This window comes from Pseudomonas mandelii (assembly GCF_900106065.1).
Taxonomy (GTDB): Bacteria; Pseudomonadota; Gammaproteobacteria; order Pseudomonadales; family Pseudomonadaceae; genus Aquipseudomonas; species Aquipseudomonas mandelii.
This window is the reverse complement of sequence record NZ_LT629796.1, coordinates 2,775,210-2,831,179: the sequence shown is the minus strand read 5'-3', so window position 1 is coordinate 2,831,179 and position 55,970 is coordinate 2,775,210. Positions and strand designations below refer to the sequence as shown.

General features: G+C 57.3%; 55 protein-coding genes and 1 pseudogene (2 of these 56 cut by a window edge). 30 read left to right on the top strand and 26 right to left on the bottom strand.

Going from position 1 to position 55,970, the window contains the following annotated elements; translation table 11 throughout:
* The 6 genes from BLU63_RS12885 to yccS all read left to right on the top strand — a co-directional run.
* A protein-coding gene (locus BLU63_RS12885) for a TldD/PmbA family protein (RefSeq protein WP_083375596.1) crosses the window boundary here: on the top strand, positions 1 to 1,173 show its 3' portion. Its footprint begins 270 nt before the window's first position; only the last 1,173 of its 1,443 coding nucleotides appear in the window; its start codon lies off the left edge, out of view; it ends in the stop codon at positions 1,171 to 1,173.
* Positions 1,173 to 2,510, top strand: coding sequence for a TldD/PmbA family protein (locus BLU63_RS12880; RefSeq protein ID WP_083375595.1), 1,338 nt, complete (start codon positions 1,173 to 1,175; stop codon positions 2,508 to 2,510). The genes BLU63_RS12885 and BLU63_RS12880 overlap by 1 nt, the downstream gene beginning before the upstream one ends.
* Before the next feature lie 140 nt (positions 2,511 to 2,650).
* Positions 2,651 to 4,078, top strand: a complete 1,428-nt coding sequence (gene mdtD, locus BLU63_RS12875) for a multidrug transporter subunit MdtD (protein WP_010466979.1) — start codon at positions 2,651 to 2,653, stop codon at positions 4,076 to 4,078.
* A gap of 156 nt (positions 4,079 to 4,234) precedes the next feature.
* Complete coding sequence (gene dbpA / locus BLU63_RS12870) at positions 4,235 to 5,572, top strand: ATP-dependent RNA helicase DbpA (RefSeq protein WP_229801809.1); 1,338 nt, start codon at positions 4,235 to 4,237, stop codon at positions 5,570 to 5,572.
* A 159-nt stretch (positions 5,573 to 5,731) separates the two neighbouring features.
* The gene (locus tag BLU63_RS12865) at positions 5,732 to 6,910 is read left to right on the top strand and encodes a BaiN/RdsA family NAD(P)/FAD-dependent oxidoreductase (RefSeq protein ID WP_077747258.1); all 1,179 of its coding nucleotides are present in this window, start codon (positions 5,732 to 5,734) and stop codon (positions 6,908 to 6,910) included.
* A 169-nt stretch (positions 6,911 to 7,079) separates the two neighbouring features.
* The gene (gene yccS, locus BLU63_RS12860) at positions 7,080 to 9,263 is read left to right on the top strand and encodes a YccS family putative transporter (RefSeq protein WP_083375594.1); all 2,184 of its coding nucleotides are present in this window, start codon (positions 7,080 to 7,082) and stop codon (positions 9,261 to 9,263) included.
* A gap of 51 nt (positions 9,264 to 9,314) precedes the next feature.
* Here yccS and BLU63_RS12855 read toward each other — a convergent pair whose 3' ends face one another.
* Positions 9,315 to 10,052, bottom strand: coding sequence for a substrate-binding periplasmic protein (locus tag BLU63_RS12855; protein ID WP_010466971.1), 738 nt, complete (start codon positions 10,050 to 10,052; stop codon positions 9,315 to 9,317).
* 257 nt (positions 10,053 to 10,309) lie between these two features.
* Between BLU63_RS12855 and BLU63_RS12850 the strand changes: the two genes are divergently transcribed.
* On the top strand, positions 10,310 to 10,762 hold the full coding sequence (locus BLU63_RS12850) for a GNAT family N-acetyltransferase (protein WP_010466969.1): 453 nt from the start codon (positions 10,310 to 10,312) through the stop codon (positions 10,760 to 10,762).
* Between the two features lie 96 nt (positions 10,763 to 10,858).
* Here BLU63_RS12850 and BLU63_RS12845 read toward each other — a convergent pair whose 3' ends face one another.
* Genes BLU63_RS12845 through BLU63_RS12835 form a run of 3 tightly spaced genes read right to left on the bottom strand, consistent with a single transcriptional unit; the run spans position 10,859 to position 13,830 of the window.
* Positions 10,859 to 11,155: a winged helix-turn-helix domain-containing protein gene (locus tag BLU63_RS12845; protein WP_010466964.1), complete on the bottom strand. Its 297-nt coding sequence runs from the start codon at positions 11,153 to 11,155 to the stop codon at positions 10,859 to 10,861.
* 13 nt (positions 11,156 to 11,168) lie between these two features.
* Entirely contained in the window at positions 11,169 to 11,660 is a 492-nt protein-coding gene (locus BLU63_RS12840) for a M48 metallopeptidase family protein (RefSeq protein WP_010466956.1), read from the bottom strand.
* A gap of 46 nt (positions 11,661 to 11,706) precedes the next feature.
* Positions 11,707 to 13,830: a putative bifunctional diguanylate cyclase/phosphodiesterase gene (locus BLU63_RS12835; protein ID WP_077747257.1), complete on the bottom strand. Its 2,124-nt coding sequence runs from the start codon at positions 13,828 to 13,830 to the stop codon at positions 11,707 to 11,709.
* A gap of 325 nt (positions 13,831 to 14,155) precedes the next feature.
* On the opposite strand from BLU63_RS12835, the gene BLU63_RS12830 reads away from it, so the two are divergent.
* Together BLU63_RS12830 and BLU63_RS12825 are read left to right on the top strand one after the other, a co-directional pair.
* The gene (locus tag BLU63_RS12830; RefSeq protein WP_077747256.1) at positions 14,156 to 14,824 is read left to right on the top strand and encodes a polysaccharide lyase family 7 protein; all 669 of its coding nucleotides are present in this window, start codon (positions 14,156 to 14,158) and stop codon (positions 14,822 to 14,824) included.
* 426 nt (positions 14,825 to 15,250) lie between these two features.
* Positions 15,251 to 15,544 carry a fructose-bisphosphate aldolase gene (locus tag BLU63_RS12825; RefSeq protein WP_083375593.1) on the top strand — a complete coding sequence of 98 codons (294 nt, stop codon included), beginning with the start codon at positions 15,251 to 15,253 and terminating at the stop codon, positions 15,542 to 15,544.
* 106 nt (positions 15,545 to 15,650) lie between these two features.
* On the opposite strand, the gene BLU63_RS12820 is transcribed toward BLU63_RS12825, so the two are convergent.
* Positions 15,651 to 15,896 (bottom strand): hypothetical protein, encoded by a 246-nt coding sequence (locus tag BLU63_RS12820; protein WP_077747254.1) that lies wholly within the window; start codon positions 15,894 to 15,896, stop codon positions 15,651 to 15,653.
* A gap of 293 nt (positions 15,897 to 16,189) precedes the next feature.
* Here BLU63_RS12820 and BLU63_RS12815 point away from each other — a divergent pair, with 293 nt between their 5' ends.
* A complete protein-coding gene (locus BLU63_RS12815; protein ID WP_083375592.1) occupies positions 16,190 to 16,912 on the top strand; it encodes a transposase in 723 nt (240 codons plus the stop codon).
* Between the two features lie 95 nt (positions 16,913 to 17,007).
* Here the strand turns inward: BLU63_RS12815 and BLU63_RS12810 are convergent, their stop codons facing one another.
* The 7 genes from BLU63_RS12810 to tkt all read right to left on the bottom strand — a co-directional run bounded on the left by BLU63_RS12810 (position 17,008) and on the right by tkt (position 24,027).
* Entirely contained in the window at positions 17,008 to 17,334 is a 327-nt protein-coding gene (locus tag BLU63_RS12810) for a hypothetical protein (RefSeq protein WP_083375591.1), read from the bottom strand.
* Positions 17,335 to 17,674: 340 nt separating this feature from the next.
* The gene (gene fba, locus BLU63_RS12805; RefSeq protein ID WP_008081027.1) at positions 17,675 to 18,739 is read right to left on the bottom strand and encodes a class II fructose-bisphosphate aldolase; all 1,065 of its coding nucleotides are present in this window, start codon (positions 18,737 to 18,739) and stop codon (positions 17,675 to 17,677) included.
* A 252-nt stretch (positions 18,740 to 18,991) separates the two neighbouring features.
* Positions 18,992 to 19,324 (bottom strand): MliC family protein, encoded by a 333-nt coding sequence (locus BLU63_RS12800; RefSeq protein WP_077747251.1) that lies wholly within the window; start codon positions 19,322 to 19,324, stop codon positions 18,992 to 18,994.
* 56 nt (positions 19,325 to 19,380) lie between these two features.
* The gene (locus BLU63_RS12795; protein WP_010466937.1) at positions 19,381 to 19,602 is read right to left on the bottom strand and encodes a hypothetical protein; all 222 of its coding nucleotides are present in this window, start codon (positions 19,600 to 19,602) and stop codon (positions 19,381 to 19,383) included.
* 34 nt (positions 19,603 to 19,636) lie between these two features.
* Positions 19,637 to 20,800: a phosphoglycerate kinase gene (locus BLU63_RS12790; RefSeq protein ID WP_077747250.1), complete on the bottom strand. Its 1,164-nt coding sequence runs from the start codon at positions 20,798 to 20,800 to the stop codon at positions 19,637 to 19,639.
* Between the two features lie 17 nt (positions 20,801 to 20,817).
* A complete protein-coding gene (gene epd / locus BLU63_RS12785; protein ID WP_010466935.1) occupies positions 20,818 to 21,870 on the bottom strand; it encodes an erythrose-4-phosphate dehydrogenase in 1,053 nt (350 codons plus the stop codon).
* Between the two features lie 159 nt (positions 21,871 to 22,029).
* Positions 22,030 to 24,027 carry a transketolase gene (gene tkt / locus BLU63_RS12780; protein WP_010466934.1) on the bottom strand — a complete coding sequence of 666 codons (1,998 nt, stop codon included), beginning with the start codon at positions 24,025 to 24,027 and terminating at the stop codon, positions 22,030 to 22,032.
* A gap of 273 nt (positions 24,028 to 24,300) precedes the next feature.
* Between tkt and BLU63_RS12775 the strand changes: the two genes are divergently transcribed.
* The 4 genes from BLU63_RS12775 to BLU63_RS12760 all read left to right on the top strand — a co-directional run bounded on the left by BLU63_RS12775 (position 24,301) and on the right by BLU63_RS12760 (position 28,909).
* Positions 24,301 to 25,296 (top strand): ArsR/SmtB family transcription factor, encoded by a 996-nt coding sequence (locus BLU63_RS12775; RefSeq protein ID WP_010466932.1) that lies wholly within the window; start codon positions 24,301 to 24,303, stop codon positions 25,294 to 25,296.
* An 18-nt stretch (positions 25,297 to 25,314) separates the two neighbouring features.
* Positions 25,315 to 26,505 carry a methionine adenosyltransferase gene (metK, locus tag BLU63_RS12770; protein WP_010466931.1) on the top strand — a complete coding sequence of 397 codons (1,191 nt, stop codon included), beginning with the start codon at positions 25,315 to 25,317 and terminating at the stop codon, positions 26,503 to 26,505.
* Positions 26,506 to 26,743: 238 nt separating this feature from the next.
* Positions 26,744 to 28,417, top strand: a complete 1,674-nt coding sequence (gene ligB / locus BLU63_RS12765; protein ID WP_083375590.1) for an NAD-dependent DNA ligase LigB — start codon at positions 26,744 to 26,746, stop codon at positions 28,415 to 28,417.
* Positions 28,418 to 28,513: 96 nt separating this feature from the next.
* A complete protein-coding gene (locus BLU63_RS12760; RefSeq protein ID WP_010466929.1) occupies positions 28,514 to 28,909 on the top strand; it encodes a DUF1090 domain-containing protein in 396 nt (131 codons plus the stop codon).
* A 78-nt stretch (positions 28,910 to 28,987) separates the two neighbouring features.
* On the opposite strand, the gene BLU63_RS12755 is transcribed toward BLU63_RS12760, so the two are convergent.
* Positions 28,988 to 29,437 (bottom strand): c-type cytochrome, encoded by a 450-nt coding sequence (locus tag BLU63_RS12755; protein WP_042932506.1) that lies wholly within the window; start codon positions 29,435 to 29,437, stop codon positions 28,988 to 28,990.
* Between the two features lie 128 nt (positions 29,438 to 29,565).
* On the opposite strand from BLU63_RS12755, the gene mltA reads away from it, so the two are divergent.
* Positions 29,566 to 30,750 carry a murein transglycosylase A gene (mltA, locus tag BLU63_RS12750; RefSeq protein WP_083375589.1) on the top strand — a complete coding sequence of 395 codons (1,185 nt, stop codon included), beginning with the start codon at positions 29,566 to 29,568 and terminating at the stop codon, positions 30,748 to 30,750.
* Positions 30,751 to 30,895: 145 nt separating this feature from the next.
* On the opposite strand, the gene BLU63_RS12745 is transcribed toward mltA, so the two are convergent.
* Positions 30,896 to 31,279, bottom strand: a complete 384-nt coding sequence (locus BLU63_RS12745) for an MAPEG family protein (RefSeq protein ID WP_010466926.1) — start codon at positions 31,277 to 31,279, stop codon at positions 30,896 to 30,898.
* Between the two features lie 40 nt (positions 31,280 to 31,319).
* Positions 31,320 to 32,153 (bottom strand): EamA family transporter, encoded by an 834-nt coding sequence (locus tag BLU63_RS12740; RefSeq protein ID WP_010466925.1) that lies wholly within the window; start codon positions 32,151 to 32,153, stop codon positions 31,320 to 31,322.
* A gap of 284 nt (positions 32,154 to 32,437) precedes the next feature.
* Between BLU63_RS12740 and BLU63_RS12735 the strand changes: the two genes are divergently transcribed.
* Both BLU63_RS12735 and BLU63_RS12730 read left to right on the top strand, forming a co-directional pair.
* Positions 32,438 to 33,607, top strand: coding sequence for an MFS transporter (locus BLU63_RS12735; RefSeq protein ID WP_083375588.1), 1,170 nt, complete (start codon positions 32,438 to 32,440; stop codon positions 33,605 to 33,607).
* Positions 33,608 to 33,776: 169 nt separating this feature from the next.
* Positions 33,777 to 34,637, top strand: a pseudogene (locus BLU63_RS12730) (cation:proton antiporter); the annotation flags it as partial.
* 477 nt (positions 34,638 to 35,114) lie between these two features.
* Here the strand turns inward: BLU63_RS12730 and BLU63_RS12725 are convergent.
* From BLU63_RS12725 to BLU63_RS12710, 3 genes are all read right to left on the bottom strand, one after another.
* Positions 35,115 to 36,242: a nucleotidyltransferase family protein gene (locus BLU63_RS12725; protein ID WP_083375586.1), complete on the bottom strand. Its 1,128-nt coding sequence runs from the start codon at positions 36,240 to 36,242 to the stop codon at positions 35,115 to 35,117.
* A complete protein-coding gene (locus BLU63_RS12720; protein ID WP_020309472.1) occupies positions 36,226 to 36,870 on the bottom strand; it encodes a Cap15 family cyclic dinucleotide receptor domain-containing protein in 645 nt (214 codons plus the stop codon). Before BLU63_RS12720 ends, BLU63_RS12725 begins: the two co-directional genes overlap by 17 nt.
* A 304-nt stretch (positions 36,871 to 37,174) precedes the next feature.
* Positions 37,175 to 37,429 carry a hypothetical protein gene (locus BLU63_RS12710; protein WP_025857575.1) on the bottom strand — a complete coding sequence of 85 codons (255 nt, stop codon included), beginning with the start codon at positions 37,427 to 37,429 and terminating at the stop codon, positions 37,175 to 37,177.
* 705 nt (positions 37,430 to 38,134) lie between these two features.
* Between BLU63_RS12710 and BLU63_RS12705 the strand changes: the two genes are divergently transcribed.
* The gene (locus BLU63_RS12705) at positions 38,135 to 38,956 is read left to right on the top strand and encodes a hypothetical protein (RefSeq protein WP_083375585.1); all 822 of its coding nucleotides are present in this window, start codon (positions 38,135 to 38,137) and stop codon (positions 38,954 to 38,956) included.
* 81 nt (positions 38,957 to 39,037) lie between these two features.
* Here the strand turns inward: BLU63_RS12705 and BLU63_RS12700 are convergent, their stop codons facing one another.
* A complete protein-coding gene (locus BLU63_RS12700) occupies positions 39,038 to 40,108 on the bottom strand; it encodes a UvrD-helicase domain-containing protein (protein WP_083375584.1) in 1,071 nt (356 codons plus the stop codon).
* On the bottom strand, positions 40,101 to 41,708 hold the full coding sequence (locus BLU63_RS12695) for an ATP-dependent nuclease (RefSeq protein ID WP_083375583.1): 1,608 nt from the start codon (positions 41,706 to 41,708) through the stop codon (positions 40,101 to 40,103). Before BLU63_RS12695 ends, BLU63_RS12700 begins: the two co-directional genes overlap by 8 nt.
* A 203-nt stretch (positions 41,709 to 41,911) precedes the next feature.
* Between BLU63_RS12695 and BLU63_RS12690 the strand changes: the two genes are divergently transcribed.
* Complete coding sequence (locus tag BLU63_RS12690) at positions 41,912 to 42,844, top strand: hypothetical protein (protein WP_083375582.1); 933 nt, start codon at positions 41,912 to 41,914, stop codon at positions 42,842 to 42,844.
* Positions 42,845 to 43,358: 514 nt separating this feature from the next.
* Here BLU63_RS12690 and BLU63_RS12685 read toward each other — a convergent pair.
* The gene (locus BLU63_RS12685; RefSeq protein ID WP_083375581.1) at positions 43,359 to 43,727 is read right to left on the bottom strand and encodes a hypothetical protein; all 369 of its coding nucleotides are present in this window, start codon (positions 43,725 to 43,727) and stop codon (positions 43,359 to 43,361) included.
* Between the two features lie 72 nt (positions 43,728 to 43,799).
* Positions 43,800 to 44,252 (bottom strand): arsenic resistance N-acetyltransferase ArsN2, encoded by a 453-nt coding sequence (gene arsN2 / locus BLU63_RS12680; protein ID WP_231990958.1) that lies wholly within the window; start codon positions 44,250 to 44,252, stop codon positions 43,800 to 43,802.
* 141 nt (positions 44,253 to 44,393) lie between these two features.
* Between arsN2 and BLU63_RS12675 the strand changes: the two genes are divergently transcribed.
* The 8 genes from BLU63_RS12675 to BLU63_RS12640 are packed head-to-tail and all read left to right on the top strand — an operon-like array spanning position 44,394 to position 50,466.
* Complete coding sequence (locus tag BLU63_RS12675) at positions 44,394 to 44,816, top strand: arsenate reductase ArsC (protein ID WP_083375579.1); 423 nt, start codon at positions 44,394 to 44,396, stop codon at positions 44,814 to 44,816.
* A complete protein-coding gene (locus BLU63_RS12670) occupies positions 44,813 to 45,169 on the top strand; it encodes a metalloregulator ArsR/SmtB family transcription factor (RefSeq protein WP_032894886.1) in 357 nt (118 codons plus the stop codon). The genes BLU63_RS12675 and BLU63_RS12670 overlap by 4 nt, the downstream gene beginning before the upstream one ends.
* A 24-nt stretch (positions 45,170 to 45,193) precedes the next feature.
* The gene (locus BLU63_RS12665; RefSeq protein ID WP_083375578.1) at positions 45,194 to 46,477 is read left to right on the top strand and encodes an arsenic transporter; all 1,284 of its coding nucleotides are present in this window, start codon (positions 45,194 to 45,196) and stop codon (positions 46,475 to 46,477) included.
* Between the two features lie 16 nt (positions 46,478 to 46,493).
* Complete coding sequence (locus BLU63_RS12660) at positions 46,494 to 46,964, top strand: arsenate reductase ArsC (protein WP_003395039.1); 471 nt, start codon at positions 46,494 to 46,496, stop codon at positions 46,962 to 46,964.
* A 47-nt stretch (positions 46,965 to 47,011) separates the two neighbouring features.
* Entirely contained in the window at positions 47,012 to 47,725 is a 714-nt protein-coding gene (gene arsH, locus BLU63_RS12655) for an arsenical resistance protein ArsH (protein WP_083375577.1), read from the top strand.
* Between the two features lie 20 nt (positions 47,726 to 47,745).
* Positions 47,746 to 48,168 (top strand): arsenate reductase (glutaredoxin), encoded by a 423-nt coding sequence (arsC, locus tag BLU63_RS12650; protein WP_083375576.1) that lies wholly within the window; start codon positions 47,746 to 47,748, stop codon positions 48,166 to 48,168.
* Between the two features lie 37 nt (positions 48,169 to 48,205).
* Positions 48,206 to 49,279 carry an ArsO family NAD(P)H-dependent flavin-containing monooxygenase gene (locus BLU63_RS12645; RefSeq protein ID WP_083375575.1) on the top strand — a complete coding sequence of 358 codons (1,074 nt, stop codon included), beginning with the start codon at positions 48,206 to 48,208 and terminating at the stop codon, positions 49,277 to 49,279.
* Entirely contained in the window at positions 49,279 to 50,466 is a 1,188-nt protein-coding gene (locus BLU63_RS12640; protein WP_231990957.1) for an MFS transporter, read from the top strand. Before BLU63_RS12645 ends, BLU63_RS12640 begins: the two co-directional genes overlap by 1 nt.
* Here BLU63_RS12640 and BLU63_RS12635 read toward each other — a convergent pair.
* The 3 genes from BLU63_RS12635 to BLU63_RS33540 all read right to left on the bottom strand — a co-directional run bounded on the left by BLU63_RS12635 (position 50,447) and on the right by BLU63_RS33540 (position 51,848).
* Complete coding sequence (locus BLU63_RS12635) at positions 50,447 to 51,004, bottom strand: arsinothricin resistance N-acetyltransferase ArsN1 family B (RefSeq protein WP_083375574.1); 558 nt, start codon at positions 51,002 to 51,004, stop codon at positions 50,447 to 50,449. The genes BLU63_RS12640 and BLU63_RS12635 overlap by 20 nt on opposite strands.
* A 20-nt stretch (positions 51,005 to 51,024) precedes the next feature.
* Positions 51,025 to 51,351: a DMT family transporter gene (locus tag BLU63_RS12630; protein ID WP_174604241.1), complete on the bottom strand. Its 327-nt coding sequence runs from the start codon at positions 51,349 to 51,351 to the stop codon at positions 51,025 to 51,027.
* Between the two features lie 62 nt (positions 51,352 to 51,413).
* Positions 51,414 to 51,848: a MerR family transcriptional regulator gene (locus BLU63_RS33540; RefSeq protein WP_083375572.1), complete on the bottom strand. Its 435-nt coding sequence runs from the start codon at positions 51,846 to 51,848 to the stop codon at positions 51,414 to 51,416.
* A gap of 91 nt (positions 51,849 to 51,939) precedes the next feature.
* Here BLU63_RS33540 and BLU63_RS12620 point away from each other — a divergent pair, with 91 nt between their 5' ends.
* The 3 genes from BLU63_RS12620 to istB all read left to right on the top strand — a co-directional run bounded on the left by BLU63_RS12620 (position 51,940) and on the right by istB (position 55,521).
* Positions 51,940 to 52,902, top strand: coding sequence for an arsenic resistance protein (locus BLU63_RS12620; RefSeq protein WP_054090280.1), 963 nt, complete (start codon positions 51,940 to 51,942; stop codon positions 52,900 to 52,902).
* Positions 52,903 to 53,230: 328 nt separating this feature from the next.
* Positions 53,231 to 54,745 (top strand): IS21-like element ISPre4 family transposase, encoded by a 1,515-nt coding sequence (gene istA / locus BLU63_RS12615; RefSeq protein WP_041771204.1) that lies wholly within the window; start codon positions 53,231 to 53,233, stop codon positions 54,743 to 54,745.
* Positions 54,746 to 54,765: 20 nt separating this feature from the next.
* Positions 54,766 to 55,521, top strand: a complete 756-nt coding sequence (gene istB / locus BLU63_RS12610) for an IS21-like element ISPre4 family helper ATPase IstB (protein ID WP_011077977.1) — start codon at positions 54,766 to 54,768, stop codon at positions 55,519 to 55,521.
* A 217-nt stretch (positions 55,522 to 55,738) separates the two neighbouring features.
* Here the strand turns inward: istB and BLU63_RS12600 are convergent, their stop codons facing one another.
* Positions 55,739 to 55,970: the 3' portion of a hypothetical protein gene (locus BLU63_RS12600; RefSeq protein WP_083375571.1), read on the bottom strand. 104 nt of this gene lie beyond the right edge of the window; 232 of the gene's 336 nt are visible here — the last part of the coding sequence; the start codon falls outside the window, past its right edge; it ends in the stop codon at positions 55,739 to 55,741.

Sequence of the window (55,970 nt, the reverse complement as noted above, 5' to 3'; positions counted from 1 at the left end):
CCCCACGCCCTGCTCGACCTGAGCGCACAGGTGGTCTCCAGCGACCGCGCCGACTACTTTTCGCCGAACCTCGACCAGCCCTTCCCTTCCCTGAGCGATTGCTACCAACTGCTCGGCGCCGAATCCGCATCCGTGCCCAAGGACGAGCGACTGGTGAACTGGGAAGTGAGCATCGGCATCACCCATGTCGAACAGATCTACCTCAGCAACGCCGGTGCCGAACTGCGCCAGGCCCAGCGGTTCGTCTACCCGAGCCTGGAAGTCACGGCCTACGACGGCAACGACAGCCAGACCCGAACCCTGGGCCGCGAGAACTTCGGTCAACAGGGCGGTTTTGATGTGATCAGCCGCTGCGGCCTGGTCGGCGCCGGTCCGAAAATCGCCGATCAGGCGCTGCAATTGCTGCTGGCGCCGAACACCCCGAAAGGCCCGCGTGACCTGCTGCTGATGCCGGACCAGATGATGCTGCAAATCCACGAATCGATTGGCCACCCATTGGAACTGGACCGCATCCTCGGTGACGAGCGCAATTACGCCGGCACCAGTTTCGTCAAGGCAGAAGACTTCGGCAGCCTGCAGTACGGCTCGAAACTGCTGAACGTGACCTTCGACCCGGAGATTCCCGAACAGCTGGCCAGCTATGGCCATGACGACGACGGCACTGCTGCCAGCAAACAATTCCTGATTAAAGAAGGCTTGCTGCTGCGCCCATTGGGCGGCGCGCTGTCGCAGTTTCGCGCGGGCATGGATGGCGTGGCCAACAGCCGCGCCTGCAGCTGGAACCGTCCGCCGATCGATCGCATGGCCAACCTGAACATCGAGGCCGGCGATCAACCGCTGGAGCAAATGATCGGCAACATCGAGCACGGCATCTTGATGAGCACCAACCGGTCCTGGTCCATCGACGATGCCCGCAACAAATTCCAGTTCGGCTGTGAATGGGGCCAACTGATCGAAAACGGCGAACTCAAAGGCGTGGTCAAGAACCCGAACTACCGGGCGATTTCCGCGCAGTTCTGGAAAAACCTCAGCGCCGTTGGCGATGCCAACTCCGTCAAGGTCCTGGGCACGCCGAACTGCGGCAAGGGCGAACCGAACCAGGTGATCCGCGTCGGCCATGCCTCGCCGGCCTGTGTGTTCAGCAACGTTGATGTGTTTGGGGGGGATGCCTGATGAGTACTTCAAAAAGTCAGGCCGATGCGTTCAAGGCCTTGGTCAATTGGCTGCGTGATGCGATTCGCGAGCCGGAACAGTTCACTCTAAGTTACGCCGCCGAATCCTCGGCCTTCGTGCGCTTCAACCACGCCAAGGTGCGTCAGGCCGGCCAGGTGCAGCAGGCGAGCGTCGGTTTCAAGCTGATCAACGAGGGTCGGCATGCTGACCTCAACATCACGCTGGCCGGCGATCAGGAAGTCGACCTTCAGCGCCTGGCCGAAGGTCTGCAACAGTTGCGCGAAACCTTGCCGCTGCTGCCGCAGGATCCCTACCTGCTGCTCAACCACAACAGTTGGCAGAGCAAGAACGTGCAGGAGCATCCGCTGCCGGACACCGAGCAGGTCGTGGCCGAAATCACCCAGGCCGCCGAGGGGCTGGATCTGGTCGGCTTCTACGCCGCCGGCCCGATCAGTCGTGGTTTCGCCAGTTCTTCGGGGGCGCTTGGCTGGCATCAGGCCAACAGCTTCAACTTTGATTTCAGTCTGGTCCATGAAAACGGCCAAGCGGTGAAAGCCAGTTACGCCGGGCACGACTGGAACAGCGAGGGTTTTGCCAAGCGCTTTGCGCAGGCGCGTGAGCAGTTGGCATTCCTCGGCAGACCGCAACGCACCCTGGCGCCCGGTCAGTACCGCGCCTATCTGGCACCGGCAGCCCTGGGAGAAATAATGGACATGCTGGGCTGGGGCGGTTTCTCGGCACAGTCGATTGCCACCAAAAGCAGCCCGTTGCAGAAGCTGTATGCGGGCGACAGTGCGTTCAGCCCGTTGGTGTCGGTTGATGAAAAGGTCAGCGGTTCGTTGAGCCCGGCGTTCTCGGGCGAAGGTTATCCGCGCAGCGATCTTGGCTTGATCGTCGAAGGCAAGGCGGGCGCGCAGATGGTCAGTTCACGCAGTGCCGCCGAATACGGCCTGACCGCCAATGGCGCCAGCGGCGGTGAAATGCCGAGTGCTGTGAACATGGCCGCCGGTACGCTGCCCGATGCAGAGATTCTCAAGCAACTGGGAACCGGTCTGTACATCAGCAACCTCTGGTACCTGAACTACTCGGACCAACCGGCGGCACGCCTGACCGGCATGACGCGATTCGCGACGTTCTGGGTCGAGAACGGCGAGATTCAGGCGCCGGTGAGCACCATGCGCTTTGATGACAGTGCGTACAGTCTGCTTGGTTCCCAACTGGAAGCGTTGACCGAGGAGCGTGAGCTTATGTTGTCGGCCAGCACCTACAGCCAGCGGGCCACAGCCTCGGCGTTGTTGCCGGGGGCGCTGATCAGCAAGCTGACCTTGACCCTCTGACACCGATCGTGCCCACGCTCTGCGTGGGAATGCCTCAATGGACGCTACGCGTCCGCTTCGGCAGGGACGCGGACCGTCCCGGACTGCATTCCCACGCGGAGCGTGGGAACGATCATTAACTCCGACTCACACGAGGTCCCATGCCCAACCGCCCGCCTCTCGACGCTGTCACCGCCCGCTGGGTGCCGTGGGTCGTCGCCATCGCCTTCTTCATGCAGTCCCTCGACGGGACCATCCTCAACACCGCCCTGCCCGCCATGGCCCGGGATCTGGCCGAAGATCCGCTGCGCATGCAGGGCGTGATCATTGCCTACATGCTCACCGTCGCGCTGCTGATCCCCGCCTCGGGCTGGATCGCCGACCGCTTCGGCACCAAGAAAATCTTCTTCGGCGCAATCCTGCTGTTCAGCCTCGGCTCATTGCTCTGCGCCTTGTCGAGCACCCTGAGCATGCTGATCGGTGCACGAGTGATACAAGGCCTGGGCGGTGCGTTGATGCTGCCGGTCGGGCGGCTGGTGGTGCTGCGCGCCTATCCGCGCTCGGAGCTGGTGCGGATCATGGGCTTCATCACCATTCCCGGCCTGCTCGGCCCGTTGATCGGCCCGACCATGGGCGGCTGGATGGTCGAATACCTGACCTGGCACTGGATCTTCCTGATCAACCTGCCGGTGGGCGCCATCGGCTGCTACGCCGTGTGGAAGTTCATTCCCGACCTGCGCGGCACTGAACGCACGCGCTTCGACAGCTTGGGCTTTTTGCTGTTCGGCGCGGCGATGATTCTGATCACCATCGCCATGGAAGGCCTCGGTGAACTGCACCTGCCGCACTTGCGGGTGATGTTGCTGCTGTTCGGCGGCATGGCGTGTCTGGCGGCGTATTGGCTGCGCGCCGGGCACATCGATAATCCGCTGTTCGCGCCGTCGCTGTTCAAGACCCGGACGTTTGCCGTGGGCATCCTCGGCAACCTGTTCGCCCGCCTGGGCAGCGGCGCCCTGCCGTTCCTCGTGCCGTTGTTGCTGCAAGTGGCGCTGGGTTATTCGCCGTCACAAGCCGGGATGAGCATGTTGCCGCTGGCCGCTGCGGCGATGGTCGCCAAATCGGTGGCGCGTCCGCTGATTGAGCGCCTGGGCTATCGCATCGTGCTCACCGGCAACACCCTGGCGCTGGGGCTGATGCTGGCGAGCATGGGCCTGGTCAGCGAGCAGACGCCGTACTGGCTGCTGCTGGGGATGCTGGCGATTCTCGGCGCGATCAACTCCTTGCAGTTCACCGCCATGAACACCGTGACCCTGATCGACCTCGACGACGCCAGCGCCAGCAGCGGCAACAGCCTGCTGTCGGTGGTCGCGCAATTGTCCCTGAGCCTTGGCGTTGCCTGTGCCGGCGCGTTGCTCGGCGGCTTTACCGCAGAGATCGGTAACGATGGCGTGGACACGGTGCTGGGTGCGTTCCAGCTGACGTTTGTGACGGTCGGAATCATGGCGATGCTGGCCGCGACGATCTTCTCCCAGCTCTCAAAGGAAGACGGACGGCGCGTCAGAAGCCCGGAAGAACACATAGAGCCTTAGTTTCCAGACGATAAGTGCCTGCGCTCGGCGACTTCTCGTCTGGAAACTACGGGCGAATGGCCATGGGACTGATACACTGCGCGACATTTTGTTTTGCAGGCCAGTCCCGTGACCACCATTGCCACCGCTTTTAATACTTTGCCGCTATCCGCCGCCATGCTGGCTAACCTCGACTCTTTGGGTTATGCCGAGATGACGCCGATCCAGGCGCAAAGCTTGCCGGTGATCCTCAAGGGGATGGACCTGATCGCCCAGGCCAAGACCGGTAGCGGCAAGACCGCCGCCTTCGGTGTCGGCCTGCTGAACCCGATCAATCCGCGCTTCTTCGGTTGCCAGGCGCTGGTCATCTGCCCGACTCGCGAGTTGGCCGACCAGGTCGCCAAGGAAATCCGTCGCCTGGCCCGCGCCGAAGACAACATCAAGGTCCTGACCCTGTGCGGCGGCGTGGCTTTCGGCCCACAGATCGGCTCGCTGGAGCACGGTGCGCACATCATCGTCGGCACCCCTGGTCGGATTCAGCAGCACCTGCGCAAGGGTTCGCTGATTCTCCATGGCCTGAACACGCTGATCCTCGATGAAGCCGACCGCATGCTCGACATGGGTTTCTACGATTCCATCGAAGAAATCATCGCCCAGAGCCCCGAACGTCGCCAGACCCTGCTGTTCTCCGCCACCTATCCGACGGGCATCAAGCAATTGGCGGCGAAATTCATGCGCAACCCGCAGATCGTGAAGGCCGAAGCGTTCCACGACGACACGCAGATTGAGCAGCGCTTCTACGAAATCTCCCCGGAAGAGCGCATGGACGCGGTGGTCAAAGTCCTCGCGCATCACCGTCCGGCGTCCTGCGTCGCCTTCTGCTTCACCAAGCAGCAGGTTCAGGAAACCGTCGATCACCTGACCTCCAAAGGCATTTCCGCCGTCGGCCTGCACGGCGATCTGGAACAGCGTGACCGTGACCAGGTGCTGGCCATGTTCGCCAACCGCAGTACTTCGGTACTGGTCGCCACCGACGTTGCCGCTCGTGGCCTGGACATCGATGCGCTGGACATGGTGATCAACGTCGAGCTGGCCCGTGACTCGGAAATCCACATTCACCGTGTCGGCCGTACCGGTCGTGCTGGCGAGAAAGGCATTGCGATCAGCCTGGTCGCGCCGTCCGAAGCGCACCGCGCCCAGGCCATCGAGCTCCTGCAGAAGTCGCCGTTGAGCTGGGATCAGCTGGACAACCTCAAATCCCAGGGCGGCGCACCGCTGCTGCCAGTGATGAGCACGCTGGTCATCGGCGCAGGCCGTAAAGACAAAGTGCGTCCGGGCGACATTCTGGGTGCACTGACGGGCGATGCCGGTATTCCGGGCGCTCAGGTCGGCAAGATCGCGATTTTCGACTTCCAGGCATATGTGGCTGTTGAACGCGGGATCGCCAAGCAAGCCTTGCAGCGTCTGAACGACGGCAAGATCAAAGGCCGTTCGTTGCGCGTTCGTATCCTCTAAGAACGCCGCAACTCCCCCCTGCCTGATCGTTCCCACGCTCCGCGTGGGAATGCATCCCGTGACGCTCCGCGTCACAGAGCGGACGCAGAGCGTCCATGGCGGCATTCCCCCGCAGAGCGTGGGAACGATCAATATAAGCTCCTGTGTGAGGACACCGTTTTGCGCTCTACCGAAGTCGTGATCATTGGCGCTGGCGCCGCAGGGTTGATGTGTGCGCTGACCGCCGCCGGACGTGGGCGCAAGGTCATGTTGCTCGACCATGCGAACAAGGCCGGCAAGAAAATCCTGATGTCGGGCGGTGGCCGCTGCAATTTCACCAACATGTACACAGAACCGGGCAATTTCCTCTCGCAAAATGAACACTTCTGCAAATCCGCACTGGCGCGCTATACCCAGTGGGATTTCATCGGCATGGTCGCCAAACACGGCGTGCCGTATCACGAGAAGAAACTCGGCCAACTGTTCTGCGATAACAAATCCAGCGACATCCTTGAGATGCTCCTCACCGAATGCGATCAGGTCGGCGTCAGCCTGCACCTGGACACCTCGATCCAGACCATCGAAAAGCTCGAAAGCGGTTACTTGCTCGACACGACGCTCGGTCAACTGACCTGTGAATCCCTGGTCATCGCCACGGGTGGTCTGTCGATTCCGACCCTGGGCGCCACCGGTTTCGGTTATCAGGTCGCCAAGCAGTTCGGTCACGACCTGCTACCGACCCGTGCCGGCCTGGTGCCGTTCACCATCACCGATCAGCTCAAGGAACTGTGCACCGAGCTGTCCGGCACATCGGTGGATTGCCTGGTGAGCTGCAACGACCAGAGCTTTCGCGAGAACATCCTGTTCACCCATCGCGGCCTCAGTGGCCCGGCGATTTTGCAGATTTCCTCGTTCTGGGAATCCGGCGACACGGTCGAGATCAACTTGATGCCGGACCACGACGTGCCGAGCTGGCTGCAACAGCAGCAAGCCGAACGCCCGAACAGCGAACTGAAAACCCTGCTCGGTGAAATCTTCACCAAGAAGATGGCCAACTTGCTGGCGGACAACTGGTTCGTCTCCAAACCGATGAAGCAATACACCCACGCGGAAATCGCCGACATCGCCGAAAAACTGGCGAGCTGGAAAGTGGTTCCTGCCGGCACCGAGGGCTATCGCACTGCGGAAGTGACTTTGGGCGGTGTCGACACTCATGAAGTGTCATCCAAGACCATGGAATCGCTGAAAAGCCCTGGCCTGTATTTCATTGGTGAAGTGCTCGACGTCACCGGACACCTGGGCGGCTTCAACTTCCAGTGGGCCTGGGCCTCGGGTTATGCCGCTGCGCAGTACGTCTGATATACCGCGTCATCGTTCTTCGCGGGCAAGTCGGATCGCGAAGGCGTCCGAACAGACAACACTGAACAATCAAGGAACAGATTTTGCTGTCAGATGTGATCGGCGCCATTGCGTCGGCGTCATTACTGGCTCAATTTAGCGGCATTGCCTCGGAAGGCCTTCGCACTTCATGTCATCGACCTCATTTCGTCAGTCGCTGCGCCGTCTCTGGGCGCTGGATAAATTCAGCTACAGCGTGCGGGTGTTCATCGCCCTGACCGGCAGCATGGCCGTCTGTTGGTATCAGGATGAAATGGGGCTTCTGATCCCGTTGTTCCTGGGGATCATCGCCAGCGCCCTGGCCGAGACCGACGACAGTTGGCAGGGCCGCCTCAACGCGCTGGCCGTGACGCTGGTGTGCTTCAGCGTCGCCGCCCTCTCCGTCGAATTGCTGTTCCCCTACCCCATCGTTTTTGTCATCGCCCTGGCCCTCGCCAGTTTCGGCCTGACCATGCTCGGCGCCCTCGGCGAACGCTATGGCGCGATTGCCTCCGCGACGTTGATTCTGTCGGTCTACACCATGATCGGCGTGGATCAGCGCGGCGGCGCGGTCACCGATTTCTGGCACGAACCGGTGCTGCTGGTGGCCGGCGCCGCCTGGTACGGCTTGCTCTCGGTGCTGTGGCAGGCGATGTTTTCCAACCAGCCGGTGCAGCAGAGCCTGGCTCGGTTGTTCCGTGAACTGGGTTTTTACTTGAAGCTGAAATCGTCGCTGTTCGAGCCGATTCGGCAGATGGACGTGGAAGCACGCCGACTGGAACTGGCGCAGCAAAACGGTCGAGTTGTCGCGGCACTCAACGCTGCCAAGGAAATTATCCTGCACCGGGTCGGCAATGGACGACCGGGTTCGAAAGTCAGCCGCTACCTCAAGCTGTACTTCCTCGCTCAGGACATCCACGAGCGCGCCAGTTCTTCGCACTACCCTTACAACGCGCTGGCCGAGGCGTTCTTTCACAGCGACGTGCTGTTCCGTTGCCAGCGTCTGCTACGCCAGCAAGGCAAAGCCTGCCGGGCGCTGGCGGAATCGATCCAGATGCGCCAGCCGTTCATCTATGACGCCAGCTTCGCCGAAGCGTTGAGCGACCTGCACGCCTCCATCGAACACTTGCGCATCCAGAGCAACCCGGCCTGGCGCGGTCTGTTGCGCTCTTTGCGGGCATTGGCCGCCAACCTCGGCACCCTCGACCGTTTGCTCAGCGATGCCAGCAACCTCGACGCCCTGGCCGACGCCACCGACAGCAGCCTGCTCGACCGCTCGCCGCGCAACCTCAAGGATGTGTGGATTCGCTTGCGCACGCAGCTGACACCGACCTCGCTGCTGTTCCGCCATGCACTGCGCCTGCCCCTGGCCTTGAGCATCGGCTACGGGATGGTGCACTTGATTCACCCCTCGCAAGGTTACTGGATCATCCTCACCACGCTGTTTGTCTGCCAGCCAAACTACGGCGCCACTCGACGCAAACTGGGCCAACGGATCATCGGCACCGCGATTGGCCTGACGGTGGCCTGGGCGCTGTTCGATCTGTTCCCCAATCCGCTGGTCCAGTCGTGCTTCGCGATCGCAGCCGGAGTGGTGTTCTTTATCAACCGCACCACGCGCTACACGTTGGCGACCGCCGCGATTACGTTGATGGTGCTGTTCTGCTTCAATCAGGTCGGTGATGGTTACGGGCTGTTCCTGCCGCGGCTGTTCGACACCTTGCTCGGCAGCTTGATCGCCGGGCTCGCGGTGTTCCTGTTCCTGCCGGACTGGCAGGGCCGACGCCTGAACAAAGTGCTGGCCAATACCCTGACCTGCAACAGCATTTACCTGCGCCAGATCATGCAGCAATACGCCGCCGGCAAAAGCGACGACCTGGCCTATCGCCTGGCGCGACGCAATGCGCACAACGCTGATGCGGCATTGTCGACGACACTGGCCAACATGCTCATGGAGCCAGGGCATTTCCGTAAGGAAGCGGATGTCGGGTTTCGCTTCCTGGTGCTGTCGCACACGTTGCTCAGCTACTTGTCGGGATTGGGTGCGCACCGTGAAACCCAGTTACCGGCGGATGTTCGCGAGCATTTGATCGACGGCGCGGGCGTGAGCCTGGCGGCCAGCATCGACGAGATCGCCCAAGGGTTGGCGAGCAAACAGCCAATTGCGATTCAGAGCGATGCCGAAGAGGCGCTGGCCAATGAGTTGGAGCAAATGCCGGATGAGATCGATGAAGGGCAGCGGCTGGTACAGACGCAGTTGGCGTTGATCTGCCGGCAGTTGGGGCCGTTGCGGACGTTGGCGGCGCATCTGATCAAGGACACCAGTGAAGCCTGAGATCTGTAGTGACAGGCTTGCTCGCGATAGGGCCATCAGCCACACCGAAGCTTACATCCCATGCTGCTTCATCAACCGCTCATAACTGCCATCAGCCTTCATCTCCGCAATCTCGCGATCGAAACCGGCGACGATCTGTTCATGCTGCGGATTTTTCAGGCTGACCAATATGTGCAAGCTGTTCTCGCTCAATGCCTTGGGCAGGAACTCCACGGCATTGCGCACCTTGGATGATTCCCGAGCCAGGTAATAACGGGCGACGTATTCGTCTTCCAGCGTCAACTTGACCCGGTCTGCCGCGACCATGCGCACGGCCATGGCGAAGTTATGCACGGGGACTTTCTGCAACGACACGTCCTCATCGAATTCCGGTGAATAGGCATAACCACGCACCACTGCAATCGGGTAAGTGTGCAATTGCTGCAAGTTGTTGTATTCGATGGGCGCGTCTTTGCGCTTGAGAAAACGCACGCGGTTGAGCAGGTATTCGCCGGAAAACTGGCCCAGCTTGGTGCGCTCGTCGGTGTACCAGGCGTTGACCAGCACGTCGTAACGGCCTTCACCGACGCCGAGCAACGCTCGCGCCCAGGGCACCTGCTCGAAATCACTGGCGTAACCGGCCCGTGCCAGCGCAGTGCTGACAATGTCAGTGGCCAAGCCACCGTTGACCAGCGTGGCGTCGGTAAACGGTGGCCAGGCGTCGGCGACCAGACGCAGCTTCTCCGCTGCCGCGCTCTGTGTCAGCAACAGCAGCACGATCAAAGCAAACGCTCGATGCAATCGCGGCATGCTAGAAAATCCTTAGCGGGCGGGCTGCCCGACGCATTTTTCTGCCAAAACTCCAAGACACATGTATCAGCACCCAAGTACTCAACATTAGCTCATTGAAGCCACTGCACTGCGCTCAATCGCAGATTACACAAAGAAGACAGTGCCGCGAGAAATGAATGATGGCATTTTGGCCTTCGTCACAGATTGCTCCGTCATAAAGACATATATCGCCGGGACGCTTAGTATCCGAAGGACGTTGCTCAAGGAAAGTGAAGATGACAATCGATTGGGTCTGCAAACACCACAGCGATCTGGGGAAAGAGCAGCTGTACGCCATTCTCCAGTTGCGCGCAGAAGTGTTCGTCGTCGAACAGAAATGCGCTTATCAGGATGTCGATGGCCAGGATCTGGAAGGGGACACCTGCCATTTGATGGCGTGGGATGGGGATCGGCTGGTGGCCTATCTGCGCTTGCTCGACCCGGAAACGCAGGGCGGCGACGTGGTGATCGGGCGGGTGATTATCGCGCCTGGCGCCCGTGGCACCGGGCTGGGGCACGAGTTGATGGCCCAGGCGTTGAAGCAGGCCGCGAAACGCTGGCCTGAGGTGCCGATCTATCTTTCGGCCCAAGCGCATTTGCAGGGGTATTACGGGCGGTACGGGTTTGTGGTGTCGGGTGAGGAGTTTCTGGAGGATGACATTCCGCATATCGGGATGCGTCGCCCTTAAGGGCCCTATCGCGAGCAGGCTCGCTCCCACAGGGGACCGCGGTCAAATGTGGGAGCGAGCCTGCTCGCGATGGCGTCAGCTGTATCATCGAAGAACTCAGGGATACTCGAGCACCGCTTTAATCTGCCGCAGATTCCGCTCGATCCACCCCCGATCAATCGCCCCCCACTCGCGAATCCGATAGCGCCCCGCATGGTTGCGCGCGCCCTCTTCCTGCTCGAACTCGCAAATGATGTCCAGGTCCGCCAATGCGGCAATTGTGTCCTGCGCCGTGCGCCGGGGCATGCCGGTTGCTTCGGTCAGCGCCGGGACGCTGCTGGCCAACCCGCTGTCGATCAGGTAGGCCACGTACAACCGGCGATAAAAGCTGCTCTTGGTCTTGCTTACATCCATTCAAACACTCCCTTTACTGCATATCCCGCCACGTCAGGTACACCCGCAGATCAAATTCCACCTGGTGATACCCCGGCAACATGTGTTCGCAGAGCTTGTAGAACGCCTTGTTGTGATCCGACTCTTTAAAGTGCGCCAGCTCATGCACGACGATCATTTTCAGAAACTCGGAGGGTGCTTCCTTGAACAACGAGGCCACCCGGATTTCCTTCTTGGACTTGAGCTTGCCGCCCTGCACCCGCGAGATTGTGGTGTGCAGGCCAAGGGCGCGATGGGTCAGGTCGAGGCGGTTGTCGAACAGCACCTTGTCGATGGCCGGCGCGTTGCGCAGGTATTCCTGCTTGAGGTCCAGCGCGAAGGTGTACAGCGCCTTGTCGCTCTGCACCGCGTGTTTTTCCGGGTAGCGCTTGCTCAGGTAGTCGCCCAGCCGACCTTCGGTGATCAGCTGGCGCACCTGGTCCTGCAACGCAGCGGGATAGGCCTGGAGGTATTTCAACGCGGTCATCAGGGTCGGCAACACGAATAACGAAAAGGTCGCCAGTGTAGCGAATTCAGCGGATCAGCGCGCTCCAGTCAAACGGCGTCACAAAGTCGCCGGCATCCTCGGCCATCATCGGCCGCCCCACCAGAAAACCTTGCACGTACTGGCAGCCGTTGGCTTGCAGCCATTCATATTGCGCGATGGTTTCCACCCCTTCGGCAATCACCAGCATCCCGTATTGCTTGCACAGGTCGATCACATTGCGCACCAGCGCCGCGTCCCGTTCTGACGCCGGCAATCGGGCGATCAAATGCCGGTCAAACTTGAGCGTGTCCAGTTCCAGATCGCGCAGATGCGCCAGTGAGCACGGTCCGGAGCCGAAGTCATCCAGCGCCACACGCACTCCAAGATTGCGCAGCAAGCGCAGGGTCTTGCGGGTTTCTTCGGGGTTTTGCATCAACGCTTCTTCCGTCACTTCGACTTCCAGATAACGCGGCTGCAAGCCGTGACGCTCCAGCACCTGGCGCAATTCAGTGACCAGGTTGGGCATGCCGAACTGGGTGCTGCTCAAACTGACGCCCAGCACCAGGTCTTCGGCAAACAAGGTTTCCCACGCTTTGCGCTGGCCGGCCCCGCGATGGTAAATCCAGCTGCCCAGACGACTGATCAGCCGCGCCTCTTCCAGCAACGGCAAAAACAGCCCCGGCGGCACGTCACCGACGCTCGGGTGCTGCCAACGCAGCAGCGCTTCGAAACCACGAATCTGCCCGCTGTCTATCGCCACCTGCGGCTGATACACGAGGTTGAAATCACGGTTCTCAATGGCGGTGCGCACGCTATCTTCGAGCATCAGCCGCGAGCGCGCCCGGCCATTCATGTCGTGATCGTAGAAACGGTATTGCTGACGGCCGGCCCGTTTGGCTTCGTACATGGCAATGTCCGACGCACGCAGCAAGCCGTCGAGGTTCGAACCGCAATCCGGGTACGTGGCGATGCCGATGCTGGCGCCCAAGGCGATATCCAGACCATCAATCTGCTGACAGATCGACACCCGCTCAATGAGCTTCTCGGCGATCTTCGCCGCTTGCTCCGGGAACTCCAGATCCAGCAGCGCCGTGAACTCATCGCCGCCCATGCGCGCCAGAATGTCAAAGGGCCGCAGACAGGCTTTCAATTGCTCGGACACCCAGCGCAGCACCCGGTCGCCGGCATCGTGGCCGAGGGAATCGTTGACGCGCTTGAAGCCGTCGAGGTCCAGGTACAGCAGCACCCAGGCGCTGTCGGACCGTTCACCGCGCAACAGCAGATTCTCCACCGTCTGGTAGAAACCGCGACGATTGAGCAGCCCGGTCAGCGGATCCGTCACCGCCTGGAATTCCAGTTGCTGATGCAGATGGCGCACCACCGACATATCCAGCACCGTCACCACCATCGCATGTTGTTCGCTAGGCAATGGCGCACAAGACAGCGCCACCGGCACTTGCTGGCCGGGCGCCGTTCGCAGCAACGCGTCGTGCAGGCGCAGGGTTTCGCCGCGCCGGTAACCGGTATAAAAGTCAGAGTCCGCCCAGACCGGGATGTGCGGCTTTTGCAGAAAATCCAGAAACTCTTTGCCTTGCAGGTCTTGCACCGTGGCATTGAGCAACCGGGACATCGCCGGGTTGGCAAAGCGGATCACACCGTCCTCACCCACCACCAGGATGCCTTCGGCGGCGTTGTCCAGCACCGAGGCATTAAACGCGCGAGCGACCTCCAGATCGTGGCTCAGGCGCTGCAAGGCACGGCGATTGCGTTGATGCTCGAGCAACGCCTGAACTTTGGGCTTGAGAATTTGCGGGTCGAACGGCTTGAACAGGTAATCCACCGCACCACTGGCATAGCCCTTGATCACGGCGTCCTGGGACTGTTCGTTAGCGGTCAGGAAAATAATCGGTGTGAGACGGGTTCGCTGACTGCCGCGCATCAGGCGCGCCACTTCAAAACCATCCATGCCCGGCATCTGCACATCCAGCAGCACCAGGTCGACATCGTGTTCGAGCAGCAGACTGAGCGCTTCGAAACCGGAAGCTGCGGTAATGACCTGCCAATCCTGGCGCTGGAGCAACGCGCGCAAGCTGATCAGGTTTTCAGGGTAATCATCGACGATTAAAAGGATCGAGCTGCCTTCAGCTGGCGTGGGGTGCGCGCATTCCATGCTGCTTCTCTTATTTCGGGGCGTCAGGCCAGTCTCTCGTGAAAACCGGCCAAATACTGAGCCTTCACTCTAGACCGGGATCCGCAAAAGCAGAAGCTGCCAGTGCGCCATCATTTAACCATCACGTACATTTGCCGACTAACGGTCGCTTCTACAGCCCCCTGAAACCGGGGAAGATGGCCTTTTGACAGGATTTTGACGCCATCCATCTGTCATTTTCGCATTAACAAATTGAACTTCTACGCTTATAAGGATGGCCCCCAAGGCGCGCGCCAGAGCTTCTGGCACGGGCGTGCAGCAAAAAAAATCGTGGAAGCTTTTGACTATGATCGATCTCGCAACCTGGAACCTTAGTGTTCCTGTCGGCAGTCCGCCGTACACCGTTGACACCCCCAAACTGGTGAACGGCTTCAAGGATCAATACTTCCACTCCGACACCGGCACCCTGTTTTTCTGGTCCCCGGTCACCGGCTCCAAAACTGCAAATGCAAAATACCCCCGCACCGAACTGCGCGAAACCTACAGCAACGGCACCCTGAAAAACTGGCTCTACCCGGACGCCGACAACTCCCTGCGCGCCACCCTCGCAGTCAACCAGGTACCGAGCACGGGCAAAATCGTCATCGGCCAGATCCACGCCTATGAAAGCCAAAAACCCATGGTGAAGCTCGAGTATCAGTACAAGACCAGCACGCAATCGGGCAACATCGTCGCCAAGGTGCGCATGCGCCCGGATGACGACGAAGGCCGGATCATCACCATCGCCACCGGGGTGAAACTTGACCGGGAGTTCTCCTACCTCATCCACCTGAGCCCGGGCGGCGCGCTGGGCATCAGTGCGGCGGGGTATCAGTGGGACACCGACATCAGCGCGACGTGGCGGGACAAGCCGCTGTATTTCAAGGCCGGGGTCTATGTGCAAGACCACACCGGGTACACCAGCGAAGGTGGGAAAGTGACGTTCAGCAAGTTGGATATTGATCACGATAAGTAAGAACACCTCTGCCCCTGTAGCAGTTGTCGAGCAACGCGAGGCTGCGTTCGAGGATGAAGTCCTCTCAATCTCGACAGCTGCTACATCGTCCGAAAAACGCGTAGGACGCCTCTGACTGTGGCGAGGGAGCTTGCTCCCGCTGGGCTACGAAGTAGCCCCAAATCCTGCCACCTGATTCCCACAGACACACCACGCCACCGATTCACGGCGCCCACGTCGCCGAATGGGAACGAGTGCCCTTGCCACAATGACCGCATACACGTCCTACAGCCCGGTTGCGGCTACCCGAATCGCTGTCCTCTAAAGTTGGCCTGTCGCTGACATTGTTAGCGATAGGGTTTCGCAGCCCTGACGATACGTGTAGTAACCTAGCGCCTCGAAAAAAGGGGCACGTAAACGCTCGTCCTCCTTTGTTATGGTGGCTGTGTGTGGGAGACCTTCGGGTCTGCCGGGTTCCTCGTATCCTCGGTCTGCGAACCCGACTACCCCGTCCTGCTCATCGACAACGACGCCCCATTACGCGAACTCCACAACTGCGTCAGCGAACGCCTCAACGCCGTCCTCAAATATTTGAATCTGATGGCGTGCACCGGCCTGCCGGACTACGCCGAGAACGACATCAACACCGTCACCAACATTGCCCGGATCATGGTTCAGGACGTCGCCGACGTTTTTGGGGTCATTGAACAGCGCGGATTTGATACACCTAAGCAGCAGTAAAAATCAGGCAATAAAAACCCGCACCACTGCGGGTTTTTACTTAAATCAAGATAAAAATCATGGCGGACCGAAATACTCACAGCCGGCCCGCAGCGCGCCCTGACTTTCATCTCGCTTTTGCTGTTATCTGCGGAACACGCAGGTCCTTTATAGTTCCTCCTAAGATCTCTTTATCATGACCAGTGCCAACCAACGTCAACTTCAGCTTATTATCTTCATACGAAACAAAAACACCTGACAATGTGGTGCCATCTTTCAGAGTTACATCAATCCGCTCCCCGCCATTCAGCAAACTCAATCGAGCCGGAATAGAAAGTTGAGTATTACTCCCGCCAAATTTACTATTTTCCATGACCCTGCTCTCCTTCAATAATAGTAAAAAGAAACCGACCAGCCTTATGTTTCAAAGAAAGGGGGCAGATTTATTTAACACCTCCCTTCCTTTTCTCTCGGTTACGCATTAAACAATAGGCGGCAGCCAGCATTAAATCACCTGTAATAAATGACAGTTTTTTATACATTTTTGCGATAACGGAGTTAACTAAAAAGCAAGCGACAACTCGAAGCAAACAAAGGGGACAGATTTATTTAATCGATTATTTGCTGCTATGCTTCACCCATCACTACAAGGACGTAGGAGGCTATATGCCCAGAATGGGACGAGTTGTTTTACCCAATTATCCGCATCATGTCGTGCAACGAGGCCACAATAGGCAGGTAGTGTTTGCCGAGCCGGGCGACTTCCAACGCTATCTCGACGACCTCCGAGAGCTCAAAACGCTATACGACGTTAAAGTCTATGCCTTCTGCTTGATGACCAATCATGTCCATCTACTACTCGCACCAGGTAACTCCGTTGCGAGTCTCGGACAATTGATGAAAGGCCTGGCAGGCCGCATGACGCGCTATCGCAACAAGCTGGAAGGACGCTCCGGAACCTTGTGGGAGAGTCGATACAAATCCAGCGTGGTTCAATCCGATACCTATTTGCTGGCTTGTATTCGATACATCGAGCTAAATCCGGCGCGAGCGCAAATGGTACAGCGTGCACAGGATTACCCTTGGTCGAGTCTGCACCTTCGCCTCAACGAAGCAGCCGGAAATCATTGGCTTGATGAAGATCTTTGCTTTACCGAACTGGGCAACACTCACGCCGAGCGCCTTGCCCGCTATACCTCATTTATGGAACAAACGATTCCTTCCGCAGAGTTGCAGTTGATCAGAGGCGCCCTTCAGCGCGGACAGCTGACGGGCAATCCCCGATTCACAGATGAGATTGAAAAAATCACCGGTTTGCGAATCTCACATCGAGTTCAAGGCAGACCTGCAAAACGACTCGAACAGAAGAACGCCGGGGACGATTACTAAATAAATCTGTCCCCTTTAAGTTAAAGAAAACGACTTTCAGAGAGCAAACAAAGGGACGGTCAAATAGATCCGCCCCCTTTTTTTCAGATCTTCATTTATGCTGTCTTTCCAAGACTTGCACTAAACACCGTGGCACCGCCGCCAAAATACGAAACAGTACCTTGCAGCAGTGAATAAGTTTTATCAGGCGACATTAATTTCATCTCATAACTCGGAGAGTCGTCACGAGATGCCAATACCAGATTAATAACAACCTTTGTATTGGGCTGACTCATATAATAAAAATTACCCCTTACATCATAGACCTTCCCCGCATACTCATATGTTCCGCCATTTATAATATCACGACTAGCATCTGAGTCTGTGATCTTCAGAATAGCTTTGGTGTCACCATCTCCGCCTTCGTATGCTCCATTCAACATTATATTAATCTCCATAATTGCAAATCAACAGAGCTAGCGAAATGAGTTCATTCACATCGCTTGCCCCTTGGATACGGCATATGAACGATATATCAAAATAACTTGCGGATCACCTGTAACAAATTACAGTTATTTATACAATTTCGAAATAACAAAAAGCGCGAAACACATGCTATCGCAACAATACCAAGACAACGCGACCACTTAGGAACTATTCCAAAAATCAAGCTCGTACAAGATAAACATTATCGAGACAGAAAAATCGAATCAATTACGACTTCCTTACAAGCAAAAAACCCGCCTCTCGGCGGGTTTCTTATGCGACTCAAACGCTAAAAACTTAGTTAACCTTAGCGTTCAACTCACCCTTCAAATACCGCTGGTACATCGCTTCCAACGAGATCGGCTTGATCTTCGAAGCGTTGCCAGCGGTACCGAATGCTTCGTAACGAGCGATACACACATCACGCATGGCAGTCACAGTCGCGCCGAAGAACTTGCGCGGATCGAACTCGCTCGGGTTGGTCGCCATCAACCGACGCATCGCACCGGTGGAAGCCAAACGCAGGTCAGTATCGATATTGACCTTACGCACGCCGTGCTTGATGCCTTCAACGATCTCTTCAACCGGCACGCCGTAGGTTTCTTTGATGTCGCCGCCGTACTGGTTGATGATCGCCAGCCACTCTTGCGGAACCGAAGAAGAACCGTGCATCACCAAGTGGGTGTTCGGGATGCGCTTGTGGATTTCTTTGATGCGGTCGATGGCCAGCACGTCGCCGGTAGGTGGCTTGGTGAATTTGTACGCGCCGTGGCTGGTGCCGATGGCGATGGCCAGGGCGTCGACCTGGGTGCGCTTGACGAAGTCAGCGGCTTCTTCCGGGTCGGTCAGCATCTGGCTGTGATCCAGAACGCCTTCGGCGCCGATGCCGTCTTCTTCACCGGCCATGCCGGTTTCCAGCGAACCCAGGCAGCCCAGCTCGCCTTCTACCGAGACGCCGCAGGCGTGAGCCATGGCCACGGTTTGTTGGGTGACACGGACGTTGTAGTCGTAGTCGGTCGGGGTCTTGCCGTCTTCGCCCAGGGAACCGTCCATCATTACCGAGCTGAAGCCCAGCTGGATGGAGCGCTGGCAGACGTCAGGGCTGGTGCCGTGGTCCTGGTGCATGCACACCGGGATGTGCGGGAATTCTTCGATGGCGGCCAGGATCAGGTGACGCAGGAACGGTGCGCCGGCGTATTTGCGAGCACCGGCCGAGGCCTGGACGATCACCGGGGAGTCAGTCTTGTCAGCGGCTTCCATGATGGCGCGCATCTGCTCAAGGTTGTTGACGTTGAAGGCTGGAACGCCGTAGCCGAACTCGGCTGCGTGGTCCAGCATCTGGCGCATGCTGATAAGTGCCATTGTGTGTGTCTCTCCCGGTTTGGGTCGTTAATCGTGCCAGCCTGCCGGAGCGGCGGCGGCTATTCAAGTTATTGCAGATCGGGGGTTGGCCCGGGCTGCGAATTCGGTGTTGCCTGAATCTCTACAAGCCATCGAATTCCCGTAGGAGCGAAGCTTGCTCGCGAAAGCGGTTTAACTGGCACCCCATGTGTTGAATGTGATGACGTCTTCGCGAGCAAGCTTCGCTCCTACAGGTTTCGCACAGGCCTTCAATTACTGCGCTTTACAACCGCGGCCAATCAAATCATTGGTGGCGACCCAGTACACCAGGCCTTCCTCACCTTTTACGTGAAACGCCAGCATGTCGTTGCTGTACAGCGAACCTTCGGCGCCCGGTTCAAGCTTCAAGCGGTAGACCTGATCGGCCCCGCCGAGGCGCACGTCGACTTCCTTGCGGCTGTCGTCGGTGTAGCGCCAGAGCACTTTGGCCTGGCTGTCGCAGGTCCAGGTGGTCCAGTTGTCCGTCGATTCGGCAGGCTTGAACAGGTTGAAATTCGAGCAACCGGCCAGCAATGCCAACGCCGTAACGGCGATAAAACCTTTCATCCATGTTCCTCGACTGACGGCGCACGCCGCCAGCCCTGAGTAAAGTGTCTGACCCGTCAAGGGCAACCATGTTCCTTGGCCGGGGTCTGGGTCTCGTATTTCTCCAGGCCATCAGGCCCGGAACGCTTGTTGATCACCGGGTTGGTTTCCGCTTGCCAGTCGGCCTGGTAGCAGCCTTTTTCCACTGACTGCGGCGCAGGTTCCGGCTTGGCTTTCGGGTTACTCCCGCAAGCCACCAGCATACCCGCGGCGATCAACAGCGCTAATGGCTTGACCATGAGAACACTCCTTTGCGTGGCCAAATGAATGACCTCAGCCCTTGGCCCGGCTTTCCAGGACTTCAACGGCAGGCAAGACCTTGCCTTCCACGAACTCAAGGAACGCGCCGCCGCCGGTAGAAATGTAGGAGATCTGGTCGGCAACGCCATATTTATCGATGGCAGCCAGGGTGTCGCCGCCGCCAGCGATGGAGAACGCCGAGCTTTCCGCGATGGCCTGGGCCAGCACTTTGGTGCCGTTACCGAACTGGTCAAATTCGAACACGCCCACCGGGCCGTTCCACAGGATGGTCTTGGACGACTTCAGCAGCTCGGCGAAATTCGCCGCGGTCTGCGGGCCGATGTCCAGGATCATGTCGTCGGCGGCCACGTCAGCAATCAGCTTGACGGTGGCGGTCGCGCTTTCAGCGAATTCCTTGGCCACCACGACATCGACCGGCAGCGGCACGCTGACCTTGGCGGCGATGGCGCGAGCGGTGTCCAGCAGGTCCGGCTCGTACAGCGACTTGCCGACCGGGTGACCGGCAGCGGCCAGGAAGGTGTTGGCGATACCGCCGCCGACAATCAGCTGGTTGCAGATCTGGCTCAGGCTGTTCAGGACGTCGAGTTTGGTCGAGACCTTGGAGCCGGCAACGATGGCAGCCATCGGCTGGGCCGGGGCGCCAAGGGCTTTGCCCAGTGCGTCCAGCTCAGCAGCCAGCAGCGGGCCAGCGGCGGCGACTTTGGCGAACTTGGCCACGCCATGGGTCGAACCCTCGGCGCGGTGAGCGGTGCCGAAGGCGTCCATCACGAACACATCGCACAGGGCGGCGTATTGCTGGGCCAGTTCGTCAGCGTTCTTTTTCTCGCCTTTGTTGAAGCGCACGTTTTCGAACAGCACGATGTCGCCCGCTTTCACGTCAACGCCGCCCAGGTAATCGGCGACCAGCGGCACTTCGCGGCCCAGGGCCTTGCTCAGGTAGTCAGCGACTGGCTTGAGGCTGTTCTCGGCTGAGAATTCGCCTTCGGTCGGACGACCAAGGTGCGAGCAGACCATCACGGCCGCGCCTTTTTCCAGGGCCAGCTTGATGGTCGGCAGCGAAGCCAGGATTCGCGCATCGCTGGTGACAACACCGTCCTTGACTGGGACGTTGAGGTCTTCGCGGATCAGTACGCGCTTACCTTGCAGATCGAGGTCGGTCATCTTCAACACGGTCATGGGTCGCAATTCCTGGGTTACTGTTTTTTGGAAATAGCTGTTTGCAGATAGTGTTCTGCAACGTCCAGCATTCGGTTGGCAAAACCCCATTCGTTGTCGAACCAGGCCAGGATGTTCACCAGCCGTGGGCCGGAAACTCGGGTCTGACTGGCATCGACGATGGCAGAATGTGGGTCATGGTTGAAATCACAGCTTGCATGGGGAAGCTCGGTGTAGGCCAGAAGGCCTTTGAGCGGGCCGCTGGTGGCAGCCTCGCGCAGAATCCGGTTGACCTCGGTGGCGTCGGTGTCGCTGACGGTCTGCATCGTAATGTCGAGGCAAGACACGTTAACCGTCGGCACCCGCACGGCTTTGGCCTGAATTCGCCCGGCAAGTTCCGGCAGCAGGCGTTCGATGCCACGTGCCAGACCAGTGGACACCGGAATCACCGACTGGAACGCCGAACGCGTGCGGCGCAGGTCTTCGTGATGATAGGCGTCGATGACCGGCTGATCGTTCATTGCCGAGTGAATGGTGGTGATCGACACGTATTCCAGACCAATGGCCTGATCCAGCAGACGCAACAGCGGAACGCCGCAGTTGGTGGTGCAGGACGCGTTGGACACCAGCAGCTCGTCGCCGGTCAGGCAATCCTGGTTTACGCCGTAGACGATGGTGGCGTCGACATCCGCCTCACTGGCCATCGGCTGGGAAAACAGCACGCGGGGTGCGCCGGCGTCGAGGAAACGCTGGCCATCGGCACGCGTGTGGTAAGCGCCGGAGCACTCCAGCACCAGATCGACGCCCAGGGACGCCCAATCGATGCCTTCGGGGGTGGCACTGCGCAGGACTTTCACGCAGTCACCATTAATATGCAGACAATCGCCCTCTACTCGCACTTCGCCGGGAAAGCGCCCGTGAGTGGAGTCGAAGCGTGTCAGGTATTCGATGCTGGCCATGTCAGCCAGATCGTTGATCGCAACAATTTCAAACCCGGCCGCCGAGCCTCGCTCAAACAACGCACGCAAGACGCAACGACCAATCCGGCCGTAGCCGTTGAGTGCAACTTTGTAAGGACGCGGTTGAGGCATGGGGTTCTCGATGAAGCTTGGGAATGAGGTTGCCAGGACTGCCGCCTTCGCGGGCAAGCCCGCTCCTACAGGTCTTCAGTTGTCTTGAAAACAACGCGACCCCTTGTAGGAGCGAGGCTTGCCCGCGAAGACTTCAGCCCCGATAACGCTACTTCTGGATCAGTCTTCCAGCAGCTCTTCAGCCTGACCCAGGATGTTTTCCAGGGTAAAGCCGAACTCTTCGAACAAGGCAGGCGCAGGCGCCGACTCGCCGTAGGTGGTCATGCCGATCACGCGGCCTTCCAGGCCCACGTACTTGTACCAGTAGTCCGCGTGCGCGGCTTCGATGGCGATACGGGCGCTGACTTGCAACGGCAGAACCGCTTGCTTGTAGCCGGCGTCCTGGGCATCGAACACGCTGGTGCACGGCATCGAAACAACACGCACCTTGCGACCTTGCTCGGTCAGCTTGTCGTAGGCCTGAACCGCCAGACCGACTTCCGAACCGGTGGAGATCAGGATCAGCTCAGGCTCGCCTGCACAGTCCTTCAACACGTAACCGCCACGGGCGATATCAGCGATCTGCAGCGCGCTGCGTTCCTGATGCTGCAGGTTCTGACGCGAGAAGATCAGCGCCGAAGGGCCGTCCTTGCGCTCGATGGCCTGTTTCCAGCAAACGGCCGATTCAACGGCATCGGCTGGACGCCAGGTGTCGAGGTTCGGTGTGCTGCGCAGGCTGGTCAGTTGCTCGATCGGCTGGTGAGTCGGGCCGTCTTCGCCCAGGCCGATGGAGTCGTGGGTGTAGACGAACACCACGCGCTTCTTCATCAGCGAAGCCATGCGCACGGCGTTGCGGGCGTATTCCATGAACATCAGGAAGGTGGCGCCGTAAGGCACCAGACCGCCGTGCAGGGCCACGCCGTTCATGATCGCGCTCATGCCGAATTCGCGAACGCCGTAGTACATGTAGTTGCCGCTGGCGTCTTCAGCCGAAACACCTTTGCAACCTTTCCACAGGGTCAGGTTGGAACCGGCCAGGTCAGCGGAGCCGCCGAGCAGTTCAGGCAACAGCGGGCCGTAGGCATTCAGTGCGTTCTGGCTGGCTTTACGGCTGGCGATGGTCTCGCCCTTGGCCGCAACTTCAGCGATGTAAGCCGAGGCTTTTTCCGCGAAGTCTTCTGGCAGATCGCCGCCCAGGCGACGGACCAGTTCGTTGGCCAGCTCAGGGAAAGCCGCAGAGTAGGCAGCGAAACGCTGATCCCACTCGGCTTCGACCGCGCGGCCAGCTTCCTTGGCGTCCCACTCGGCATAGATGTCAGCCGGGATTTCGAACGGACCGTGGTTCCATTTCAGCGCGGCACGGGTCAAGGCGATTTCCGCGTCACCCAATGGGGCGCCGTGGCAGTCTTCTTTACCTTGCTTGTTCGGCGAACCGAAACCGATGGTGGTCTTGCAGCAGATCAGGGTTGGCTGATCGCTTTTACGCGCGGTTTCGATCGCGGTCTTGATCTCTTCCGGATCATGACCGTCGACGTTGCGGATCACCTGCCAGTTGTAGGCTTCGAAACGCTTAGGCGTGTCGTCGGTGAACCAGCCTTCGACTTCGCCATCGATGGAGATGCCGTTGTCGTCGTAGAAGGCGATCAGCTTGCCCAGGCCCAATGTACCGGCCAGGGAGCCAACTTCGTGGGAAATGCCTTCCATCATGCAGCCATCACCCAGGAACACGTAGGTGTGGTGATCGACAACATTGTGGCCAGGACGGTTGAACTGCGCCGCCAGGACTTTTTCAGCCAGGGCGAAACCGACGGCGTTGGCCAAGCCTTGGCCCAGAGGACCGGTGGTGGTTTCAACGCCCGGGGTGTAGCCGAATTCCGGGTGACCCGGGGTGCGGCTGTGCAGTTGGCGGAAATTTTTCAGGTCATCGATCGACAGGTCGTAGCCGGTCAGGTGCAGCAGCGAGTAGATCAACATCGAGCCGTGACCGTTGGACAGCACGAAGCGGTCACGGTCGGCGAACGATGGATTGCTCGGGTTGTGCTTCAGGTAGTCACGCCAAAGTACTTCGGCGATATCCGCCATACCCATCGGGGCACCGGGATGGCCGCTGTTGGCTTTTTGCACGGCATCCATGCTGAGGGCACGAATGGCGTTGGCACGCTCACGACGGCTGGGCATCGCTGTTCTCCTGCGGGTTCTGTATCGAGAGTGAATAAAACGAAACGGAAAAAAGGCGAGCATTTTCCCTCACCCACCCGCCTCGGGGCAATGACAGATAGTCATCTGGAGGCGTTTTTCCAATTGTTAACAGCGGTTTCGACTGATGAAACCTTTCTGCAGTTCGTTTGTTGACTGAACCTAACGTCTGGAAGTGCCATCTATCGACCAATATCAAAACTTTTTGATATTGCCCTTGCGGTGATTTCTGAGCGTCACTAGACTGCTGGCCTTATGAATTTACGCGTGCCTTCCATTCAACATGACGATTGCGATGAGCTGGCGGCCCTGTGCAAGGCCGGCGGTGATCCTCTGCGGCTGAATGTATTGCGCGCGCTGGCCAACGATTCGTTTGGCGTACTGGAACTGGCGCAGATCTTCGGTATCGGTCAGTCCGGCATGAGCCACCACCTCAAGGTCCTGGCCCAGGCCGACCTGGTGGCGACCCGCCGTGAAGGCAACGCGATTTTCTACCGTCGCGCCCTGCCCCACACCGACCTGCTGGGCGGCAAGCTGCACGCCGCCTTGCTCGAAGAAGTGGACAACCTGACGTTGCCGGCCGATGTGCAGTCGCGGATCGCTCAGGTCCATGGACAACGAGCGGCGGCCAGCCAGGACTTTTTCTCACGGGTGGCGGAGAAGTTTCGTGCCCAGCAAGACTTGATCGCCGGCCTGCCGCAATACCGCGAAAGCGTGGTGGCGCTGCTCGACAAGCTGAGTTTCAGAGACGGCGCGACGGCCATTGAAGTCGGCCCCGGCGACGGTGAATTCTTGCCGGAACTGGCGCGCCGCTTCACAGAGGTCACGGCGCTGGACAACAGCCCGGCGATGCTCGAACTGGCGCGCCAGGTCTGCGAACGTGAAACGCTGGCTAACGTCAGCCTGCAACTGGCCGATGCATTGAATGGCGTGAGCCTCAAGGCCGATTGCGTTGTACTGAACATGGTGCTGCACCATTTCGCCGCGCCGGCCGAAGCACTCAAGCACATGGCCGACTTGCTGCAACCGGGCGGTAGCCTGCTCGTGACAGAGTTATGTAGCCACAACCAGAGTTGGGCCAGGGAGGCCTGCGGTGATCTGTGGTTGGGGTTTGAACAGGACGATTTGGCCCGTTGGGCCACCGCTGCGGGACTCGTTCCCGGGGAAAGCCTCTATGTAGGCTTACGTAATGGTTTCCAGATCCAGGTCCGCCATTTTCAGCGACCGGCTGGCGACACTCACCATCGGTAAATTCAGGAAAAAATCGAGATGAGCGAATACTCCCTCTTCACCTCCGAGTCCGTGTCCGAAGGGCACCCGGACAAAATCGCCGACCAGATTTCCGATGCGGTGCTGGACGCCATCATTGCTGAAGACAAGTTCGCCCGCGTAGCGTGCGAAACCCTGGTTAAAACCGGCGTGGCAATCATCGCAGGTGAAGTCACCACGTCGGCCTGGGTCGACCTGGAAGAGATCGTGCGTAACGTCATTCTGGACATCGGCTACAACAGCTCCGATGTCGGCTTCGACGGTGCCACTTGCGGCGTGATGAACATCATCGGCAAGCAGTCCCCTGACATCAACCAGGGTGTCGACCGTGCCAAGCCTGAAGATCAGGGCGCTGGCGACCAGGGCCTGATGTTCGGCTACGCCAGCAACGAAACCGACGTGCTGATGCCAGCACCGATCACCTTCTCGCACCAGCTTGTGCAGCGCCAGGCCGAAGCCCGTAAATCCGGCCTGCTGCCTTGGCTGCGCCCGGACGCCAAGTCGCAAGTGACTTGCCGTTACGAAGGCGGCAAGGTCGTCGGTATCGACGCCGTTGTACTGTCGACCCAGCACAACCCTGAAGTGTCGTACAAAGACCTGCGCGAAGGCGTGATGGAGCTGATCGTCAAGCACGTGTTGCCTGCCGAACTACTGACCAAAGACACCCAGTTCCACATCAACCCGACTGGCCAGTTCATCATTGGCGGCCCGGTGGGTGACTGCGGCCTGACCGGTCGCAAAATCATCGTCGACAGCTACGGCGGCATGGCCCGTCACGGCGGCGGCGCGTTCTCCGGCAAGGATCCATCGAAGGTTGACCGTTCGGCAGCCTACGCCGGTCGTTACGTGGCCAAGAACATCGTTGCGGCCGGCCTGGCCGAGCGTTGCGAGATTCAGGTTTCCTACGCGATCGGTGTTGCCCAGCCGACTTCGATCTCGTTGAACACCTTCGGCACCGGCAAGATCAGCGACGACAAGATCGTCAAACTGGTTCGCGAAATCTTCGACCTGCGTCCATACGCGATCACCACCATGCTCGACCTGCTGCACCCGATGTACCAGGAAACCGCTGCGTACGGCCACTTCGGTCGCACCCCGGCAACCAAGACTGTGGGTGAAGACACCTTCACCACGTTCACCTGGGAAAAGACCGACCGCGCCGACGACCTGCGTACTGCAGCCGGCTTGTAAGACTTTCCTGGCGGTACCAAAAGCCCCGCACGGTTCGCCGTGCGGGGCTTTTTATTGGTTTCGCTTTACACCGGATCGCCCCCATCGCGAGCAGGCTCGCTCCCACATTAGTCCTGTCATGCGCCAGCTTTGCCCTCACTGAAGATCCAGCCCGGAAACACCAGGCAAAACACCCACTCCTTCCTAAAAAAAATACTGACTAACCTTCAAGCATCCCCCCTGAGCAAGGACGCTCACGATGCTTCTGCGCCTGTTTTCCGCTTTGTTCCTGACCCTGCTTTGCCTGAGCTCGAACGCTGCCGACTGCCCCGACTGGTCACCCGCCCGCGCCCTGGACGAAATCACTGCCCTGCAAAAACAGATCGATTTCTGGGATGACAACTATCACCGCCATGGACGCTCGCTGGTCGCCGATGAAATCTATGATCAATCCCGCGCGCGATTGAGCGAATGGCGTGAGTGCTTTGATTTGAGTCTGGCGCCCGACCCCTTGCGCACGGCGGGCGGCAAGATGGCCCACCCCATCGCTCACACCGGCCTGGAAAAACTGCGTGATGGCGGAGCAGTCGAGCATTGGCTACGCGAGCGCAATGACATCTGGATACAACCCAAGGTCGACGGCGTGGCCGTGACGCTGATCTATCGCAACGGCTCGCTGCATCAGGCGATCAGCCGCGGTGACGGCGTCAATGGCCAGGACTGGACCGCCTCGGCCCGACAGATTGCGGCCATTCCCCGGCATCTGCCGCAACCATTGGATGTGCTGGTGCAAGGCGAACTCTACTGGCGCCTGAACGACCATGTGCAAGCCAAGGCAGGCAGCCTCAACGCCCGCTCCACGGTGGCCGGGTTGATGGCCCGCAAAGAGCTGACCGCCGAGCAGGCAGGTGGTATCGGGTTGTTTGTCTGGGATTGGCCGCAGGGTCCGGCAAGCCTGCCGGCGCGCGTGGCGGCTCTCGATGAAATGGGTTTTCCGGGCACGGCGCCCTACAGTCAGCCGATCAAGGTGTTTGCCGACGCTGAACGATGGCGCGATCACTGGTATCGCACGCCACTGCCCTTCGCCAGTGACGGCGTCGTTTTGCGTCAGAGCCAGCGACCACCGGCCGAACGCTGGCAGGCGCGCCCCTCCTTCTGGAGCGTTGCCTGGAAGTATCCGTTCGCCCAGGCACTGGCCGAAGTGCGCAAGGTCCACTTCAAGATTGGTCGCACAGGGCGGATTACTCCGGTGCTGGACCTGACGCCGGTGAAGCTGGATGACCGACAGATCAAACGGGTAAGCGTCAGCTCCCTGCGACGCTGGGAAGAGCTGGATGTCCGCCCTGGGGATCAGGTGTCCATCAGCCTGGCGGGACTGACCATTCCAAGGCTCGATGGCGTCGTGCTGCGCAGTACCGAACGCACTGAATTAAACGTGCCATCGGCAGCAAACTTTCACCATTTGAGTTGCTGGCAACCGACATCAGGCTGCGAGAGCCAATTCCTCGCGCGCCTGACCTGGCTCAGCGGCAAGCAAGGACTGGCTTTGCCCCATCTCGGCCCTGGCACCTGGGAGAAACTTTTCGAAACAGGCCGCCTCGACAGCCTGTTGGATTGGTTGACCCTCGATGCTCAAGAGCTTGCTAACATTGATGGCTTCGGCGAACGCAGCGCGGCTCGTCTTCTAAACAGCTTCAACAGCGCCCGGCAACGCCCTTTCGCTCGCTGGCTCAAAGCCTTGGGGTTGCCGCCGACCGGCCAGGCACGGCTTGCCGATTCATGGCAGGAACTGGCGAATAGAAGCACCGAACAATGGCAGGCAGAAGCAGGTATCGGCCCGGGACGCGCAGCGCAATTGAGCGCCTTTTTCCGCGACCCGCACGTCCTGGCACTGAGTCAAACATTACGTATGGCCGGGATTGACGGCTTTTAAACACCGAGCCCCCGGCAGCCCGGGAACCCAAAGGGGCCGACGGGCTCAAACGCCCATCGCCACATCGACCCGATTGTCTTCGCACTTGGAGCTTTTATGAAATTTCTTTCACCACTCGCCTTGCTGACCCTTTGCAGCGTGATGGCCGCTCCCCTGATGGCCGCCGAAGAAGCCCCGGGGCTGACCGGCTGCGCCGCCAAGAAACAGGGGATCATCAATCAGATCGAACTGGCCAAATCCCACGGCAATGCTGAACAGCAGGCTGGCCTCGAAACGGCCCTGAGCGAAGTCACCACCCATTGCACCGACGCCTCGCTGAAGAAAGAACGGGAAAACAAGGTGCTCGATGCCAAGCATGAAGTCAGCCAGCGCCAGGCCGATCTGGACAAGGCCATGAAGAAAGGCGATCCGGACAAGATCAACAAGCGCAAAGACAAACTTGCCGAGTCCCGAAAGGAATTGCAGAACGCGCTCGACGAGTTGGACAAGTAACCCCCGAATTGAGCGAGGGAGCTTTTGTGACGAGGGGCTTGTCGGAACGCCCCCCTCGCCACAGGAATGCATTGCCAATCAATGATCCCGAAACTCTTTATGGCAGGCACTACAGGCATCTTCGACTTTCTGCACCGCCGGGCCCAGGTTACTGGCCTTGTAAGGCTGAACCTTGCTGGCAATCACCAATTCACCGGTGGCGGCTTCAAGGGTGCGGGCCATGTCCTGGAAGCGTGCCTGCTGCTGCCACACATTGTCCTTGGCGCTGCTGTGATCTTCTTCACGCACTTGCGGGAAATGTTTCCAAGGCTCACGGGACAAGGTGTCGAGTTTCACGGCGCCTTCGGCAAATTTCGGACCGTCGAACGGGATACGACCACGCAACATACCGCCCAGGTCTTCACCGGTCTTGAGCATCTGTTTGAAGATCGCCTTGCGTTGTCCCAGCGGCGAATTCGGATCAACGCCACCGCAGGCAGACAAGGTCAGGCAGGCCAGCAATACAACAGAAAGTCTTTTAAGAGTCATGGTGGCTTCAGGTCACGGGAAACGGCGGCCAGTATCCTCGTGTCATCGGCAAAGACCAATAGCCCTATTATCAATACGGGTTGTTTGAGCGCATGGAGCACTCAGGCAACCGACAAAGGAATTACTCCATGAAAAGCCGTTTCAAGGCATGGCGTCACCACCTCGTGTGGACTCTTCCAATGGTGGCCGTGCTCGCCGGCTGCACCGGCGGCGATAAAGACACCCCTAAAACCCACGCCCTGGCGACCTACTCCAGTACCAGCTGGGAAGCATTGCCGGCGGTGTCCGACACCGACCTGGTCGCCGGCTTCGGCTCGTGGCGTAGCGCCTGCACCCGACTCAAGGCCGACCCGGTCTGGGGATCGACCTGCGCAGCTTCCGCCAATGTGCCGCAGACCGCCAGCGACATTCGCGGCTTCCTCAAGCAGAACCTCGACGTCTACGGCCTGCGCGCCGCCAATGACAATCCCAACGGTTTGATCACCGGCTATTACGAGCCGGTCTACCCGGGCAGCCTGACCCAGACCGAAGTGGCGAACATTCCGGTGTACGGCGTGCCCGAGGACATGATCATTGTCTCGCTGGACAGCATCTACCCGGAACTCAAAGGCAAACGCCTGCGCGGACGCCTCGAAGGTCGCGTGCTCAAGCCTTACGACGATGCGGCAACGATTGAGACCAATGGGGTAAAGGCGCCAGTGGTTGCGTGGCTGACCGACCCGATGAACCTGCAATTTCTGCAAATCCAGGGTTCGGGTCGCATCCAGCTCGACGACGGCCGCCAACTGCGCATTGCCTATGCTGACCAGAACGGCCATCCCTATCGCCCCATCGGGCGCTGGCTGGTGGAGCAAGGCGAGTTGAAGAAGGAAGACGTGACCATGGGCGCCATCAGCACGTGGGCAAAAGCCAATCCGTCGCGCATTCCGGAACTGCTGGGCAGCAACCCCAGTTACGTGTTCTTCACTCGCAACCCGGACAGCAACGAAGGGCCACGCGGCTCGCTGAACGTTCCGCTGACGGCCGGTTACAGCGCGGCAGTGGACCGCAAAGTCATTCCGCTGGGCAGCCTGTTGTGGTTATCCACGACAAAACCGGACGGTACTGCACTGATACGGCCCGTGGCGGCGCAAGACACTGGCGGCGCGATTGCCGGCGAAGTGCGTGCGGATCTGTTCTGGGGCACTGGCGAGGCGGCCGGGCAATTGGCCGGGGACATGAAACAGCAAGGGCAGATCTGGATGCTCTGGCCTAAAGGCGCGGCGTTGCCGCAAGTGCCGCAGGTTGCCGATGCGGCGAAGGCCAACCCGTAAGCCTTGTATTTGCAGTTAGATAGTCATCGCGAGCAGGCTCGTTCCCACAGTAGATCTCGGTTGTACACAGCATTTGTGTTCACTGAAGATCAACTGTGGAAGCGAGCCTGCTCGCGATGAGGTCAGACAAATCACCGCAATACTTTCAGACCGACACCACAAAGAAACTGGCAATCAACCCCATCCCCACAAACCACACCAGCGACCGCAATATCGCCCAGTCCGCCAGGTAGCAAATGATGTACAGCAGCCGACTGGTGATAAACAGCACCGCCAGCACGTTGACCGTCACCAACTGCGCCGTGCCCACCAGATGCGCAACAATCACCGCGATCGCAAACGCCGGGGTCACTTCAAAGCTGTTCAGTTGCGCCGCATGCGCGCGCCTGCCCAGACCATTGAGCGACTCGAGAAAGTCCCGGGGGTCATGGTTGTCTTGCAGCCTGAACCTGCCACTGACCTTGGCGATGACCGTGCAGAGATAGGGCAGGAAAATCGCGATCAAAACGCACCACAGAGCAACCGTCATAAAGCAGTCCTTTCTTCAGTTTTGGAATGTTGAGTGCCCGTTAGAACTTCATGACCAAAATACCGATCAGTACGAGCCCACAGGCTAAGAGCCTTGGCCTGCCGAAAGGTTCTTTCAGGTAACGCATGCCGAACAGCACCACCAGAATCACGCTGATCTCGCGCAACGCCGCCGCTTCGGCAATCGACCCCAGCTGCATTGCCCACAGCACCAAAGCGTAGCTGAACAACACGCAGAACCCGACCGCCAGCCCCAGTCGCCACTGTTCACGCCAGAACAGCATGAACGCCGTGCGCTTGCTTACCAGCGCCAGCAACGGGAACGGCCAAGCGCTGAGCAACGTGACCCAGACCAGATAGTCCAGAGGGTGCGACCAGCGCCGTAACGCCTGGCCATCGATGAAGGTGTAGCAGCCGATGCACAGGCCGATCAGTGCCACCACCGGCAACATCGACCACGGCAGACGCGCACCACCGCCGCCCTGCCAGAGCAGGCACAGCATGCCAAACGGAATCAACAGGATTCCGAAGATCTGCTGATTCGTCAGCACTTCGCCAGCGAAGATCAGCGTCAGTGCCAGCACCACCAGCGGCGACAGCCCACGCATCAACGGATAGACCAACCCGAGGTCGCCGACCCGATACGCCTGGATCAGCAGATAGCGATAGAGCAGTTCGAACGCCGCCGACGCCAGAATCCATGGCCAGATTTCAATCGGTGGCAGCGCCACGAACGGCAGCATCAGGGCGACAAACAGCATCGCGACGCTATCCATGCAGGCCACCACCAGCAGCCGTTCGGCGCTGAATTTGATCAGGGTATTCCACGCCGCGTGCAACAGCGCCGCCACCAACACCAAAGCCGTCGCAAGCACGGCACGCTCCTTTTATTGACCACCGCGCCCCTGTCGGAGCCAGGCTTGCCGGCGAAGGCAATCTCAAGGACGCCTTCGCCGGCAAGCCTGGCTCCTACAGGACACGCGTGGATAATTGATTCGCCATATGTCAGCAGCTGTTTATACTGCAAGCGACCACGCCGCACTCAGTTGCGCACAGACTAATTCCAATAATTTCTGCCCCTGCCCGCGCTCATCGAGAACGGTCATCGGCATGCGTATGCCTGATCAAAGCGTCAAGACTACCGACAGAGACCTTGCGCATGCCACTCGCCTTGCTCGCCCTCGCTGTTGCCGCGTTCGGCATCGGCACCACTGAATTCGTCATCATGGGTTTGCTGCCCGACGTCGCCCGCGACCTCGCCGTGAGCATTCCCCACGCCGGCCTGCTGATCACCGGCTACGCCCTGGGCGTGGTGTTCGGCGCGCCGATTCTTGCGATCGGCACCGCCAACATGCCGCGCAAAGCCACGCTGCTGGGCATGACGCTGATGTTCATCCTCGGCAACGTGCTGTGCGCATTGGCACCGAACTATGCCACGTTGATGGCCGCGCGAGTGGTCACCGCGCTGTGCCACGGTGCGTTCTTCGGCATTGGCTCGGTAGTCGCGGCGGGCCTGGTTGCACCGAACAAAAGGGCGCAGGCCATTGCCATGATGTTCACCGGCCTGACGCTGGCCAACGTGCTCGGCGTGCCGTTGGGCACCGCGCTCGGGCAATACGCCGGTTGGCGTTCGACGTTCTGGGCGGTCTCGGTGATCGGGGTGATTGCAGCGCTCGCGCAGTGGCTCTGGCTGCCGAAGGACATCGCGATGGACAAAGCCAACCTCGCCAGCGAGTTCAAAGTGCTGGGCAAGGTCAATGTGTTGTTGGCATTGGGCATGAGCGTGCTGGCGTCGACCAGTCTGTTCAGCGTGTTCACCTACATCGCGCCGATTCTGCAGGACATCACCGGTGTCAGCCCCCATGGCGTGACAATCATGCTGTTGTTGTTTGGCGTCGGCCTGACGGCGGGCAGCATGCTGGGTGGTCGCCTGGCGGACAGCCGATTGCTGCCTTCATTGGTGGGCATGGCGCTGGCCGTGGCAGTGATATTGGCGGCCTTTAGCCAGACCAGTCACTCGGTGATTCCGGCGGCGATCACACTGGTGCTGTGGGGGACTTTCGCGTTTGCCCTGTGCCCGATTCTGCAACTGCTGATCATCGATCAGGCGCACGAAGCGCCGAACCTTGGCTCGACGCTGAACCAGAGCGCCTTCAATCTTGGCAACGCAGCAGGTGCGTGGATCGGCGGGCTGGTGGTTGCCAGCGGTGCGGACCTGGCGGATCTGCCGTGGACCGGTGCGCTGGTCAGTGGCCTGACGGTGCTGACCGCGCTGTTCTACATCTATCTGCAACGCCGCGGTGCGACTGCGGTCAATGTGTCCGGCTGAATCATTGCGTCGCTGCTGACACCGCTATCGCGAGCAGGCTCGCTCCCACAGTGGATCTCCAGTGCACACAGATTCTGTGTACGACCGAATTCCATGTGGGAGCGAGCCTGCTCGCGAAGAAACTGACTCGGTGCAACTGCCTTAACCCCCCCCCATCCAAGGACCCCGGATGCTCGAACTTGTCGCTGCCTTTATCTGCCTGACCACACTCCTCACCTACGTGAATTTCCGCTTCATCGGCCTGCCTCCGACCATCGGGGTCATGGTCACCGCGCTGATGTTTTCCCTGCTGCTGCAAGGCCTGAGCTTGCTCGGCTACCCCGGCCTCGAAGAGCGCATTCAGCAACTGATCAGCCAGATCGACTTTGGCGATCTGCTGATGAACTGGATGCTTTCCTTCCTGCTGTTCGCCGGCGCCCTGCACGTCAACCTCAATGACCTGCGCAGCTACCGCTGGCCCATCGGGCTGCTGGCGACCTTCGGCGTATTGATCGCCACGGCGGTGATCGGCAGCCTCGCCTATTACATTTTTGCCCTGTTCGGCTGGCACGTGAGCTTCCTTTATTGCCTGCTGTTCGGTGCGCTGATTTCCCCCACCGACCCGATCGCGGTCCTCGGCGTGCTACGGACTGCCAATGCGTCCAAGCCTCTGAAAACCACCATCGTCGGCGAGTCGCTGTTCAACGACGGCACGGCCGTGGTGGTGTTCACCGTGTTGCTGGGCATTGCGCAACTCGGCGAGACCCCGACCGTCGGCGCCACAGCGATGCTGTTCGCCCATGAGGCGATTGGCGGCGTGCTGTTCGGTGGGCTGATCGGTTATCTGGTGTACCTGATGATCAAGAGCATCGAGCAGCATCAGATCGAGGTCATGCTGACCCTGGCGCTGGTGATCGGCGGCTCGGCCATGGCGTCGGAGCTGCATGTGTCCGCCCCCATCGCGATGGTCGTCGCGGGTCTGATCATCGGTAACCTGGGCCGCAACCTGGCGATGAACGACATGACGCGCAAGTACCTGGATGGCTTCTGGGTTTTCCCAAAGGCGCCAAAAAGGCCTGCATCTTTGTCACATTGAAGGGGGCTAAGCAGCGCCACTGAAAGCTGAGATACGCCTCTGTTCCTGCCGAGCTATCTATTCTGATCGCTCCCCTTTATCAGAATCCACATCATCAAGACATCAAGTTGTGTGCATACCACCCGCGTCTAGGAGTCAAAACGCTCACCTGTCAGCCTTCCATCGAGCAAGTAATCCTGGTTAGGGTATACGGCAGCCAATTGCCCCCTACCTATATGTTTATATTCATACTCAAGGTGCGAGTCTCAACTTCAGTCAATAGTAAGATTGAAGCTCCTTCACTACTGAAATCTGTGAACGGCGAAAGTGGGACATGTAGTATTCCAGCGAGTGTTGGCACCTTCCGTAGAAAGGCCTAACACCGTCAAAAGCGGTGCTAAAAACTCCTCAAGCAGGTTTAAAGCGTTTTCTAAAATTATCCAATGACTGCCTTTAGAAAATCACCGCGTTGGTCACAGCTACCCTGCTGGCATCCAGCATAGGCTTCTCGGATAAGCTCAGCAGGAAGCTTTGCTCTTTAGCGACCTCCCGAAGGAGGCTGTCCATGGCCACGGAGAGATGCAGCAAGCCGTTAAACTTGTCTTCCGTGTTAAATATAAAGCGAGATCCATCTGGCACTATCAGTCGCCTCGCTTCTTCCTTGTTGTTCCATAAGTAATCCAGATATCTTTGGGTCTCGGCCAATATCGCTAATTCGTAGTAGGCACCAGCGGAGAGGCTATGCATGTTGGCATGGTACATTATTGAGGCAATATCAAAGCTTGAGATTGTTACAGGTTTTCCCTCTGCCTCGAGCTCTGCCTTTATGTTTTTACATAACCTTATTGATTTGCGGAGTCCACCACCCGTGGTTTCACATCGTTCTCGTACCTTTTTGATGTGCAGGAAAGGCCAGTTTTCAATCGTGGTACTTTTATGCGAATCTAGGATAGTGACAGCGCGGTCATGTTTCTGACCAGAGGCTTGGTAAGTGATGGTGTCATGCCAGTGGGAGGGCACGACGTCTACTGGACGTGCTAATGACCCTCCTTGCAATTTGATGGCCTTAGAGCCAGAAGTGTCAATCGTCGCAGCGGGAAACGCATCACGAAGAGCTTTACTAATTTCGCCCCTGCGAGCGGTTAACACCCCAACTGAAGTGCGTGAGGTCGGTGAGCGGTACTGACCCGATGTACTCATGTACCCACGCGCATCATAGGTATGAAAGTCAGCTTCTATTGCTAAAAGATCAACATCACTGACCCCTCGAATATGGACATTCAGTGGTACTGATCCCTGTAGCTCAAATTCGAGATTACCGCTTGTCCTCTTCGACAACTGGTTGCTAACCCGTTCTGCGGTTTCGATGCTGATGCGGGTGTAGGTAGGATCTACCTCCTGCATCGCTCCTAAAGCAAAAGTTGTATTCGGCTTGTCTTTAACCCTATGTTCCCACGCTTCTTTTGTGAGGCTTCGGTTTACGATGAAATCCTTCGCATCCATTGCGATTACAGAGGATCTATCTAGCCCTGAGCGTCTAGAGCGTAGACGGTTAATTCGATCATTAATTGACGTGCTCATTCTTTCTCCTCAGCTCTATTCGCCCATAGGTGGGCCGACCGTAACCGTTAAAATAGTCACCCTGTGCGCTATCTAATAACTTGGTAAATAATAGATTTGCACTGCCAACGTGTCCTCGAAGCTCAGGCTCGCCGGGATTAGGATCATTCTGATAGTTATAAAGAAGGCGGTATCCGTCAGCCTCATCGTGAACCAAGGCCGCAGTGATACTGTTTGAGCCCGATTGGTGAGTCTTCAAGCGCACTCTGATCTTGTCCCAGGTTTGACAGATATATACATCTGCTTCCCAACTGCGAATCGGATTTCCTCCGATGTCCAGTGTCGTTCCAGTGCAGTGCCACTCTCCCGACAGGTCAGGGACTTTTAGATATTTGACTGCCCAACGCCATTTCCAAACCGTCTTATTGAATAAAGCGTATAGCAAGGCAAAGACTATACCTGCGCCAATTAGCGACAGGGCTGTCGGTGGAAGATTTACAGGCAGATTATACTTTTTAGCCAAATCTTCAGCTGATAGCAGCAAAAAAACCGCAATGCCGGAAATCGCGCTTGCTAGTAGTGTCAGATACCTGCCAATCAAAGCTCGATTAACCCCGCCCAATAGGCTGTATTCATGATCGTGAATCATCAAAAGCGACCTTCAATAGACTTAATGCCGGGAATCCAATCAACTTTAACGAGGGGCAGCAGCAAAGCTGCCCGCGCCCGATGAGACTTTAAAAACTACTGGGTATGACATACCGAGGAGCACGTCCGGCATCCGTTCGATTGCCGGTAGGTGTTGCGAGCCTGGCGAACAGCGGTCACACAGGTGGTGTGATAGCCAAGATCAAGGCGGTTATGGAGTGCCGGCAAATAGATGCACGTACTGGTATGCACCTCGTGGTCACCATTGGTCTGTGCATTGCGGTTCACGAAATACTGAGCCATTTTTACTCACCCCGCTCTTTGTTCGATTGGGCAAGTACCGAGGCCGCTAGGGTCTTGGTGGTGGCGTTGTACTTGTTGCTATCGAGGACATGACTGGCTTTAGTCTCCATATCGGCACCGGTTTGCTTGCCGGTCGAAGCTTGAGCCATGGCCGAACCTGCCAATTCCTTCTGGATGGCCGAGGAGCTATCACTACGCAGGATTTTGGAGGCCAAGCTGGCCACAGGAGACGATGTTTGTTTAGGATTTTTCGGCACGATTAGGTGCTCCTGTATCTAGAAAAAATCGAGTAGGCAGGAGCAACCCTTGAGCGGAAAGCCGAGCTGAATGGTTGACATCCAAAGTCGGTTTTTCTCTAATGCGCGTCCCACCAGTGTCCGCATTGGCTCAGGGATTGGCGGGTATGTGTGCTCGGCGTCCAAACTTCGCACGCATACCCGCTGTGTTCACTGAAACCTAAGCCTCTCGCCAAAAACACAACATGTAGTGCTGTTGTAGAGATGACCTACAAGATAATGGGGTCAAAATGACATTGCAAGGTAACAAGCCTGTGGATAACTTGTGCGCAAATCAGTGGTTGGATCCATTTCGCCCCTGTATGTATGCCCAGCCCTTCTAAATCGCGGGATACGACGTTTCTTCCTTGAAATATTTTGAAATACACTCCTTTCGCATGTCCTGTTTTCTATAGAACAGCCACCCTCAGCGTTTAAAAGTGACAATCCAGTGGCGTCATTTCTTCCTTAGCTCTGGTTTGGTTTTATCCGTCAGCGGGGTATTGCGGGGCTATTTCCTCTGACCTATGATCAGGCTAGGCGGTGATGGTCGCCTGGCGCCTGTTTCGCGAAGCAATAGCCCATCTGTGACACCCTTCAGTTTTACATCGGCATGTCCCTAACCAGACGCTGCCCGGTGAACAGGCAATCGGACACCTAAGCGTCGTTGATTTAGGAACCTTTGCCATGTCTGATTTTTCTCCGCTAAACATCTTCAAATCCCAAGCTAAACAGCTTGCTCGTGATAAGGGCCTGAAGCTTTCTGTCGCTCAAGAAGTCCTGGTGCAAAAAGCGGGCTTCGCTGATTACCATGAGTTTTCTGTAGTCGCCCAACGGAACCCAAAGGATCCGCGCCTGATGGTGGCTGTATTTGGGATCAAAGACTTTCCCCAAGCGATCAATGAGGATGATGTCTACGCCGACCTGGATTTAGAGTTGGAGGATCAGCTCTCCGGCGCGATTGCGGATACTAATGCGAGTGGATTCACTATTGATGCTCTTGAAGTGGAAACCGCTGACTACAGCGACGCAACTGGGAAGCTTACTTTGGAAGTTTCCCTGACCTACCAGGGGCAGCAAGATCAGGAGAGGATGTATCACGGTGCAGCGTTCTATCTCAAAGCCTCGGTCGAATTGCTACGCCGTGATGGTATATGGCTACTTGCTGACGAAGGCGTGGTCATCTCCAGCAGTGAGTCTGATGCTGATCGCGACCGTAGATCTGAATGGGAGCACTGGGCCCAAGTCGAAGAAGCTGAACGCGGCAACCGCAAAACCATGGCCCAGGCCCTGGCGAATGAGCTGGAGATTTCTCTCGACGACGCGGAGCTTCTGGCCGATTCGGAGGTCACGGCCAACGAATCGGATGAGGGCCTCGTATACAGTCACTGGATCAATTTTGAACCCGTAGCCGAGGGTGAGTTAAGAGCAGACCTGATCGCGCGATTCGGCTCTTTAGAGTACGAGTTGCACGCGAATTTCTTCGACGACATTCTGCCGGACGTCTAACACTGACATGGTGGTGGCCAGCCTACACGCTGGCCATTCAAAGCGGACTCTGATACAGCCAGCTAAGGCTCTCCACCGAAATTATGGATGCCAATAAGGCAGCGTCGAGTCACCGGGCTGATCAACGATAATTGCCACACTTTGCTTGGCCCTCGTTACTGCGACGTAGAAAGATGCCGCAGATGTTGCTTCCAAATGAATTCCTTTTTTTAGGAAGCTTTCTATATTCACCGTAGGCACGATGAGAACACGCTCATAGGTCGCACCTTTCGACACCTTAAAATTTAGGAAATCCAGTGAGTATTCCTTACCGGAGCTGATGGAGTGCCTCAGAGATTGGGGTTGAAACCTTGCAACGTAATCGTCGACATGTTTCCTGCTGACGAGGAAAACACCATCATGTCCCGTGCAGGCAGTGTTCTCAGAGGTGGTTTCCGGAAACCCCCACGAGGCATCAAATATTGAGTCTGAGAAAGTTGCGATTTCAGCTCTGCATCTGTGCGTGACCGACGAGTAGTTGATGCACAATAAACCTTTAGTTTCGCGATCCCGGAACCATTCAATTGCGGCTGCGTAGGCATATTTTTTATTCTTTTGACCGCGAGGGTTGGTGGACAAAACAGACTGCCGGACGTCACCTACCATTCGAACGTCGATTTTGGACAAAAGTAGCTGGTGAACTATTTCCCAGTCGTAGCCACTTAGATCCTGCACCTCATCAAAGAGAATCTCGTCATAGAGACACTCGAGTCGGTGCATGAGCAAACCACCACTGGACTGCATTACTTCGAAAGCAAGCCTTCCCAACTCTGAGGCATAGACCTCGTTTTTTCGATTCATATACCTGGCCTTGCCGACCGCTTTGAAGTAGGGCCTTCCTTCAAAGTCGAAACCGCCAACCCTTTCGCTAGGTAAAATGAATGGTAGGAAAGGCTTGGCGAAATGGCGAAGTAGGAATGTGTACCATCCCATCACCTCTAAGTTTTGCAAGTCGCCGGCTTGGGAGGCGAGTCGGTGGCGAAGCTCCAGCTGGTTGGTTTGCGTGAAAGTGACGACTAACACTCGACGGTCAATTGGCAGAGATTTGCAGTGTTCCACCAGCCCCTGAGTTTTCCTTCCTCCGGCAACGGCTAAGGTCAGATGGTTAGCCATGGATAAACTTCGCTGCGGCTTCCATATACGCTGGAGGGATCAGTGCATCAGTGGACTCAGCGATTCTCAAAGCCCCCTCGGTCTTCTCTCGTATCATCCAAGTCTCAAGGTCGGCTGCAACAGTAATACCCAGAATCGTTCGCAACCCTTTTTCACCATTATGATGAATCAGCTGAGGCTCGAGCGTCTTACCGTCACTAACGTCGCCGATAAATAACTCTCGCCGAGCGCCATCGAGCCATTTCTCCACTGGCTCTCTCAGCTTAACTGGCTCTACTCCGTCGTTGTCGCGCATCACAGCGACCTGTTTGTTGATAGCGGCACAAAGCTCCAAACATCGAGCCAGTGCGAGTCCTCGCATGCTGATGACGTCAATGCCAGACGCCATTGGTGTAAGCCGATATTTATCCTTAAAAACTCGCTCGAAAATGATCTCGTCGGACGGCCCCTCTACCAACACAACTTTCTTGGCTAGAACCATCCTTAGCGTGTCGTAACCTGGTAATCGCTGAAAGTACCTAACGGTGTCAGGCGTCAGTTCAGTTATTTTGGAGGCCGTGTTGCGGTTCAAAAGAAGCAACGAATTAAGCCCAAGCCTGTTCAGCACATAGGTACTATGAGTTGAGATGAAAAGCTGTTGCTGATCTGTTGCCAATGCCTCAATGCGAGACAACAGCGTAGCTAGGCTTGTATGAGAAAGGTGATTTTCCGGCTCCTCAATCATTACTATGCTTGCCTTCGCTGAGTGGCGTTTCATCGCAAGCGATATTTTGATTGCTGCTTGCTGACCCTGCCCCGCCATCGAAAATGGGACATCATCTACATGGGGGGTCACGGAGCCTTCCCACGACGATCTGGAGCTTTGATCCATGGCGAGCGCCATAGGCTCATTCTCAAGAGAGGCCTCAAGCAATGCGAGGCGCGTGTTGACGTCTGAAAGAGCGCTTTCGGTCATGGATGCTTTGACCTCACGGTAGCTCAGCGAAATTGACGCCTTTTCGCTTGGTTCCAGATGATCACTGAGGATCTGGCGCAGATGGTAGTCAACTCCGCTGGTGGATCTCACTGTGCGGGAGTCAATGACAGCGACTGAGAGGGCTCGGGGACGTCTGGTAAGCTCTTGGTCAGCGAAGCTCCGCCACTCATAGGTGTAATATTCGACGGGCAGCAGCGCAGTCGGCGACTTGAGCCACTCGTCGAGCATGTCTCGATACTCTTCGTTTGGGAAGATTCTCAGGGAGACGCCGGGACAGGCGTTAGTCGGAACATCGGTGTTGATTGCCCCGCAGAGCCCTTGCAGATCGTCTCGCTTATCCAAATAGAGCTCGATCAAAATTTCAGGGAGGGCGACTTTCTTTCCTGCCTTCCTCAGAGCCACGAATTCTTCGACCATGTCGGTGTTGAACCAGTAAGGGTTCAACTCTTCTAGCACGCCTCGTCCGCCGATCCGCCCGTTGAGCGCTAGGGCGATAGCTTCTATCAGCGTTGATTTTCCCGCGTCATTACCGCCGACGAGGATGTTGAGTCGAGCGTTAGGTCTTAGGGTGAAGTCTCGATAGATGCGGTAACCACGAATCTTGATCTGGGTTATCAAGGCCATCATCCTTTAGGCAGTGGTGTCGACGACGCTCGGAAGCGAGAGGGAAAGATCGAGCAAGCTCCGAGTAGACACCATGGATGCACCGGACTCAAGTGCCCGACAGTATGGGCAGAAAAAGAACCGAAGCCCTTAATCCTCAGGACTGCGGTTGCAGCGAAAACGAGTTTGCGTAGACTAGATTTATCTATAGGAAAGGAGTTCGTATGGGCATCAAGATGGGCAGTGCTCTGGATCGCACAGGCAGTGAGTGGCAAGCCGATACGTATCAAAAAGGTATGGGAGCAGAGCCGCTCAAATGTCGGTTTTGCAGTATCGGTGTTACCCACAATCCGTCTTACACAAGAGAGCTACACGACAAGTCGGTGTTTGTCTCTGCGTACTTCAGGCTTCTGCCTGGTGGCGAGCATGCAGCCAACTGCAAATACGGAGTGCAGGAGGAAATCTCGGAAATTGCCAAAGAGTCGCAAGGCCTTCTCGAGAGTGTCAAAGGTAATCAGTACCGCATGCGTCTGGTAATGATCAAAGAGGCCCTGGAGGGTGGCGCAGCACCTACAAACCAAAGTGGCGAGGGCTCCAACGCCAGATCCAGCAAAACCTATGTATCTACTCCTGGCAAACTGCCTGCATATATCAACTCTGCCAAGCGAGCCCTCAAACTACGAGCACTGTGCGCCAGTGATAGCGACGTTGAGCAGCACTTAGAACTCGTGTTTGAAGGCAATACGGTTGTCAATTGGCGCCAGTTCTATTTCGAAACGGAACGGCACATGGAGGCGTTCCATGCCGTATCCCAAAACACCACCCAGCATCCCATTGCCATCCATGGGTACGTCAAAAGTGTTCGGCGCTGTGTGGGCGACGATAAAAACAAGAATGTCTTGAATCTCAGGATGAACAAGTACCGTGCGGACTCCGAAAAGCCCGACAACGGCGTAGGCCTCGAGGTCAGTATTTGGTCTCGTCAGACAGCATGGTTCAAAGGGATAGAGCATGACGATGAGGTCGTTGTGCTGGGAATGTGGAAGGCTTCAACCACGCCTCCTACGACCGCGCCAAATGAAGGACGCTACAAGACTTTTACCAAGAATAGACTCAGCTTAAGCCTTGTCTTGATGGCACAGATAACCAAGGTCTGAGCGCTCCACTGCCCGCCAAGCGATGAGTTTTAGCATCGCTCATTCGACGGCAGCAATTTTGAACACAACCTCTTCTCTCGCCGTGCTCGTGGTCTACGCTCAGCAACGGCGCTGTGGATTTTCGAGATGCCTGCGACACAAGAAATGTTCATGGTTGAGCCATCGTTCACCGTGTGGGTAACCAAGGAGACAGTATGACCGATAGACGACCTTTGAATCCAAACGTAACAGTTCCGAAGCCGGGAGGTGGCGTCCAGCCTCGCTCTCGGAATCAAGATGGCCAAGTCCGCGATAAGCGTGATGACGCGGGAAAGCCTAGGAAGAAATAGTCAACCGCGATGAATCGCAGGTTACTCGCGAAAGGGAGTGACCTGTCTCAACGCGCTAGGTGATCGACTCATACCTGAATCCATCGGCAAATGAGGCTTCTCCTGGTTTATCGATTACCTCCTCTGACTTGCGCGCTCCATCCAACTGACTGAGATCATTAGATGGCCTATTGCAGGTGGCAGTCTCAGTTCGTCGCAGTGGTAGTGCCTGGAGCGGGGCCTTCGCTGAACGTGTAGTTGATGACCACGTCATTTCGGATCAAGACGTCGAGGGTCTTCTGAGTGCCCGTAGTCGTCACCTTCATGGTGACCACGTAGCTTTGGGCATGCGCTGAGCCATTGGTGTAGGTGTAGATCCACTTCTCGTCAGTCTCGCTGACTGCGCTCTTGGCGTAGGGCTCACCAAACAGGGACTTCAACTCAGTAGTCGTCGTTTTGCCTTTGGTGATGCTCGCTACACTGGCCGACGGAAAGTCTCGCCCTGCGGTGTAGTGGGACGTGGCGCAACCGCCAAGTGCGACAAAGATCCCCATTACTGCGATGAGCTTTTTCATATCCATCCTTGATCGTAGAAAGTTCCAAATCTAGCTGGCATCGAGGCTAAAAGCCATCACCAAGGTGATCAGCTACTTTCGTGCATTCGCAGATAATGCCTTGCACATGTAGCAAGCCGAGCCAGGGCAAAGCCCCCTGAACTGCTCCGTCTGAGAAATCAGAGGTGGCGCTGAGCCTCGTTGATTTACTGCATAGCCCTGCTGCTCAAAAAATCCTGAAGCAGTTGTTGTCAGCAAATGAAATCGAGCGATTCCCTGCTCGGCGCCTATTGCTTCAATGACTCGAAGCACCTCAGCCCCAACCCCTTTCGATCTGTACGCCGGCTCTACGACCATGGAGCGCAGCAATCCATCTGTCCCATGCGTTTCAAACCCTCCCCATCCAACAGTCTCACCATTCCGTGAGAACTCAAAAAAGGTTCGGCCCGGAAGATCAATATCGTCTGCTGGAAGGTCAGCAAATTTCAGCGCATCGCGAAAGCGCTGCCTCTGTCCTCCGGCTATTTCCGTTGCCTGGATCATCATATCTCCCTCCATCCTCTCATCTCCGTTATGCCTACACGCATGGAACGTTAGGGCACATGCCGAAACAGCAGACATCATATTCGCTTTACCGAATATTCGCCAAAGCGTATATTCGATTTTCCATATATATCGAGTTCCACCATGAGCCCTGCTATCAAAGTGCTTTTCGTGTGCGTTGCCAACTCAGCCCGCTCCCTGCTTGCAGAGGCTTTGCTGCGGCACACCGACCCGCGCTTCGAGGCCTTCAGCGCAGGATCTGAACCGTCTGAGGTTGATCTGCGCACGACTCAAGCATTGGAGGCGGTTGGAGTCGATGCAACGGGCCTGCGCAGCAAGTCCATCAGCGAGTTTCAAGCTGATCGATTCGATTACGTAATCACTCTTTGTGATAAATCCGCAAGCGAGTGCCTACCAATGCCCAATGCAGGTGAAGTCATTGCCTGGGATTTTCCTGACCCAGTAACTAGCGATGATCCTGGCGCATTTCGCCACACGCTCCACGACATCCACGAGCGCATCAAGCTCTTCGTTTTGGTCAAGACCAAACACCTGGAGGATCTATGACAGAACCCTTGAACCCCACCACCTTATTCAAGTGCCTGGCGGATGACACCCGAGCAAAAATTTCGCTGCTTGTCGTGAGTGAAGGTGAGCTGTGTGTATGCGAGCTAACGGCAGCACTCGACCTGAGTCAGCCGAAGATTTCTCGTCATTTGGCGCTGCTGCGCTCTGCCGGTTTGTTGTTGGATCGTCGCCAAGGCCAATGGGTGTACTACCGACTGAATCCTGATTTGCCCGCGTGGGTGACTGCAGTTTTGAAGGAAGTGGTAGACGCCAATCAGCAATGGCTGGAAACCGAGGCTAAGCGCCTCTGCGGCATGAACGACCGTCCGATCAACCAAGCCGTGTGTAGCTGATTCACGCCCAACCGGATTAATGAAATGCTGATTGCCGTATTGATCTTTATCGCCACCATCGTCCTTGTCATCTGGCAGCCCAAGGGGCTTGGGGTTGGCTGGAGTGCGATGTTCGGTGCCATCGTGGCGTTGCTGGCAGGTGTCGTTACCCTTGCCGACATACCAGAGGTTTGGCGCATTGTCTGGAATGCCACTGGGACTTTCATCGCGGTCATCATCATTAGTCTGCTGCTTGATGAGGCAGGTTTTTTCAAGTGGGCTGCGCTGCATGTGGCCCGATGGGGAGGCGGGAGCACCCGCAAGCTGTTCGCATTTATCGTCCTGCTGGGCGCAGCGGTGTCGGCCCTGTTCGCCAATGACGGAGCAGCATTGATCCTCACACCCATTGTGATCGCGATGTTGTTGGCGTTGCGTTTTTCTCCTGCGGCTACTTTGGCATTCGTCATGGCAGCCGGTTTTATCGCCGATACGGCGAGCTTACCGCTGGTGGTTTCCAATCTGGTAAACATCGTTTCTGCCGACTACTTCGATATCGGCTTCAACGAATATGCTTCGATCATGGTGCCGGTAAACATCGTCAGCGTGGCGGCGACATTAGCCATGTTGCTGTGGTTTTTCCGCAAAGATCTACCAAAGACCTATGACCTCAACCAACTGGACAATCCGGACGAGGCGATCCACGACCGGGCCACTTTTGTAGCTGGTTGGTGGGTGCTGGCACTACTGCTGATCGGCTTCTTTGTCATTGAGCCATTGGGGGTGCCAATCAGCGCCATTGCAGCGGTCTGTGCATTCATTCTTTACGTCATCGCGGCTCGTGGTCACGCCATCAACACAAGCAAGGTGCTCAAAGAGGCGCCATGGCAGGTGGTGATTTTTTCTTTGGGTATGTACATGGTTGTTTATGGCCTGAAGAACGCCGGCCTGACCGACCACATCGCGCAGATCCTGAACGTGTTCGCCGGTTATGGCGTTTGGGGCGCGTCCCTTGGTACAGGGCTGCTGACAGCGTTGCTGTCTTCGATCATGAACAACATGCCCACCGTTCTTGTAGGCGCCTTATCCATTCATGCCGCCGAAGTCGATGGTGTTGTCCAGCAAGCGATGGTTTACGCCAACATCATCGGCTGCGACCTGGGCCCGAAGATCACCCCAATTGGGAGCTTGGCAACTCTGTTGTGGCTGCACGTGCTCGCCCGGAAAAATATAACGATCAGCTGGGGTTACTACTTCAAGACCGGGATCGTGCTGACCGTGCCCATCCTCGTCGCCACATTGTCCGCCCTGGCACTGCGCCTCAGTTTTTGAATCAAGGAATCGTCTGATGAAAGTCTTGTTCATGTGCACCCACAACAGCTGCCGCAGCATTCTGTCCGAGGCGCTTTTCAACCACTTGGCGCCCGAGGGTGTAGAAGCCGTCAGCTCAGGAAGCTTTCCCAGTGGCCGGGTGAATCAACGGGCATTGCAAACGCTGGAGGCGGCGGGTATCTCCACGGCGGGCTTGAGCAGCAAGGCTTCGGATGCTTTTGAAGGCTCACCTCCAGACATCGTGATCACTGTCTGTGACCGGGCAGCGGGTGAGGCATGCCCAATCTTCTTTGGGCCAGCTTTGAAGGCGCATTGGGGTCTGGCCGACCCGTCTGACGCTAGCGGTTCGGAAGCCGAGATCACCGCAGCTTTTGAAACCACACTCGCCAAAATTCACGAGCGCGTGAGCGCATTTCTTGCGCTGCCACTGAAGACCATCAGCGCTGAACAGTTGAAAGCTGAACTGAACCGCATCGGTTCGCTTTAAAGATCAACCGAGCCGGCACCCAAACAGGCGCCGCCGTAGGAGTTTATATGCAAGACACATTGCCGAACGTACACACCGACCTGATCGACATTCCGTCGCTCGAGCAACTGTCGCCTCGCACGCCTTCGCTCCATAAACCTCGCATTCTTCTGCTGTATGGATCAACGCGAGAGCGCTCATTCAGCCGGTTAGTCACGCAAGAGGCGGCACGCCTGCTGAATGAGTTTGGTGCTGAAACCAAGATCTTTGACCCATCGGGTCTGCCGCTTCCGGATGATGCTCCCGATACACATCCAAAGGTCGCTGAGCTGCGCGAGCTGATGCAATGGTCTGAGGGACAGGTGTGGTGCTCCCCTGAGCGTCACGGCTCCATGAGCGCAGTATTCAAAGCCCAAATTGACTGGGTTCCGCTGGCGATAGGTGCTGTACGACCTACGCAAGGGAAGACCCTTGCAGTGATGCAGGTCTGCGGTGGCTCGCAATCTTTCAACGTGGTTAATCAGCTGCGCGTACTGGGCCGATGGATGCGGATGTTCACCATCCCAAACCAATCTTCGGTTGCCAAGGCATTTACCGAGTTCGACGAGGCAGGTCGTATGAAGCCGTCCTCGTACTACGACCGTCTCGTGGACGTGATGGAAGAGCTGATGAAGTTCACCCTGTTGTTGCGGGATCGCCAGGATTATTTGGTTGATCGGTACTCCGAGCGTAAAGAGTCCGCCGAAGAGCTTTCCAAACGCGTCAACCAGCGCTCCATCTAACGTCAGTACGAGGAAGCGATATGAGCCAGATCACGATCTACCACAACCCCGAATGCGGCACTTCTCGCAACACCTTGGAGCTGATCCGTAATAGCGGGGAAGAACCGACGGTTATCGAGTACCTGAAGACCCCGCCTGATCGCACCACACTTGGCAGGCTCATCGGGGATATGGGTATCGGGGTGCGGGCTCTTTTGCGTATCAAAGGCACTCCGTACGAAGAGCTGGGATTGGGCGATGCATCGCTGACGGACGAACACCTCATCGATGCAATGATGGCTCACCCTATCCTGATCAATCGCCCCATCGTCGTGACGCCTTTGGGGACGCGTTTGTGTCGTCCGTCAGAAGCAGTTCTCGATTTGTTACCGCAAGAGCAGCGTGGCAGCTTCATCAAAGAAGACGGACAAGTCGTCATTGATGAGCACGGTCGCAGAGTCTGATACGACGACGGTGAGGTGCCGCGATTTAGCCTGGAGGATGCTGGTGAGTCAGAATTCGAAACTTGATGTTGTGGTCATTGGCGGTGGTCAATCAGCACTGACAGTCGCCTATTTTTTGAAGCGGTCAGGCTTGTCTTACGTGCTGCTCGATGCGGAGTCGGCACCAGGAGGAGCCTGGCGGCATGGCTGGGACTCGCTGCGACTCTTCTCTCCATCGGCATGGAGCTCGATTGCGGGCTGGCCGATGCCTGCCGCATCAGAAGAAACGCCTCACCGTGATGATGTTATCGACTATCTGACTCTGTACGAGCGTCGATACGACTTCCCCATCATCCGATCCACCAAGGTGACCCGTGTCGAAAAAATCGAAGAAGGGTTACGGGTTGTCTCCGGGGATAGATACTGGGATGCCAACGCGGTTATCAGTGCAACAGGCACCTGGAGCCGCCCATTTACCCCGAGCTATGCCGGACAGGAGTTGTTCGTAGGGGAGCAGCTTCATTCCGCTCATTACGTTGGGCCGAATGAGTTTGAGGGTAAAACCGTCCTTGTCGTGGGTGGTGGCAACTCGGGAGCACAGATTTACGCCGAGGTTTCTAAAGTGGCTCAGGCAACCTGGGTAACTCAAGAGGCCCCAAAGTTTCTACCTGATGAGGTTGATGGGCGCGTCCTGTTCGAACGAGCTACTGCTCGATTGAAGGCGCAACAGGAAGGTGTGGAGCCTGAACAACCTGCTGGGGGGCTGGGCGACATCGTAATGGTGCCATCGGTGAAGGACGCTCGTGAACGCGGTGTATTGAGCGCAGTACGGCCATTCACGCACTTCACTTCAACAGGCGTTGTTTGGTCATCAGGAGACGAAACAGCGGTGGATGTCGTCATCTGGTGCACTGGGTTTTCTCCAGCGCTCGACCACCTAAACAGCCTGGGCATTGTGGGCCAGGATGGCAAAGTGGCTGTGGACGAAAACCGGAGTGTTGCTTCACCCAATCTGTGGCTGGTGGGTTACGGCGATTGGACGGGGCTCGCTTCCGCGACATTGATCGGAGTAACCCGCACCGCTCGAGATGTAGTCAAGCAAGTGCAAAGCTATCTCGCTGAGTTTGACTGATGTCTACCGCAGCCCCGACGACAAGGCAGCATGCGACCCTGATTGGCTCAATGGGTTGTAACCAAATTCTTGCGTGGGGCTCCACGTTTTATCTGCCGGCAGTTCTAGCTGAACCCGTTTCGCGCTCACTAAATACATCCGTTCCCGCTGTAGTGGGCGCCTTATCGTGGTCTCTGCTTGTCGCTGGAATATGCGCGCCTGTAGTCGGCAGGACTATTGATAAGCATGGCGGAAAATGGGTGCTCGCCAGCAGTTCGCTTTTGCTGGCTCTTGGTTTAATCACCATGTCTTTCGCATCAGGGCTGTTCGTCTACTACATCGCATGGACAGTTTTGGGTTTGGGCATGGCCGTAGGCCTGTATGACGCTGGATTCGCGACACTGGGCCGACTGATGGGGGCAAGGGCGAGAGGCTCGATGACCGGACTGACACTCATAGCGGGCTTCGCAAGCACGGTCGCTTGGCCTTTCCTGGCGTCGATGGATGCGAGCCATGGATGGCAAACCACCTGCAGGGTGCTCGCTTTAATCCATCTTGCTGTAGGTTTGCCCCTTCACCTGCTAACGGTTCCATTGCCTACGCCGCGAGCAACTGAGTCCGCCAAGATCGCCAAAGCATCGTACGCGCCTGCTGATCCACGCTTAGCGTGGATCGCCTTGCTGTTCACATTACATGCGTTCGTGATGTCAGCTTTGGCGGTCAATCTAATAGCGCTCCTGCGTAGCCATGAAATTTCCGCCGCCATGGCAGTAACGCTCGGAGCACTGATGGGGCCGTCTCAAGTTGTCGCTCGACTTTTGGAATATGCGTTTGGCCGCAGCGCTCATCCGGTATGGATAGCAAGGCTAGGGATTCTGGCTTGCATCGTCGGACTGTTGGCCTTGGGGCCGGGGATGGTGATGCTGTCCCTTATCGCAGTGATTACCTTCGGCGGTGGAAATGGGATCATGACCATCGCCAGAGGAACAGTCCCACTTACACTGTTGGGCAGCACCAACCTGGGCATGCACCTTGGCCTGATCGCTCGCCCAGTGTTGGTTGCACAAGCGGTAGCGCCCATGGCATGCGCATACATCCTGGTGCAGCTTGGCCCAAACTGGCTAATTTGGATCATGGCCGGGATATTGGGCATCGGCGCTTTGGTCGCATTCACCAAACTACGAGCCTTCACCCCATCACTGGCTTGATTTCAACCTGGGGGAAGAGAATAGGTTCCAGTGGAGGGGTTGCCTGGCACAGCCCGAGCCGCCAATAGCCGACGTCGTGCCATTTCCCAAGCTTGAAGCCTACTTCTGGATACGTCCCTATATGGGTGAATCCTAGCGACTCGTGCAGGCCCACGCTGCCTTCATTGGGCTGCGCGATTCCAGCGTAAGCGGCGCGAAATCGCTGTTTCTCTAGTATTGGAAGTAGAGTCTCGTAGAGTTCGCGGCCAACACCCTGGCGGCGAGCTGATTCAGCTATGTACACCGTCACGTCAACAGCCCATCGGTAGGCTGCACGTGCGCGATGCTGGCTTGCGTATGCATATCCCTTGATCTCACCACTTTCTTCAGCCACAAGGTAGGGATATGTTTGAAGTGTCGTCGCTATCCGCTGAGCAATTTCATCAACGCTCGGCGGGATCTCTTCGAATGAGATAGCCGTGTTCGAAACTATAGGGGCATAAATGCGCTGGATGCCCTCTGCGTCTGCCACCATTGCCGTACGAACTTTCAAAGCCATAGGGTCATCCCTGATTCAATTTAGTGTTTCTCTGCGGAGAGAAATTTCAGCCCGACTATTCCGGCAAAAATCAGAAAAAAGCAGAAGATTCGCAGTGCACTACGATCCTCACCCAACATAAATATTCCATATACAGCCGTTCCTAACGCTCCGATGCCAACCCATACCGCGTAGGCCGTACCGACCGGAATAGTGCGAGTGGCTAGTGACAGAAGATACATGCTCAGGCAAATGAACACTGCGCAAAATACGCTTGGCCATAAGCGGGTAAAGCCATCGGTACGCGGCATAGCCGCAGCGTAAAAAATCTCACAGCCACCGGCTAGTAACAAAAAAATCCATCCCACAAATAACATCCTTACTGATAATTATGCATCCGGTTTGCATCGAGCATTTGGTCATCTCTTAATTAGGAACAGCAACCGGATCGCGTCCCCGCTGCGGGTTCGAACAAGGACTCAACAATCGTGCAATCAGTGGTGTTTGAGCCTAGGCAGGTTGACTCACAAGCGCCTGCCATGGAAAGCAGCTCAATTCGAATCTGCTGGAGTTTGGTTACTTTCAACTCTACCTCTGCCAAATGCTTCTTGACCACCGACAGTGCGTCAGCACACGGACGATCAGCATCTGCTGCGAGCGCGATGAGTTCTCGTATATCGTCGAGGGGAAAGCCTAACTCACGATTTTGACGGATGAACACGAGTCTTGAACGGTGCTTCTCTGTGTAGATTCGGTGCCTGCCGGTCGACCGCAGGGCCGGAGGTAAAAGGCCTATTTTCTCGTAATAGCGAATCGTCTCAATGTGGCAACCCGTTGATTTAGACAACGCCCCGATTCCTGACATGCGATTCCCCAAGCATTTTCTTGAACCTGTAGTGGCTACAGATATTACCCTGCTCAATCGAAAATTGATTTCACGCGTTTAAGGGCATTTTGTGGACAGAGAACAGCTAGAGAAGAACCAGATTCCCGTCTACTTCGTCGCGGTCATTGTCGCTGCTATCGGAGGTCTGCTCGCACCTAATGCTTCTCAAGCGTTAGGTGCGTTGGTGACACCAGCCATCGCTGTGCTGATGTACGCCATGTTTCTGCAGATCCCATTCCTGGATCTCCGTGAAGGGCTCGCAAACAAGCGTTTCATGACGGCGCTGCTCACAGCCAACTTCGTCGCCATCCCCCTGTTGGTTTGGGCGTTGACCATGGGCCTAACGGATCACCCCGCGATTCTGGTGGGTGCACTGTTGGTCTTGCTGACGCCTTGTATCGACTATGTGGTGGTGTTTACCCATATCGGTAAGGGCGACTCCAAACTGACTCTGGCGGCAACGCCATTACTACTCCTGCTTCAGCTTGTGCTACTGCCCCTGTATCTGGCCTTCATGCTGGGTAATGACTCGGCAGTGGTTATATCTGTCGGCCCATTTGTTGAGGCCTTCGTAGTGCTGATCGCTTTGCCCTTGGTCTTGGCGGTAGCAACAGCTGCCGGTGCAAAAAGGTCACGCGTCGTTGAGGGTTGGAACAATGCTTGGGCTTGGATGCCTGTGCCGGCTATGGCGGCTGTATTGGTCGTAGTGATCGGCTCTCAGATTTCAGCGGTGGTCAGAGACATGGACAAGCTGCTGCCCGTCATTCCTGTCTACATTGGTTTCATGCTCTTGGCACCATTGGTTGGTGCGCTGGTTGCGCGAGCATTCAAATTGCCGGCCATCACTGCAAGATCAGTAGCGTTCAGTAGCTCGACGCGGAACTCGTTGGTGGTTCTGCCCTTGGCACTCGCTCTACCCGAAGAAATCAGAGGGCTAGCTGCGGCAGCAGTCATCACCCAAACGCTGATCGAACTGGTCAGCGAGCTAATTTACATCCGGCTAATTCCTTCATTGGTTTGGCGAAAACCGTAGCGTCAACCACCACTTGGTGGGGGCGAAGTGGGCCGAGATACCGCCGAGCAGCGCCCCAAGAAACCCTCCTGTGCCATTTTTTAGACAGCCGCTGATCATTAAAAAATCACGGCTGTTCGGGCTTGGTGGTTTTCAAATACCAAAGAACTGCGGATTCCACGGCCATCCGGCCACCTATTCCATAAACATCCGGCCACTGATTCCACGATGATCCGGCCACCCATTCCACGCTCATCCGGCCACCCTTAAGGCAGGCAGCAACGCAGGATTATTCACTACCATCGACCTCTTTTATCGAAGCAGAGAGGTCGTCGTGGAGCGTTTATCCATGCGTAAAATTCGAGAAGTGCTACGTCTCAAATTCGAGGTCGGCCTATCTGCCCGCCAGGTCGCTGGCAGCTTGCAAGTAGGCCGAGCCAGCGTCGGTGAGTACCTCAATCGCTTTGCTGCCAGCGGCCTGACCTGGCCCTCTGCGCTGACTGACGCCGAGTTACAACGGCATCTTTTTCCGCCGCCGCCCACCGTTCCCAGCGATCAAAGGCCGGTGCCAGACTGGGCTCATGTACACGGGGAGTTACGCCGCCCCGGCGTAACTCTGGCCCTGCTTTGGCAGGAATACCGACTCGCCCACCCGCAAGGCTTCCAATACAGCTGGTTCTGCGAGCACTACCGCCTCTGGGCCGCCAAGGTCGACGTGGTCATGCGCCAGGAGCACCGTGCCGGCGAAAAGCTGTTCGTCGATTACGCCGGCCAGACCGTACCGGTCATTGATCGGCGAACCGGCGAGATCCGCCAAACGCAGATCTTCGTCGCCGTTCTCGGCGCGTCCAGCTACACCTTTGCCGAGGCCACCTGGTCGCAGAAGCTGCCTGACTGGCTGGGCTCGCACGCCCGCTGTTTTGCTTTTTTCGGTGGCACATCGCAGATCCTGGTGCCCGATAATCTGCGCAGCGGCGTCACCAAGGCGCATCGCTACGAGCCCGACATCAACCCCAGTTACCGCGATCTCGCCGAGCATTACGGCATCGCCGTATTACCTGCTCGCTCGCGCAAACCCAAGGACAAAGCCAAGGTCGAAGTCGGCGTGCAAGTCGTCGAGCGCTGGATCCTCGCCGCGCTGCGCAACCGCCAGTTCTTCTCGCTGGGCGAACTCAACACGGCAATCAGCCTGCTGCTCGAACGCCTCAATCAAAAGCCCTTCAAGAAGCTGCCCGGCTCACGCCGCTCGGCCTTTGAGACCATCGACCAACCCGCACTGCAACCGCTACCAGAACATCCGTACATCTACGCCGAATGGAAAAAGGTGCGGGTGCACATCGACTACCACGTCGAGGTCGAGGGCCATTACTACTCGGTGCCGTACCAGTTGGTGAAGCACCAACTCGAAGTGCGGCTAACCGCTAAGACCGTCGAGTGCTTCCACGCCAACCAGCGGGTGGCCAGTCACCTGCGCTCGCTGCACAAAGGCCGCCACACCACCCAAACCGAGCACATGCCCAAGAGCCACCGGGAGCACGCCGAATGGACACCGCAACGGCTGATCCGCTGGGCCGAGCAGACCGGGCCTAACACCGCTGGCGTTATCGCCTACATCCTTGAGCGCCGAATCCATCCTCAGCACGGCTTCCGCGCCTGCCTGGGCATCCTGCGCCTGAGCAAGCAGCACGGCGAAGAGCGGCTGGAAGCCGCTTGCCAGCGAGCGCTGGCACTGGGCGCGTGCAGCTACAAAAGCCTTGAATCGATCCTGCGCCAAGGGCTGGAAAAGCTACCGCTGTCCCAGCAAAACCTGCCGCTACTGCCCGACGAACACATCAACCTGCGCGGCCCTGGCTACTACCACTGACCTGAAAAAGGAGCACCAAAATGCTGCCCAATCCGACACTCGACAAGCTGCAAACCCTGCGCCTGCACGGCATGATCAAGGCGCTGAGCGAGCAACACGCCACGCCCGATATCAATGATCTGAGCTTCGACGAACGCCTCGGCCTGATGATCGACCGCGAGCTGACCGAACGTGAAAACACGCGTCTGAGCAGCCGGCTGAAACTGGCACGACTGCGCCACAACGCTTGCCTGGAAGACATCGATTACCGCAGCCCACGCGGCCTGGACAAGTCCCTGATCCTGCAACTGGGCAGCGGCCAATGGCTGCGCGATGGCTTGAACCTGATCATCGGCGGCCCGACCGGTGTAGGCAAAACCTGGCTCGCCTGCGCGCTGGCCCACAAGGCCTGCCGTGACGGCTACAGCGTGCGCTACTTGCGTCTGCCGCGCCTGATGGAGGAACTGGGCCTGGCCCACGGAGACGGTCGATTCGCGAAACTGATGGCGGGCTATGCCAAGACCGACTTGCTGATCCTGGACGACTGGGGCCTGGCGCCGTTTACCGCACCGCAACGGCGCGACATGCTTGAGCTATTGGACGACCGCTACGGCAACCGCTCGACGCTGGTCACCAGCCAGATGCCCGTGGACAAATGGCATGCACTGATCGGCGATCCGACCTTGGGCGACGCGATCCTCGACCGGCTGGTGCACAACGCTTATCGGATCGAACTGAAGGGCGAATCGATGCGCAGACGCGCAACGAAATTGACGACGACAGGGACTTCAGACTAACAATGCAAACCTGCGTCGCTGCGCTCCGACTGCCTGGCCGGATGAGCGTGGAACGGGTGGCCGGATGTTGGTGGACTGGGTGGCCGGATGGCGTGGAATGCGCAAGAACAGTCGCTTCAGAAAGTTTTAACCTTCTACCCCTCGGGTTCTACAGTGACTTGTCGGCGGACTATCTGAAAATACATTGCACTTGTCCGACCTAAACTTGAGGCGTGTGCTACATCGATTTAACGGATTCCACTTCCACGTATTTGTATTTCTTCCTTGCAGCCCTCACAGCCTCTTGCTCAGCAAGCAACGAGCTCAGGGTGTCAGCTTCGTGAATCAACTCGATCATTTTCCCCTCAAACTCGTTCCCAACCCGGAGTGTGACCCGCAGCCTGGGCGTAAACGCTTTCGCCACTTTCTTCTTGGCTATTGGAGCCTCTGCCGGCTTTGTTAAAACAACT

Excerpts from the sequence above, each read along its gene's own strand:
- BLU63_RS12880 (WP_083375595.1), top strand. The coding sequence starts at position 1,173 with ATGAGTACTTCAAAAAGTCAGGCCGATGCGTTCAAGGCCTTGGTCAAT.
- mdtD (WP_010466979.1), top strand. The coding sequence starts at position 2,651 with ATGCCCAACCGCCCGCCTCTCGACGCTGTCACCGCCCGCTGGGTGCCG.
- dbpA (WP_229801809.1), top strand. The coding sequence starts at position 4,235 with ATGCTGGCTAACCTCGACTCTTTGGGTTATGCCGAGATGACGCCGATC.
- yccS (WP_083375594.1), top strand. The coding sequence starts at position 7,080 with ATGTCATCGACCTCATTTCGTCAGTCGCTGCGCCGTCTCTGGGCGCTG.
- BLU63_RS12855 (WP_010466971.1), bottom strand. The coding sequence starts at position 10,052 with ATGCCGCGATTGCATCGAGCGTTTGCTTTGATCGTGCTGCTGTTGCTG.
- BLU63_RS12850 (WP_010466969.1), top strand. The coding sequence starts at position 10,310 with ATGACAATCGATTGGGTCTGCAAACACCACAGCGATCTGGGGAAAGAG.
- BLU63_RS12845 (WP_010466964.1), bottom strand. The coding sequence starts at position 11,155 with ATGGATGTAAGCAAGACCAAGAGCAGCTTTTATCGCCGGTTGTACGTG.
- BLU63_RS12840 (WP_010466956.1), bottom strand. The coding sequence starts at position 11,660 with ATGACCGCGTTGAAATACCTCCAGGCCTATCCCGCTGCGTTGCAGGAC.
- BLU63_RS12835 (WP_077747257.1), bottom strand. The coding sequence starts at position 13,830 with ATGGAATGCGCGCACCCCACGCCAGCTGAAGGCAGCTCGATCCTTTTA.
- BLU63_RS12830 (WP_077747256.1), top strand. The coding sequence starts at position 14,156 with ATGATCGATCTCGCAACCTGGAACCTTAGTGTTCCTGTCGGCAGTCCG.
- BLU63_RS12820 (WP_077747254.1), bottom strand. The coding sequence starts at position 15,896 with ATGGAAAATAGTAAATTTGGCGGGAGTAATACTCAACTTTCTATTCCG.
- BLU63_RS12815 (WP_083375592.1), top strand. The coding sequence starts at position 16,190 with ATGCCCAGAATGGGACGAGTTGTTTTACCCAATTATCCGCATCATGTC.
- BLU63_RS12810 (WP_083375591.1), bottom strand. The coding sequence starts at position 17,334 with ATGTTGAATGGAGCATACGAAGGCGGAGATGGTGACACCAAAGCTATT.
- fba (WP_008081027.1), bottom strand. The coding sequence starts at position 18,739 with ATGGCACTTATCAGCATGCGCCAGATGCTGGACCACGCAGCCGAGTTC.
- BLU63_RS12800 (WP_077747251.1), bottom strand. The coding sequence starts at position 19,324 with ATGAAAGGTTTTATCGCCGTTACGGCGTTGGCATTGCTGGCCGGTTGC.
- BLU63_RS12795 (WP_010466937.1), bottom strand. The coding sequence starts at position 19,602 with ATGGTCAAGCCATTAGCGCTGTTGATCGCCGCGGGTATGCTGGTGGCT.
- BLU63_RS12790 (WP_077747250.1), bottom strand. The coding sequence starts at position 20,800 with ATGACCGTGTTGAAGATGACCGACCTCGATCTGCAAGGTAAGCGCGTA.
- epd (WP_010466935.1), bottom strand. The coding sequence starts at position 21,870 with ATGCCTCAACCGCGTCCTTACAAAGTTGCACTCAACGGCTACGGCCGG.
- tkt (WP_010466934.1), bottom strand. The coding sequence starts at position 24,027 with ATGCCCAGCCGTCGTGAGCGTGCCAACGCCATTCGTGCCCTCAGCATG.
- BLU63_RS12775 (WP_010466932.1), top strand. The coding sequence starts at position 24,301 with ATGAATTTACGCGTGCCTTCCATTCAACATGACGATTGCGATGAGCTG.
- metK (WP_010466931.1), top strand. The coding sequence starts at position 25,315 with ATGAGCGAATACTCCCTCTTCACCTCCGAGTCCGTGTCCGAAGGGCAC.
- ligB (WP_083375590.1), top strand. The coding sequence starts at position 26,744 with ATGCTTCTGCGCCTGTTTTCCGCTTTGTTCCTGACCCTGCTTTGCCTG.
- BLU63_RS12760 (WP_010466929.1), top strand. The coding sequence starts at position 28,514 with ATGAAATTTCTTTCACCACTCGCCTTGCTGACCCTTTGCAGCGTGATG.
- BLU63_RS12755 (WP_042932506.1), bottom strand. The coding sequence starts at position 29,437 with ATGACTCTTAAAAGACTTTCTGTTGTATTGCTGGCCTGCCTGACCTTG.
- mltA (WP_083375589.1), top strand. The coding sequence starts at position 29,566 with ATGAAAAGCCGTTTCAAGGCATGGCGTCACCACCTCGTGTGGACTCTT.
- BLU63_RS12745 (WP_010466926.1), bottom strand. The coding sequence starts at position 31,279 with ATGACGGTTGCTCTGTGGTGCGTTTTGATCGCGATTTTCCTGCCCTAT.
- BLU63_RS12735 (WP_083375588.1), top strand. The coding sequence starts at position 32,438 with ATGCCACTCGCCTTGCTCGCCCTCGCTGTTGCCGCGTTCGGCATCGGC.
- BLU63_RS12725 (WP_083375586.1), bottom strand. The coding sequence starts at position 36,242 with ATGAGCACGTCAATTAATGATCGAATTAACCGTCTACGCTCTAGACGC.
- BLU63_RS12720 (WP_020309472.1), bottom strand. The coding sequence starts at position 36,870 with ATGATTCACGATCATGAATACAGCCTATTGGGCGGGGTTAATCGAGCT.
- BLU63_RS12705 (WP_083375585.1), top strand. The coding sequence starts at position 38,135 with ATGTCTGATTTTTCTCCGCTAAACATCTTCAAATCCCAAGCTAAACAG.
- BLU63_RS12700 (WP_083375584.1), bottom strand. The coding sequence starts at position 40,108 with ATGGCTAACCATCTGACCTTAGCCGTTGCCGGAGGAAGGAAAACTCAG.
- BLU63_RS12695 (WP_083375583.1), bottom strand. The coding sequence starts at position 41,708 with ATGGCCTTGATAACCCAGATCAAGATTCGTGGTTACCGCATCTATCGA.
- BLU63_RS12690 (WP_083375582.1), top strand. The coding sequence starts at position 41,912 with ATGGGCATCAAGATGGGCAGTGCTCTGGATCGCACAGGCAGTGAGTGG.
- BLU63_RS12685 (WP_083375581.1), bottom strand. The coding sequence starts at position 43,727 with ATGAAAAAGCTCATCGCAGTAATGGGGATCTTTGTCGCACTTGGCGGT.
- arsN2 (WP_231990958.1), bottom strand. The coding sequence starts at position 44,252 with ATGATGATCCAGGCAACGGAAATAGCCGGAGGACAGAGGCAGCGCTTT.
- BLU63_RS12675 (WP_083375579.1), top strand. The coding sequence starts at position 44,394 with ATGAGCCCTGCTATCAAAGTGCTTTTCGTGTGCGTTGCCAACTCAGCC.
- BLU63_RS12670 (WP_032894886.1), top strand. The coding sequence starts at position 44,813 with ATGACAGAACCCTTGAACCCCACCACCTTATTCAAGTGCCTGGCGGAT.
- BLU63_RS12665 (WP_083375578.1), top strand. The coding sequence starts at position 45,194 with ATGCTGATTGCCGTATTGATCTTTATCGCCACCATCGTCCTTGTCATC.
- BLU63_RS12660 (WP_003395039.1), top strand. The coding sequence starts at position 46,494 with ATGAAAGTCTTGTTCATGTGCACCCACAACAGCTGCCGCAGCATTCTG.
- arsH (WP_083375577.1), top strand. The coding sequence starts at position 47,012 with ATGCAAGACACATTGCCGAACGTACACACCGACCTGATCGACATTCCG.
- arsC (WP_083375576.1), top strand. The coding sequence starts at position 47,746 with ATGAGCCAGATCACGATCTACCACAACCCCGAATGCGGCACTTCTCGC.
- BLU63_RS12645 (WP_083375575.1), top strand. The coding sequence starts at position 48,206 with ATGCTGGTGAGTCAGAATTCGAAACTTGATGTTGTGGTCATTGGCGGT.
- BLU63_RS12640 (WP_231990957.1), top strand. The coding sequence starts at position 49,279 with ATGTCTACCGCAGCCCCGACGACAAGGCAGCATGCGACCCTGATTGGC.
- BLU63_RS12635 (WP_083375574.1), bottom strand. The coding sequence starts at position 51,004 with ATGGCTTTGAAAGTTCGTACGGCAATGGTGGCAGACGCAGAGGGCATC.
- BLU63_RS33540 (WP_083375572.1), bottom strand. The coding sequence starts at position 51,848 with ATGTCAGGAATCGGGGCGTTGTCTAAATCAACGGGTTGCCACATTGAG.
- istA (WP_041771204.1), top strand. The coding sequence starts at position 53,231 with ATGCGTAAAATTCGAGAAGTGCTACGTCTCAAATTCGAGGTCGGCCTA.
- istB (WP_011077977.1), top strand. The coding sequence starts at position 54,766 with ATGCTGCCCAATCCGACACTCGACAAGCTGCAAACCCTGCGCCTGCAC.